The 57,671-nt window shown below is 39.7% G+C and carries 56 protein-coding genes and 3 pseudogenes (1 of these 59 running past the window's edge); 11 read left to right on the top strand and 48 right to left on the bottom strand.

Annotation, left to right across the window (positions count from 1 at the left end; translation table 11 throughout):
- A protein-coding gene (locus CYO90_RS03245; RefSeq protein WP_103578424.1) for a thiamine-phosphate kinase crosses the window boundary here: on the bottom strand, positions 1–567 show its 5' portion. The gene continues 255 nt to the left of window position 1, outside the view; only the first 567 of its 822 coding nucleotides appear in the window; its start codon is at positions 565–567; its stop codon lies beyond the left edge, outside the window.
- A gap of 63 nt (positions 568–630) precedes the next feature.
- Between CYO90_RS03245 and CYO90_RS03240 the strand changes: the two genes are divergently transcribed.
- A complete protein-coding gene (locus tag CYO90_RS03240) occupies positions 631–1,650 on the top strand; it encodes a hypothetical protein (RefSeq protein WP_103578423.1) in 1,020 nt (339 codons plus the stop codon).
- An 851-nt stretch (positions 1,651–2,501) separates the two neighbouring features.
- Here the strand turns inward: CYO90_RS03240 and CYO90_RS03235 are convergent.
- The 11 genes from CYO90_RS03235 to CYO90_RS03185 all read right to left on the bottom strand — a co-directional run bounded on the left by CYO90_RS03235 (position 2,502) and on the right by CYO90_RS03185 (position 11,782).
- Positions 2,502–4,310, bottom strand: coding sequence for a menaquinone biosynthesis decarboxylase (locus tag CYO90_RS03235; protein ID WP_103578422.1), 1,809 nt, complete (start codon positions 4,308–4,310; stop codon positions 2,502–2,504).
- 196 nt (positions 4,311–4,506) lie between these two features.
- Entirely contained in the window at positions 4,507–4,857 is a 351-nt protein-coding gene (locus tag CYO90_RS03230; RefSeq protein ID WP_103578421.1) for an Imm10 family immunity protein, read from the bottom strand.
- Between the two features lie 2 nt (positions 4,858–4,859).
- Positions 4,860–5,789 (bottom strand): hydroxymethylbilane synthase, encoded by a 930-nt coding sequence (gene hemC, locus CYO90_RS03225; protein WP_103578420.1) that lies wholly within the window; start codon positions 5,787–5,789, stop codon positions 4,860–4,862.
- An 8-nt stretch (positions 5,790–5,797) separates the two neighbouring features.
- On the bottom strand, positions 5,798–6,229 hold the full coding sequence (locus CYO90_RS03220) for an FxsA family protein (RefSeq protein ID WP_103578419.1): 432 nt from the start codon (positions 6,227–6,229) through the stop codon (positions 5,798–5,800).
- Positions 6,226–7,926 carry a proline--tRNA ligase gene (locus CYO90_RS03215; protein WP_103578418.1) on the bottom strand — a complete coding sequence of 567 codons (1,701 nt, stop codon included), beginning with the start codon at positions 7,924–7,926 and terminating at the stop codon, positions 6,226–6,228. The genes CYO90_RS03220 and CYO90_RS03215 overlap by 4 nt, the downstream gene beginning before the upstream one ends.
- Positions 7,916–9,199 (bottom strand): glutamyl-tRNA reductase, encoded by a 1,284-nt coding sequence (hemA, locus tag CYO90_RS03210; RefSeq protein ID WP_002940193.1) that lies wholly within the window; start codon positions 9,197–9,199, stop codon positions 7,916–7,918. Before hemA ends, CYO90_RS03215 begins: the two co-directional genes overlap by 11 nt.
- A complete protein-coding gene (locus tag CYO90_RS03205; RefSeq protein WP_103578417.1) occupies positions 9,199–10,092 on the bottom strand; it encodes a polyprenyl synthetase family protein in 894 nt (297 codons plus the stop codon). The genes hemA and CYO90_RS03205 overlap by 1 nt, the downstream gene beginning before the upstream one ends.
- Positions 10,093–10,102: 10 nt before the next feature.
- Entirely contained in the window at positions 10,103–10,534 is a 432-nt protein-coding gene (locus CYO90_RS03200; RefSeq protein WP_103578416.1) for a hypothetical protein, read from the bottom strand.
- Complete coding sequence (locus CYO90_RS03195; protein WP_103578415.1) at positions 10,527–10,781, bottom strand: DUF2018 family protein; 255 nt, start codon at positions 10,779–10,781, stop codon at positions 10,527–10,529. The genes CYO90_RS03200 and CYO90_RS03195 overlap by 8 nt, the downstream gene beginning before the upstream one ends.
- Positions 10,782–10,829: 48 nt before the next feature.
- A complete protein-coding gene (locus CYO90_RS03190; protein WP_103578414.1) occupies positions 10,830–11,453 on the bottom strand; it encodes an HAD family hydrolase in 624 nt (207 codons plus the stop codon).
- Positions 11,450–11,782 carry a hypothetical protein gene (locus tag CYO90_RS03185; protein ID WP_002940272.1) on the bottom strand — a complete coding sequence of 111 codons (333 nt, stop codon included), beginning with the start codon at positions 11,780–11,782 and terminating at the stop codon, positions 11,450–11,452. The genes CYO90_RS03190 and CYO90_RS03185 overlap by 4 nt, the downstream gene beginning before the upstream one ends.
- A 108-nt stretch (positions 11,783–11,890) precedes the next feature.
- Here CYO90_RS03185 and CYO90_RS03180 point away from each other — a divergent pair, with 108 nt between their 5' ends.
- On the top strand, positions 11,891–13,162 hold the full coding sequence (locus CYO90_RS03180) for an O-acetylhomoserine aminocarboxypropyltransferase/cysteine synthase family protein (protein ID WP_103578413.1): 1,272 nt from the start codon (positions 11,891–11,893) through the stop codon (positions 13,160–13,162).
- Between the two features lie 46 nt (positions 13,163–13,208).
- Here the strand turns inward: CYO90_RS03180 and CYO90_RS03175 are convergent, their stop codons facing one another.
- The 6 genes and pseudogenes from CYO90_RS03175 to CYO90_RS03150 form a co-directional block, all read right to left on the bottom strand.
- On the bottom strand, positions 13,209–13,388 hold the full coding sequence (locus CYO90_RS03175; protein WP_103578412.1) for a transformation system protein: 180 nt from the start codon (positions 13,386–13,388) through the stop codon (positions 13,209–13,211).
- Between the two features lie 495 nt (positions 13,389–13,883).
- Positions 13,884–15,325, bottom strand: a pseudogene (locus CYO90_RS03170) (potassium/proton antiporter).
- Positions 15,326–15,345: 20 nt separating this feature from the next.
- A complete protein-coding gene (locus tag CYO90_RS03165) occupies positions 15,346–15,783 on the bottom strand; it encodes a pyridoxal-5'-phosphate-dependent protein (RefSeq protein ID WP_103578411.1) in 438 nt (145 codons plus the stop codon).
- Between the two features lie 27 nt (positions 15,784–15,810).
- Positions 15,811–17,052, bottom strand: a complete 1,242-nt coding sequence (locus tag CYO90_RS03160; protein ID WP_103578410.1) for an ArsS family sensor histidine kinase — start codon at positions 17,050–17,052, stop codon at positions 15,811–15,813.
- Positions 17,052–17,729 carry a response regulator transcription factor gene (locus CYO90_RS03155; RefSeq protein ID WP_002940190.1) on the bottom strand — a complete coding sequence of 226 codons (678 nt, stop codon included), beginning with the start codon at positions 17,727–17,729 and terminating at the stop codon, positions 17,052–17,054. Before CYO90_RS03155 ends, CYO90_RS03160 begins: the two co-directional genes overlap by 1 nt.
- Before the next feature lie 97 nt (positions 17,730–17,826).
- Entirely contained in the window at positions 17,827–19,230 is a 1,404-nt protein-coding gene (locus CYO90_RS03150; RefSeq protein WP_103578409.1) for a Do family serine endopeptidase, read from the bottom strand.
- Between the two features lie 155 nt (positions 19,231–19,385).
- On the opposite strand from CYO90_RS03150, the gene CYO90_RS03145 reads away from it, so the two are divergent.
- Genes CYO90_RS03145 through CYO90_RS03135 form a run of 3 tightly spaced genes read left to right on the top strand, consistent with a single transcriptional unit; the run spans position 19,386 to position 22,289 of the window.
- Positions 19,386–20,282 carry a DnaJ family protein gene (locus tag CYO90_RS03145; RefSeq protein WP_009293707.1) on the top strand — a complete coding sequence of 299 codons (897 nt, stop codon included), beginning with the start codon at positions 19,386–19,388 and terminating at the stop codon, positions 20,280–20,282.
- Between the two features lie 3 nt (positions 20,283–20,285).
- Positions 20,286–20,660 carry a heat shock protein transcriptional repressor HspR gene (locus CYO90_RS03140; RefSeq protein ID WP_009293705.1) on the top strand — a complete coding sequence of 125 codons (375 nt, stop codon included), beginning with the start codon at positions 20,286–20,288 and terminating at the stop codon, positions 20,658–20,660.
- Between the two features lie 3 nt (positions 20,661–20,663).
- Entirely contained in the window at positions 20,664–22,289 is a 1,626-nt protein-coding gene (locus tag CYO90_RS03135) for a cation:proton antiporter (protein ID WP_103578408.1), read from the top strand.
- 267 nt (positions 22,290–22,556) lie between these two features.
- Here CYO90_RS03135 and CYO90_RS03130 read toward each other — a convergent pair whose 3' ends face one another.
- The 3 genes and pseudogenes from CYO90_RS03130 to secA all read right to left on the bottom strand — a co-directional run.
- On the bottom strand, positions 22,557–23,756 hold the full coding sequence (locus tag CYO90_RS03130; protein ID WP_103578407.1) for an ABC transporter permease: 1,200 nt from the start codon (positions 23,754–23,756) through the stop codon (positions 22,557–22,559).
- Positions 23,757–23,807: 51 nt separating this feature from the next.
- Positions 23,808–23,909: pseudogene (locus tag CYO90_RS10755) on the bottom strand (SEC-C metal-binding domain-containing protein); the annotation flags it as partial.
- Positions 23,910–24,017: 108 nt separating this feature from the next.
- Positions 24,018–26,414, bottom strand: a pseudogene (gene secA / locus CYO90_RS03125) (preprotein translocase subunit SecA); the annotation flags it as partial.
- 97 nt (positions 26,415–26,511) lie between these two features.
- Here secA and lolA point away from each other — a divergent pair.
- Positions 26,512–27,024, top strand: a complete 513-nt coding sequence (lolA, locus tag CYO90_RS03120; protein ID WP_103578405.1) for a LolA-like outer membrane lipoprotein chaperone — start codon at positions 26,512–26,514, stop codon at positions 27,022–27,024.
- 27 nt (positions 27,025–27,051) lie between these two features.
- Here lolA and CYO90_RS03115 read toward each other — a convergent pair whose 3' ends face one another.
- From CYO90_RS03115 to CYO90_RS03090, 6 genes are read right to left on the bottom strand one after another with little or no spacing between them, the layout of a single operon-like run.
- Positions 27,052–27,591, bottom strand: a complete 540-nt coding sequence (locus CYO90_RS03115; protein ID WP_103578404.1) for a hypothetical protein — start codon at positions 27,589–27,591, stop codon at positions 27,052–27,054.
- On the bottom strand, positions 27,588–28,907 hold the full coding sequence (locus CYO90_RS03110; protein WP_103578403.1) for an ATP-dependent DNA helicase: 1,320 nt from the start codon (positions 28,905–28,907) through the stop codon (positions 27,588–27,590). The genes CYO90_RS03115 and CYO90_RS03110 overlap by 4 nt, the downstream gene beginning before the upstream one ends.
- Positions 28,908–30,923, bottom strand: a complete 2,016-nt coding sequence (locus CYO90_RS03105; RefSeq protein ID WP_103578402.1) for an SH3 domain-containing protein — start codon at positions 30,921–30,923, stop codon at positions 28,908–28,910. It lies immediately after the preceding gene.
- A gap of 2 nt (positions 30,924–30,925) precedes the next feature.
- Entirely contained in the window at positions 30,926–31,414 is a 489-nt protein-coding gene (locus CYO90_RS03100) for a chemotaxis protein (RefSeq protein WP_103578401.1), read from the bottom strand.
- On the bottom strand, positions 31,407–31,850 hold the full coding sequence (locus CYO90_RS03095; RefSeq protein ID WP_103578400.1) for a DUF523 domain-containing protein: 444 nt from the start codon (positions 31,848–31,850) through the stop codon (positions 31,407–31,409). The genes CYO90_RS03100 and CYO90_RS03095 overlap by 8 nt, the downstream gene beginning before the upstream one ends.
- Positions 31,847–32,713: a D-amino acid aminotransferase gene (locus CYO90_RS03090; protein ID WP_103578399.1), complete on the bottom strand. Its 867-nt coding sequence runs from the start codon at positions 32,711–32,713 to the stop codon at positions 31,847–31,849. Before CYO90_RS03090 ends, CYO90_RS03095 begins: the two co-directional genes overlap by 4 nt.
- Positions 32,714–32,817: 104 nt before the next feature.
- On the opposite strand from CYO90_RS03090, the gene CYO90_RS03085 reads away from it, so the two are divergent.
- Positions 32,818–33,324, top strand: coding sequence for a hypothetical protein (locus CYO90_RS03085; RefSeq protein WP_002940170.1), 507 nt, complete (start codon positions 32,818–32,820; stop codon positions 33,322–33,324).
- Here CYO90_RS03085 and CYO90_RS03080 read toward each other — a convergent pair.
- The 3 genes from CYO90_RS03080 to rsmH are packed head-to-tail and all read right to left on the bottom strand — an operon-like array spanning position 33,303 to position 36,462.
- Positions 33,303–35,252, bottom strand: coding sequence for an FUSC family protein (locus CYO90_RS03080; protein WP_103578398.1), 1,950 nt, complete (start codon positions 35,250–35,252; stop codon positions 33,303–33,305). The two genes, CYO90_RS03085 and CYO90_RS03080, sit on opposite strands and share 22 nt — an antisense overlap.
- The gene (locus CYO90_RS03075) at positions 35,243–35,536 is read right to left on the bottom strand and encodes a hypothetical protein (RefSeq protein ID WP_002940285.1); all 294 of its coding nucleotides are present in this window, start codon (positions 35,534–35,536) and stop codon (positions 35,243–35,245) included. Before CYO90_RS03075 ends, CYO90_RS03080 begins: the two co-directional genes overlap by 10 nt.
- 2 nt (positions 35,537–35,538) lie before the next feature.
- A complete protein-coding gene (rsmH, locus tag CYO90_RS03070) occupies positions 35,539–36,462 on the bottom strand; it encodes a 16S rRNA (cytosine(1402)-N(4))-methyltransferase RsmH (RefSeq protein WP_103578397.1) in 924 nt (307 codons plus the stop codon).
- Between the two features lie 126 nt (positions 36,463–36,588).
- Here rsmH and CYO90_RS03065 point away from each other — a divergent pair, with 126 nt between their 5' ends.
- The 4 genes from CYO90_RS03065 to ftsZ all read left to right on the top strand — a co-directional run bounded on the left by CYO90_RS03065 (position 36,589) and on the right by ftsZ (position 41,351).
- Entirely contained in the window at positions 36,589–37,176 is a 588-nt protein-coding gene (locus CYO90_RS03065; RefSeq protein ID WP_002940326.1) for a class II aldolase and adducin N-terminal domain-containing protein, read from the top strand.
- Between the two features lie 139 nt (positions 37,177–37,315).
- Complete coding sequence (locus tag CYO90_RS03060) at positions 37,316–38,773, top strand: peptidylprolyl isomerase (RefSeq protein WP_103578396.1); 1,458 nt, start codon at positions 37,316–37,318, stop codon at positions 38,771–38,773.
- A gap of 5 nt (positions 38,774–38,778) precedes the next feature.
- On the top strand, positions 38,779–40,197 hold the full coding sequence (ftsA, locus tag CYO90_RS03055; RefSeq protein WP_009293687.1) for a cell division protein FtsA: 1,419 nt from the start codon (positions 38,779–38,781) through the stop codon (positions 40,195–40,197).
- 14 nt (positions 40,198–40,211) lie between these two features.
- Entirely contained in the window at positions 40,212–41,351 is a 1,140-nt protein-coding gene (gene ftsZ / locus CYO90_RS03050) for a cell division protein FtsZ (RefSeq protein WP_012001610.1), read from the top strand.
- Positions 41,352–41,614: 263 nt separating this feature from the next.
- Here the strand turns inward: ftsZ and CYO90_RS03045 are convergent, their stop codons facing one another.
- The 18 genes from CYO90_RS03045 to rpmH all read right to left on the bottom strand — a co-directional run bounded on the left by CYO90_RS03045 (position 41,615) and on the right by rpmH (position 57,580).
- The gene (locus tag CYO90_RS03045) at positions 41,615–41,911 is read right to left on the bottom strand and encodes a metal-sulfur cluster assembly factor (protein WP_103578395.1); all 297 of its coding nucleotides are present in this window, start codon (positions 41,909–41,911) and stop codon (positions 41,615–41,617) included.
- A 3-nt stretch (positions 41,912–41,914) separates the two neighbouring features.
- Positions 41,915–43,105, bottom strand: coding sequence for a peptidase M50 (locus CYO90_RS03040; protein ID WP_103578394.1), 1,191 nt, complete (start codon positions 43,103–43,105; stop codon positions 41,915–41,917).
- A 1-nt stretch (position 43,106) separates the two neighbouring features.
- Positions 43,107–43,445 (bottom strand): hypothetical protein, encoded by a 339-nt coding sequence (locus CYO90_RS03035; RefSeq protein WP_103578393.1) that lies wholly within the window; start codon positions 43,443–43,445, stop codon positions 43,107–43,109.
- 73 nt (positions 43,446–43,518) lie between these two features.
- Positions 43,519–44,559 carry a peptide-methionine (R)-S-oxide reductase MsrB gene (gene msrB, locus CYO90_RS03030; protein WP_103578392.1) on the bottom strand — a complete coding sequence of 347 codons (1,041 nt, stop codon included), beginning with the start codon at positions 44,557–44,559 and terminating at the stop codon, positions 43,519–43,521.
- Positions 44,560–44,636: 77 nt separating this feature from the next.
- Positions 44,637–46,169 carry a bifunctional phosphoribosylaminoimidazolecarboxamide formyltransferase/IMP cyclohydrolase gene (gene purH, locus CYO90_RS03025; RefSeq protein WP_103578391.1) on the bottom strand — a complete coding sequence of 511 codons (1,533 nt, stop codon included), beginning with the start codon at positions 46,167–46,169 and terminating at the stop codon, positions 44,637–44,639.
- 23 nt (positions 46,170–46,192) lie between these two features.
- Complete coding sequence (locus CYO90_RS03020) at positions 46,193–46,795, bottom strand: hypothetical protein (RefSeq protein WP_103578390.1); 603 nt, start codon at positions 46,793–46,795, stop codon at positions 46,193–46,195.
- 18 nt (positions 46,796–46,813) lie between these two features.
- A complete protein-coding gene (locus tag CYO90_RS03015) occupies positions 46,814–47,380 on the bottom strand; it encodes a hypothetical protein (RefSeq protein WP_103578389.1) in 567 nt (188 codons plus the stop codon).
- On the bottom strand, positions 47,381–48,106 hold the full coding sequence (locus CYO90_RS03010; protein ID WP_103578388.1) for a TerB family tellurite resistance protein: 726 nt from the start codon (positions 48,104–48,106) through the stop codon (positions 47,381–47,383). It lies immediately after the preceding gene.
- A gap of 1 nt (position 48,107) precedes the next feature.
- Entirely contained in the window at positions 48,108–49,157 is a 1,050-nt protein-coding gene (locus CYO90_RS03005; protein WP_002940400.1) for an SDH family Clp fold serine proteinase, read from the bottom strand.
- A 3-nt stretch (positions 49,158–49,160) separates the two neighbouring features.
- Positions 49,161–51,350, bottom strand: a complete 2,190-nt coding sequence (purL, locus tag CYO90_RS03000) for a phosphoribosylformylglycinamidine synthase subunit PurL (protein WP_103578387.1) — start codon at positions 51,348–51,350, stop codon at positions 49,161–49,163.
- A 56-nt stretch (positions 51,351–51,406) separates the two neighbouring features.
- Positions 51,407–52,126 carry a hypothetical protein gene (locus CYO90_RS02995; RefSeq protein WP_103578386.1) on the bottom strand — a complete coding sequence of 240 codons (720 nt, stop codon included), beginning with the start codon at positions 52,124–52,126 and terminating at the stop codon, positions 51,407–51,409.
- A 68-nt stretch (positions 52,127–52,194) separates the two neighbouring features.
- Positions 52,195–52,776, bottom strand: a complete 582-nt coding sequence (locus CYO90_RS02990) for an NAD(P)H-dependent oxidoreductase (protein ID WP_103578385.1) — start codon at positions 52,774–52,776, stop codon at positions 52,195–52,197.
- A gap of 41 nt (positions 52,777–52,817) precedes the next feature.
- Complete coding sequence (gene mnmE / locus CYO90_RS02985) at positions 52,818–54,143, bottom strand: tRNA uridine-5-carboxymethylaminomethyl(34) synthesis GTPase MnmE (RefSeq protein ID WP_103578384.1); 1,326 nt, start codon at positions 54,141–54,143, stop codon at positions 52,818–52,820.
- Positions 54,140–55,231: a Jag N-terminal domain-containing protein gene (locus CYO90_RS02980; RefSeq protein ID WP_103578383.1), complete on the bottom strand. Its 1,092-nt coding sequence runs from the start codon at positions 55,229–55,231 to the stop codon at positions 54,140–54,142. The genes mnmE and CYO90_RS02980 overlap by 4 nt, the downstream gene beginning before the upstream one ends.
- Positions 55,228–56,784 (bottom strand): membrane protein insertase YidC, encoded by a 1,557-nt coding sequence (yidC, locus tag CYO90_RS02975; RefSeq protein WP_103578382.1) that lies wholly within the window; start codon positions 56,782–56,784, stop codon positions 55,228–55,230. The genes CYO90_RS02980 and yidC overlap by 4 nt, the downstream gene beginning before the upstream one ends.
- Positions 56,785–57,126, bottom strand: coding sequence for a membrane protein insertion efficiency factor YidD (gene yidD / locus CYO90_RS02970; RefSeq protein WP_103578381.1), 342 nt, complete (start codon positions 57,124–57,126; stop codon positions 56,785–56,787).
- The gene (gene rnpA, locus CYO90_RS02965; RefSeq protein WP_035142427.1) at positions 57,123–57,458 is read right to left on the bottom strand and encodes a ribonuclease P protein component; all 336 of its coding nucleotides are present in this window, start codon (positions 57,456–57,458) and stop codon (positions 57,123–57,125) included. The genes yidD and rnpA overlap by 4 nt, the downstream gene beginning before the upstream one ends.
- The gene (rpmH, locus tag CYO90_RS02960) at positions 57,446–57,580 is read right to left on the bottom strand and encodes a 50S ribosomal protein L34 (RefSeq protein WP_002940373.1); all 135 of its coding nucleotides are present in this window, start codon (positions 57,578–57,580) and stop codon (positions 57,446–57,448) included. Before rpmH ends, rnpA begins: the two co-directional genes overlap by 13 nt.
- Positions 57,581–57,671 lie beyond the last annotated feature (91 nt).

Raw genomic sequence — 57,671 nt, 5'->3', positions numbered from 1 at the left:
GGCGGAGTTTATAAGATGAGCTGCTTTGTAAAAAAACTTATCTCTTAAAACAGGCTTTTTAAATCGTGAGTTTTTAGAAATTTGAGCCAGTCTTAAAAGCGAGTTTAGCCCCTTTTGGCTGCCTCCAAGTTTGCCTGTAAATGCGATAAGATCGCCAAATTTAGCATTTTTCCTAAGCACAGCCCTGCCCTTTAGCTCGCCGATCACGCTAACGCTTATGTTTAAAATGGGGCTACTTATCGTGTCGCCGCCGATTATCTTTACGCCAAACTCCTCGCACGCCCTATTTATGCCCCTACTTAGCTCGTCTATCTGGTGCGGCGTGAAGCTCTTTGGCAGACTAAGCCCAAGAAGGGCAAACTTTGGCTTTGCATTCATCACGATCGTATCTGAAAAATTTACGATCATCGCCTTGTAGCCGGTCTCTTCAAGGCTTAGCCAGCCAAGCTTAAAGTGCGAATTTTGCGCAAAAATGTCCTTGCTAAAGACCATTTTGCCAGCAACCGCCGCATCATCGCCGATATATGCGTTACTAAAGCATGCAATCGTAAAATTTTCTTTATCCATTGAGCTATTATAATGAAACTCCTTTTAAATTTAGGATAAAATAAGCCCAAAAAAAGGATAGAGATGCAAAGAGTTGAGATTTTTAGATTTGACGCGAAAAGAGATGTTTTGGCATATTTTAAGCCCTATTTTTTAGAGATTTCAGACTTTGCAAACTTAAACGAGCTTTTTGCCCACGTAAAGAGCATAGACCCCTACTTTAGCCCATTTGAGGGCTTTGTCAAGGTAAATGACGTCGTAGTTAGCACCGCCCAGCCACTTGCAAATTTAGCTCAAAAACTTGGCAGCGAGCTTTGCATAGCCCCGCTTAATGAGAAAAGAGCGGTTTTAGATCTTGCCATAAATGATGATGATTTTTGGGCGAAATTTGAGCCATTTGCTAGCTTTTGTAAAAGAGCTGATAAAGAGCTATACGCTAGCTTTAAGTCCCATTTTTACGCTGATTTTGTGAAAGACTACGAGCCAAATTTTATAGGCGCGGCAGCGATAATGCTAGCTCATTATCTTTATAAAAATGAGAAAAATGATGAAATTTTAAAGCTAGTTAGCGGTAAAAACGGCGTTTTGATAGCCTGTGAGCTTGATGATTTGCTATTTGGTGGAAGTGAAATTTACAACGAAGCGATTAAATTTTTCAAAGAAATTTTAGGCATAAAAGCTGCGCAAAAATATGAAAATGAGCTTGAAAAGATAGAAAAACTTAGTAAATTTAAAGAGTTTAAGATAGTCATAAAAGACAGACTGCCTGCAAATTTAAGCGCATATAAGGCAAATTTTATAGAGCTAAACGCCAAAATGCCTTGTGGATATTATCTTTTAAAGGCCGATGAAGAGCTAGCTTGCAAACTTGCTAGCAAGATAGTTTTTGCTGCATTTGATAGTGGGGCTGACTTTTTACTAGCAAGCAATGAAGCGGAGTTTTATATCTTTGACACGCTAGCAAAAAAGCTTGAGAATTCTGCCAACAGAAGCTTGCAAGACTTTTATGTCCTAAGAGCGAGCGAGCTAATGGCACTTGAAAATGGCGAGATACCAAACGGGCTAAAAGAGCATGTTTTGAAGGTCGGTTTGGTAAATTTATAAGCTAAATTTACTACGTCAAATTTAAAGCATTATGGCATTCGTGCGATTTTTCAATCTTGTATTTAGGGTTTATAATTTTTCTAAAAAACAAAAATAAGTTATTTTAAACGCTTGATTTACCAAAAGCTGGCATAGCATATCTTTTTTTAAAAAAACGCACCTGTAATCTGCTAACTTTATTAAATTGAAAAGTTTTGACGCTTCTAGTTATTTAAATTTAAAAGTTTTTACACTCCTGATCTTTTGATTTTAGATGTTTTTATGCTCACATAACAGATCAAATTTAAATTTTTCTAGCACACAACTCTAAATTTTTACCTCTGGCAAGGCAAAATCATATTATTTTACGTAAATTTTTGTATATTATTTTTAGTATTTTAAGAAATTTGAAGTGCTAAATTTAAAAATCTGTAGTTACCGATGTAGTTTTCAAGCCAACCAGCCAACCAGCCAACCAGCCAACCAGCCAACCCAGAAAAACAGATAAATTTAAATAGAAATTTTATCTAGCACTTAAAAGCGGTCTTAAACTAAGCCATTTTTAAGCACAAAAACCGATCTTTTAAATTTAAAAGCAATTTTATCAAGCCAAAATGCTAAATCAAATTTAAAGCTTAATAATCAAGAGCTTCGTCTATACGGCCAAGAGCGAACTTGAGCGATCACGCTCTGGCTTTATGCGCCGATCGAGCCATTTTTAGCGATGGAGACGGCCAGCAAACAGGGCTAGCATTTCACAAGACTGCGACCAGCATAACCGCTTGAATATAACTACAAGGGTTGGGGGGGGGCTGAGCGCATTTTCTTGCCACTTTTGTGCACGAGCGTGCTAAAGCCACTAGGCTACAACCCTACCCAAATATCTCAAATTTATGAAACAGCTCTGGCTCATCTTTTACTACACCACGCCTAATAAGCTTAGCCACCACTTCACGCTCGCAGTCAGTTTGCATAGGCCAGCCACGAGTATAGCCCTCTAGCTCGTCCTTTATCGTCGCATCCACGCAGAAATTTTCACCATCTATGTAGATATCACGCAAAGCATCTATGTTATTTGTCACGCGCCAAAGCAGCATATATGGGTTTTCTAGGTAGTTTTGCATATCCACTACGACTAAAAGCTTGAAAAACTCCCTAAATTCCAAAAGCTTAGAAAATAGCTCTTTTACAGGGCGATCTTTTTCAAATTTCACCACGCAAATAGGCGTTTTACTCTGCTTTTTAAACTGCCTAAGCTCTTTAACATTTGGCAAAACGCTTTGAAATTTAGCCAAAAGCTCGTCATCACTTAAGACCTCAGGGCTAAATTTACAAAAGTCCTGCGTCGCGTCGATGCCTAGCTTACCACCAAAGCACGAGTTTGGACTGGCGTGATCGAGCTGGTCGCACACGCCTTGGCTTATCAGCACACTTTCGCTACCAAATTTATCAAGCACAAAGTCCGCAAATTTCTCATAGTCCTCAAGCGCAGGCCCCTCAACGCCCACGAAAATAGCATGCTTTACAAAGCTCATCTGCCCAACTCCCCAAAACGCGTGCATAGCCTGCTTTGCATGGGCTGGATAAAGGGCGTTGATCTTGGCCAGGATAAGATTGTGAAAGACGCCATTTTCAGGCATATTGTAGTCTAGTAGCTCTGGCACGGTCGTTCGCAAAAGTGGCAAGAAAATGCGCTCGGTCGCCCAGCCCATATACTTATCTTCAAGCGGCGGCTTGCCAACCACGGTCGCGTGAAAGACAGGGTCTTGCTTGCTCGTTATCGCCATGACCTCCATCACCGGAAACGGCTCAACTGGCGTGTAAAAGCCAGTGTGATCGCCAAATGGCCCCTCAAGCTCGCTCTTAGCAGTATCCACAAAGCCCTCGATCACGTAGTCGGCGTCGTGCGGGACGTAAATTTCATTAGTTAGCGACTTTACAAGCTTGGCTGGCTCTTTGCGGATGAAGCCGTAAAGTAGCAGCTCAAAGACACCCTTTGGCAGTGGCGCCTGACCGCACCAGATATAGAGGGGATCACCGCCGATCGCCACAGAGACTGGCATCTTACGGCCAGCGCGCTTATACTCGTGAAAGAAATTTGCGCCGTCTTTGTGGATCTGCCAGTGCATGCCAAGGCGATTTTTATCATAAATTTGCAGTCTATACATGCCTAAATTTTGCAGCGCACCATCTAAACTTTGCGTATAGACCTGCCCCATCGTGATAAAAGCGCCTCCGTCATGTGGCCAAGTCTTTAGCGCAGGCAGGCTCAAAAGATCAGCCTGCTCTCCAATAAATTTGACCTGCTGGCACTCGCCCTCGCCATTTAGCCTTTTGGTAAAAATTTTTCTCATGCTAAAAAGATAGGCCAAAAAGTCAAGCTTCTCTTTGAAATTCTCAGGTTTTTTGGGCTTTAAAAGCTTTTCTATCTCAGCTGCGATCTCATCAGGCTGCACGCCAAATATCAGCTCAAGCGCCCTTTTTGAGCCGTAGATATTTGTAAGCACTGGGGCAAATTTACGCCCAGTTTTTTTGCAGACTGGGTTTGTAAAAAGTAGTGCTTGTGAGCCTTCGCGCTTGACCTCGATATAGCTAGCGTGCGCGATCTCTAGGTCGATATCTACTGGCTCCTCGATCACCCTAAGTAGGCCATTATCTTTTAAAAGCTTGATGTAGTCCATATTTTTCCCTTAAATTTTTAAGGATGATAGCTAAAATTTGATAAAAAAGGCGATGCTAATATTTTGTTATTGCACGCAAAGGCAGTTTGTGTGGTGTTTAGTTTATTGTCTATTTTTATCGCAAAGATAATAAATTTATGCTCTATCATCTCGGCTAAAAAATGGCGGCAAAGCAGGCAAATTATTAAATTTAAAACTACTCTAGCAGCTCACCAAATATCTCTTTGCTATATTTCATAAAGCGCTCATTAAGCTTAACGTCCTTGGTATCTACGCAAATGAGACTATCTTGCACCTCAAAAATGATGCTCTTATCAGTGATCTTTACTCGTTTGCAAGCGTTGTAGCAAATGTCGCCATTGCACTCTGCATATAGGCCGTTTATCTCGGCGTTTTCGTCGTCACCCTTTTTTAGTTTGATCGGTCTTTGAAAGATTATGTAGTTTTTGTAGTTATATTTGTCGTCCGCAAGACCGATCATATAGTAGTTGTCTTTGCTATTTTTGGTGGCGTTTATGGCTTTTGCTTTAAAATTTAGCTCAAACACGCTTACGCCATCTCTTCAGCGCGTTTTAAAAGCTCTCTCGCCCCTTTTTCTATAAATTTATGCGCTAGCTCCTTGCCGATGCTTTGAAATTTATCTTTGCTAGTCTTTAAGCTATCTTTTATATACTCACTTCCATCGGGCAGACCAACGATCGCATCGATAGAAATTTCATCTCCTTTTAGCCTTGCGCTTATGCCTATTGGCACTTGGCAGCCACCTTCTAAAACGCTTACAAAGTCACGCTCTATGGTCGTTTCTATGACTGCATTTTCATCATTTAAAAAAGAGATCTCATCTAAAATTTGCTTCTCATCTCTGGCCTCTATCCCAAGAGCGCCCTGACCCATCGCAGGTATCATCTCGTCAAAGCCAAATGTGTAGATGTGTGCCACTTCAGCCTTGATATTTAGGCGGTTTATGCCAGCTATAGCCAAAATGATCGCGTCAAATTCGCCCTCTTTTAGCTTTCTAAGTCTAGTTTGCACATTACCTCGAAGCGAAATGATCTCAAGATCAGGCCTCATGATAAGCAGCTGCATCTTGCGGCGCAGGCTCGTTGTGCCGACTTTTGCGCCGTGCGGTAGCTCGCTAAATTTAGCAAATTTCTCACTTATCATCGCATCTCTAGTATCCTCGCGTGAGCAAATAGCCGCTAGTTTAAGCCCTTCTGGAAAGACTACTGGCACGTCTTTTAGGCTATGCACGGCGATGTCAGTCTCGCCTTTTAGCATGCTATCTTCAAGCTCTTTTGTAAAAAGCCCCTTACCGCCGATCTTGGCTAGTGGCGTGTCAAGGATCACGTCGCCCTTTGTCTTCATGCCCTCAAGCACAACCTTCACGCCCTTGTGCTGCGCCTCGATCCTAGCCTTGATATGCTCGCTTTGCCAAAGCGCTAAGATGCTCTTTCTAGTTGCTATTTTTATCTCTTTCATCATCTCTCCTAATTTACTCTTTTTGGCTCTTCGATGACCTCAACGTCGATGATCTCGCCATCATCTTTTTTAGTGCCCTGCTCGCTAAAATTTTGAAATTTAAACTCCTGATAGCTCTCATTTTTCGCCACATTTTTCTTAAACACTAAAGAAAAAATGACAACGGCTATACCAAAAATATCTGTCAAAATCCCTGGCAAAAAGAGCAGCGCTCCGCCAAAGCTAAGTCCTAGCTGACTAAATAAATTTCCACCAAGAAAGCTCTTAAACGCTACTTGAGGCGAATTTAAACTAGAAAATCCAGCATTAAAAAGAAGTGCGATGCCAACAAATCCAGAGACCAACACCTCAAGAAAGTAGTTTAAAAAGCCAAATTTATCTACAAAAAGATAGATAAACACCGCTTCTATCAAAAAAAACAAAAATGCAAAAAATCTCATAAGCTTTCTTTTATCTTTCTAAAGGCGTTGTTTGCCTCTATCGCCTCTTTGCTTAGCCCATCTCTCGTGATAAACTCAACCTTACCATTTGCAAATTCTTTACCCACGAGCAGTGCGTAAGGAAAGCCTATAAGCTCAAAATCATTCATCTTAACGCCAAATCTCTCGTTTCTATCATCGATAATGACGCTAACGCCAGCTTTTTTAAGGCTCTCATAAAGCTCAAATGCAAATTTCACGCCCGCTTCATCTTTTAAATTTGAGATGATGATCTCCACGTCAAACGGCGCGCACTCTTTTTTCCAGATGCAGCCCTTCTCATCGTGGCTAGCCTCTATCATCACAGCGATAAGCCTGCTTATGCCAATGCCGTAGCAGCCCATCAAAAATGGCTTTGCCTTGCCGTTTTCATCAAGATATGTCGCGTTCATCGCAGCAGAATATTTATCGCCTAGCTGAAAGATATGACCGACTTCTATGCCCTTGCTAAGCTTTAAATTTCCGCCGCAAACTGGGCATTTATCGCCCTCTTTTACCTTTACAAGGTCTTTAAATCTCTCTTCGTTAAATCCGCTAACACTAACGCCAACAAAGTGATAGTCCTTCTCGTTAGCGCCGCATATCATGTTATTTGCGCCCTTTAGCTCGTTATCTATGAAAAATTTAACATCCTTTAGCCCAACTGGCCCACAAAATCCAGCCACAAGCCCAGCTTTAGCCACGTCAGCCTCGCTAGCATCGACAAGCTCTAGCGCCTTGCAAGCATTTTGCGCCTTTGTCTCTTGAAGCTCGTCATCGCCCCTTACAAAAAAGACCACGACCTCCTCTTTATCCTCACAAATCGCCTTTTTCATAACAGCTTTTATGCAGTAAAACTCGCTAACTTTGAAAAACTCCGCCACATCTTTTATCGTTTTTGCATTTGGCGTTAGAAATTTAGCCGCGTCTGCCTCTGGCGCCTCAGCCTCGCTAACTCTTGGTTTGCGTCTTGCAGCCTCGACGTTTGCAGCGTATCTGCAAGCCTCACAGCAAAGTATGTCGTCCTCGCCATTACTTGCAAGCACCATAAATTCTTTACTGCCGCTACCGCCAATGGCTCCGCTATCAGCCTCAACAGCTCTAAAATTTAGCCCCAAGCGGGTAAAAATCTTACTATAAGTTGCCTCCATAAGGTCAAATTCACGCTTAAGATCCTCTTTGCTCGAGTGAAAGCTATAACCATCTTTCATCGTAAATTCGCGACCTCTTAGCAAGCCAAAGCGAGGTCTTGCCTCGTCACGAAATTTGGTGTTTATCTGGTATAAATTTAGCGGCAGCTGCTTGTAGCTAGTGACCTTGCCACGCACTAAGGCAACGGCTGCCTCTTCGTTTGTCGGGCTTATGACAAAGTCATTATCCTTTCTATCTTTAAAGCGCAAAAGCTCCTTGCCAAAGACATTGTAGCGACCACTTTGCTTCCAAAGCTCGCCTGAAGTGACCACGCTAAAGCTCACCTCTAGCGCGCCAGCCTCGTTCATCTCCTCTTTTACCACGCGCGAAATTTTATCATGCATAATCTTTCCAAGCGGCAGATAGTTATAAAGCCCAGAGCCGATCTGCTCGACAAAGCCACCTCTTATCAAAAACTGATGACTTGGTAAAGATGCATCTTTTGGCGCTTCTTTGGTCGTTGGGGCGTAAAATTTACTAAATTTCATCTATATCTCCTGCTTGAAAATTTTGTTCATCTTTTATGTCAAATAAAAATTTAACTCCGTTTGAAAGCTCGCTCGCTCTCTCCTCGTCTGCAAGCCCTTTTAGCTTCATAGTTGGCTGGTGTAAAAATGCTTTAAAGACCTGATGGATGAGCTTTTGCGCCTCATCGTAATCGCTATGTTTTAAATAGCCCTTTTTCATCGCCTTTTCTAGCTCGTTTTTAGCGCAAATTTCAGCCTGCTTGCGGATAGATTTTATAAGAGGCACGCTCATATCTTCTTTTAAAGTCTTTAAAAACTCGCTTGTATCTTGACCGACGATCGAGTAGGCCTTTTGCGCCTGCTCCTCTCTTAGGGCTAAATTTTTACGTACGATCTCCTCTAGGCTATCGACCGTATAGACGCTGATAAGCTCTGTGTTTAAAAGATCGATATCTCTTGGCACGGCGATATCAAAAAAGTATCTGTGAAATTCTCTTGGCTCGATGATCTCGCCTGTGATGATAGCGTGCGGGGCTGCAGTGCTTGAAAAGATGAGATCGTAGTTATTTACATACTCTTTTAGTTTTAATATGCTATCCCAACTCGCGTTATCTCCTAGGCTATCAACTAGCTGCTCGACGCGCTCAGAGCTTCTATTTATGATGATTACCTCTGCGCCGCTTGATATGAGGTGCTTTGCTGCTAGCTCGCCCATCTCGCCAGCGCCCACGACGATAGCCGTTTTACCTTCAAGCGTGCCAAAAATTTCTTTTGCTTTTGCCACGGCGACGCTTGAAACTGAGATTGGGTTTTTAGAAATTTGAGTTTCGTTTCTAACCTTGGCAGCGCACTTACATGCGTAGTGGATGATCTTGCTGATGTCTTCGCCACATGAGTTGTTATCATAAGCAAATTTAAAGGCATTTTTTAGCTGGCCAACGATCTGCGTTTCGCCAACGACTAGGCTATCAAGCGAGCTTGCCACGGCAAATAGGTGGTGAGCGGCACCGCTGTTTTCGTAGATGTCAGCTCTCTCATAAAGCTCATCTTCAAAAACGCCTGAAAATATCGACATGCACCTGATGATATGAGCAGTAGCGGCCTTTACATCCTCTACGCTTGCTATGATCTCGACGCGGTTGCAGGTATTTAGCACCATGCTCTCTTTTATGTTTTTGTTTGAGTTTATCAGCTTTAAAATTTGCTCTTTTTTATCGTCACTATCAAAGGCAAGCTTCTCTCTGACCGAAATATCAGTATTTTTATATGTAAAACTTATGTCTAAATAGTGCATCAAAATTCCCTATCTATCATGCTTTTTATGATCCCTTCAAGCTCGGCGTTTTTATACTCTTTTATCGCTTCTATTGCTTCAGCCCCAAGCCTTTTGGCTTCATTTATGGCTTTACTAAGCGAGCTAGTTTTATCAAAATTTTCTTTTAACCACGAAATTTCGTCCGCGTTTAACTTCTTTGCCCAAAGCGATCTAAGCTTTGTTTTACCAGCCTCGTCTAAGCTCTTATAAAGATATATGTAAGGAAGCGTTGTTTTGCCCTCGACAAAGTCGTTAAGCGCTGGTTTGCCAAGTGTTTTTTCATCTTGAGTGATGTCTAAGATATCATCAACGATCTGAAATGCAAGACCTAAATTTTTGCCATAAAGTCCAAATTTCTCGCTATCTTTGCCAGCTAGCTTTGCCCCGCAAATAGCCGTAGCTTCTATCAAAACAGCTGTTTTATAGTAGATCATTTTTAAATATTCTTGCTCGTTTTCATTAAAATTTTCAGCCATTTTAACATCCATTATCTCACCGATGCTTAGCTTACTGACCGCATCTGAGATGACAGCTGCGATGCTTGGGTCAAATTTTGTAAGCTCAAAATAAGCCTTTGAGTAAAGGATGTCGCCTAGCATGACTGAGTTTTTACTGCCAAAAAGTGCGTTTATGCTTGGTTTGCCGCGTCTTATATTTGCCTCGTCTATGACGTCGTCGTGCAATAAGCTTGCAAGGTGGATGAGCTCGATGATAGCGCAAAGCCTAAGCGAAATTTCGCTCTCGCCTGCGATCTTTAAAAGAAGTTTTGAGCGCAGCTTCTTGCCTGAGCTTATCTTTAAAAACATCTCAAACGCCTCTTTGTAGCCAAGCTCACTTATAAATTTACCCATTATTTCATCGATTTTATCCATTTTTATCCTTCTATTTAGCCTCATCTGGATCTCTAAAACCCACATCCACACGCTTGCTCTCATCTAGCAGAGCCACCCTAAAATGCGCCTTTTTATCCTTAAAATCAATAAACGATATATAAAGGCTTACGCTCTCATTTGGCGGCATCGTAAAATCAGGCAAAACTCGCTGCATGTAGGTATTTTGTCCTTGCCTTAGCGAAAAGACCATCTGCCTTGGATAGCGCCTAAAAAAGCTTTGCACAGTGATATTTGTGCTATCAAATAGCGTCCAGCGAAAGTCAAAAGTTTCAACCCTTTGGGTTCGCTTTTCAGTTATAAAGACCCTCGCCCACTCATCTTTTTTAAGCTCAAATATATGTACCGAATTTGGGTCAAAATTTGGCTCTTTGGCAAAGACAAGAGCAGCCAACAAAGCAATGAGTGCAAAAATCTTACTCATTTTGGCTTAAAATTTCTCCGCTAAGCTCGATATATAGGTCATTTACTCCGTTATAAATTTTATCTTGCTCTGAGACTATAAAATTTCTGATCTCATCTTCGCCAACGCCATGTTTTTCGCAAAGCTCACTCATAGCTACAAATTTATCAAAAATTTTATCTATCTCGTTTTTAACTAAAACGGCATTTGCGTTAAACAAAATGTCATAAAATTTATCCCTCGCACTGCCCTCAAATATATCTATCATTGCTATTTCTTTGAAAATTTCTTAAGATTATAGCCAATTAAAACTAAGTTAAAAATTTAATATTATCTCCCACGCCTCGCTAACATTTTTAGCGTTATAAGTCGCTGTTTTGCTCTCATCGCCAAATCCCCAGCTAACTTGCAAGAAAGGCATATTTGCATTTTTGGCAGCTAGCTCGTCTTTTAGGCTATCTCCTATAAAGATCGCCTTGCTGGCTCCAGTTTTACTAACAGCTAGATGAAGCATCGCAGGATCTGGCTTTTGCGGTATCTCTTTGCTAGCGCCGATAACCTCGTCAAATAGCTCATAAATTTCATTTTTCTTTAAAATTTTCTCTAGCGTATCGTGTGGTGCATTGCTTGCCAAAACGACTTCAAAGTGAGCCTCTTTGCACTTTTGTAAAAGCTCTTTTACGCCCTCATATGTAGTCGCACACTCATCGTAAAATTTCTTAAATTTCTCTTCAAAGCCCTCTTTTAAGCTCCTGCTTGGCGTGTCGATGCCGTAAAACTCAAGGGCTAAATTTCTACCTGGTTCATTGATCGCTTTTATGATAAATTCTTTTTCAAGTGGCGGCAAATTTAACTCATATCTCACTTCATTTACCGTTTTATATATCGCCTCGCCGCTATCGATCACCGTGCCATCCATATCAAAAATAACTACTTTCAATCCTCATCCTTAAATTTATTTTTATGTTTTTCTTTCTTATATGTCTTTTGATTTTTTAGCTTATCAAGTAGATTTGCCGCCTTTAAAAGCTCCTCTTTTGGCGCATTTTTGATAAGCAAATTTATAAAATTTTCTAGCGCCTTTGAGTATGGCTGATCAAGATAAACAGCCTCGACTTTTTCGATGACTTTCGCGTTTTTCTCCACTCTTTGGCGAAACTCAGTCTCGTCAAAGTCATCTCTTTTTAGCCCGTTTATCGCTGATTTTGCAAATTTTTCTAGCGCACGAAGATATTTTACACGCTTAAATTTGTCCGTGACTTGGTTCAAATTTTTCCTTTTTTTTTGGCAAATTATATCAAAATTTGATTTTATCCCCTAAATTTTGGCTTTGCTAATGTATAATTTACGCCAAAATTACTTAAACAAGGAGCAAGAATGAGGCAAGAAACCGCTGCGATCCACGTAGGCTACGATACAAACGAGGGCTTTGGCACGATGGCTGTGCCTATTTTTCAAAGCACAGCTTATGACTTTGGAAGTGCCGAGACGGCAGCTGCTAGGTTTGATCTAAAAGATAGTGGCTACATCTACACAAGACTTAGCAACCCAACGACAGATATCTTTGAAAAAAGGGTCGCCGCACTTGAAGGCGGAGCCGCTGCGATAGCTACTGCAAGCGGTCAGTCGGCTTTGTTTTACAGCATCATAAATTTAGCCCAAGCAGGCGATAATATCATCATCGCTAAGAAAATTTATGGCGGCACGACGGTGCTTTTTACGCACACGCTGAAAAGATTTGGCATAGAGGCTAGAGTCTTTGACAGCGACACTGCAGATGATCTGGAGAGTTTGATAGATGATAAAACAAGGGCTATATTTTTTGAAACGCTTTCAAATCCACAAATTTCTATCCCAAATATCGAAAAAATCGTAGAAATCGCAAACAAATATGGCATCATCAGCATCACCGATAACACCGTGCCAACGCCTATCATCTTTCAGCCACTTCGCCACGGCGTCGATGTTTGCGTGCATAGCGCTAGCAAATATATGAGCGGTCAAGGTCTTAGCCTAGCAGGTGTCGTTGTAAGTGCAAATCACCTAAACGAGAAGCTAAAAGGCAACAAGAGATATGAGCACTTTAACGTGCCAGATGCGAGCTATCACGACATCGTATATGCTGATATGACGGATCGTTTTGACATCTACACGCTAAGAATGAGGCTTGCCATCGTGCGCGACATCGGCGCTGTGATCTCTCCGTTTAACTCTTGGCAGCTCATACAAGGGCTTGAAACGCTCGCTGTTAGGGTTGAAAGACACTCTCAAAACGCGCTAAAAGTGGCTAAATTTCTAAACTCTCACAAGCATATAAAAAGCGTGGCATACCCAGGACTTGCCGACAACGTAGATCATGCAAAGGCACAAAAATACTTTAAAGACGGCATGGCAAATGGGCTATTTTGCTTTGAGACTGATAGCTTTGAGCGTGCAAAAAAGATGCTAGAGCGCGTAAAACTCTTTAAGATCGTAGTAAATATCGGTGATACAAAATCACTCATCACACACCCAGCCTCGACAACTCACCAGCAGCTAAGCAGCGAAGAGCTCATCAAAGCTGGCATCACAAAAGAGCTGATAAGAGTTAGTATAGGTCTTGAAAACGCCGAGGATCTGATAGCTGATCTGGCTCAAGCCTTAGAATAGAATTTTCTATTTTTTTCTAGCTCATTTTGGGCTAGAAATTTAAAATTTACTCAAGCTTGCCGCATATCCTCTCGCACTCTTTTGCATGCCTTATAAATTTTATAACGATATAGATGACAAGTAGCGGCACGCTTATATACCAAAATGCAAAAAAGGCGAGTATAAAAAACATAAATAAGAATGTTGTGAAATATACTAAGACAGCAAGGATGATATCATCAAGCATTTTGCCTCCCATTTTGCTAGTGTTTTGGTGATTTTATAAAAAGAAAAATAAAATGAGACTGAACGGATTTGTTTTGGCTCTAAAATTTGAGCTAAGTTGCAAGCGAAGTCAAATTTTAGTAGCCAACTCTTGCGAGTGAATGGAATTTTAAAATTTATAAATTAAAGTTTTTAAAAATTTAAAGTTTTGTTTCTTTGTTAAGGGGGAAGAGGCTTGAATTACGGTCTGCTTGCAGTTGCGAGCTTGCGAAGCAAAGAAGCTCCCCCTTAACAATCCCCTAACCCCGACGACGTTAGAGGTGCATGCCTCAGTGCTTCGCACTGCATGCGTTTTATTGAAATTCTAGTAAATTTTAAAATTTATGAGCGAGCATATCACGGCTCTAAATTTAGTGCTAAACGAAGTGCAGCCTAAATTTAGTAGTCTGCTAAGGCGAGTGAGTAAAGTTTTAAAATTTACAAAGAGAAATGAAATGTGGCAAGTTTTATCAAAATTTTAATAAGTCAAATACTTAATCGTATCTTGATAAAGCACTTGATTTTCGCATTGTATCAGTAATAGGTCATTTTCTTCAAAGATTGTTGAGCCAGTTGGCTTTTGATATTCGTTTTTACGCTTTATTAGGATTATTAAAAACTCAGTTGGAAGCTCAAGCTGAGCCAAATCTTTGCCAATTAGTTTTGAGCCATAGTGGATGGTATGCTGGCGAAGCGTGTAGCTTAAGATCGGCGAGTTTTCTACTGCCTTAACATCCTCTTGCTCACTCTCTTTAACCTTAAATTTATCAGCTGCAAAGCCAAGCGACATGCACTGTATCAAAATAGAAATCAAAACCATAAAAAATATAATGTTAAAAATCATATCCGCATCACGTACGCCATCGACATAAACATAGGTAGCTAGTACAACTGGCACGACGCCTCTTAGCCCAACCCAGGAGATAAAAATTTGCTCATTTATCTTAAATTTTGAAAATGCAAGCGATGCAAAAACACCAAGTGGTCTTGCAAAAAACATAAGCCATAAGGCCAAAACAAGCGCCATTAGTGCTGTTGCTGGAAGCTCGGAAGGATTTACCAAAAGACCAAGCGTCAAAAAGACAACTATTTGCAAGTCCAAGCGATACCATCGTGAAAACCGACTAAATTTTTCTTATGAGAAAACTCTTTTTTGTTTATAAAAATTCCAGCAATATAAACAGCCAAATAGCCATTGCCACCGATTTTAAAGCAAAGCGTATATAAAAGCAATATCCAAGCGATAGAAAAAACCGGATAAAGGCCCCAGCTTTTTAGACGAAGTCTATTAAAGATGGCTGGCAAAGCAACGCCAAATAAATAGCCCATAGCGATACCTATGCCAAACTGCTTAACAAGTGTGATCGCCCACTCTGACACACTTGGAGTGCTATTTAGTGAGATCATTTGAATGATCGTCATAGTTAAAAATATCGCCATTGGATCGTTTGAGCCAGATTCCAACTCAAGCAATGGCACAATGCTATTTCTAAGTGAAATTTTCTTGGCTCTTAGTATAGCAAAAACAGCTGCTGCGTCTGTCGAAGAGATAATGGAGCCTAGCAAAAAGGCTTCCGCCCAGGTAAAATCAAGCAGATATTTTGCTACTGGAGCGATGGCTAGCGCAGTTAAGAAAACACCAAGTGTAGCAAGCGCTAAACCTCTACCAAAGATAGGTTTAATCGCTGCAAAATCAGTATCTAGCCCACCAGCATAAAGTATAAAAATAAGTGCTAGCATGCCGACATTTTGAGCGATTGCTTGATCATCAAAATTTACGCCCAGCAAGCCATCTGAGCCAGCTAGCATGCCAACGCCTAAAAATATTATTAAAGATGGAATTCCAAATTTATCAGAGATCTTACTTAAAAGAATGCTAGTTATAAGCAAAACTGCAAAAAATAGTAGTAAATTTTCCAAATAAACTCCACAAAATTATATTAAATTATACTTTCAAAAACTTCAAATTTATCTTGATTTACAAGCATCTCAAGCAAGACACCATAGTTATCTTTTATCTCATCTTGAAGTTTTATAGCAAGCTCTTTTGCGTCTTTTCCATCTTTTGGATAGGTAACTACTAGATCGATCGGCTCAGCGTTTAAAAACTCTTGTATGCCTGTTAGTAGCTCGCTAGCGCCTCTTTCGTTTGTGCCGTGAAGCACGACTACGTAGTGTTCGTTTTCTATTATGACAACGTCTGTTTGCCTTAAAATTTTCTCAAAAATCTCGCCATATTCTTTACTATTTGGCAAAGAAAAATATATCAAAGATAAATTTTTCGCATAGTCCTTTACGTTTTTGTATCGCTTTATAAAAGCTATCTCAAGATCGATTATTGATAAAATATCAACTGCCGAGAAGATTTTTGCCGCCATTTTTACACTCTTTTTACTATTTTAATTTTACGCCGCTATTATATCTTGTAAATTTTCAAAAATAAAGACATTCATTCCATTTTTGTATTCATAGCCAAATTTTAGTCCATGAGCCTCAAGGATGTTGCTAACTATATATAAACCTAGACCAAAGCTCTTTTGCGCATCCTCGCCTTTGATAAATGGCTGGATGTAAAAGTCAAGGTCATTTTTTAGCTTCTCGCCTTGAGTTATAAATTTCATGTGATCCTTGCTAACCATGATATTTACGTGCTTATCGGTTGAATACTTTATGCCATTATCTATCATATTTTTTATAGCGACTGAAAATAGCTTAAAATCAACCATCACCCTAACCTCATCAAGCTCGCTAATGCCAACATGCTCCTTTTCAACCATTGCTATATCGATAGCCTCATCGATGAGATCTCTCATAAGGCAAGGCGTTTTATTTGTAAGTCCTATCTTTGAAGTGATCTGCTCGATTGCTGCAAGCTCGTTTATCAAATTTTCAAGCTTATGAAAGACGGAGATGAGCCTCTCTTGATTTTTACTTTTTTCTATCATTTGAGCGGCGATCAGCCCCTTTGTGATAGGTGTTTTTAGCTCGTGCATGATATTTCTTAAGAAAAGATGCCTTGAGTCATTTAGTGCTTTGATCTGACAAACAGCCTCATAAAATGCCTCTGAAACCTCAGAAATTTCATCCTTGCCGTTGCCGACATTTTGCACGCCGTTTAGCTCACCATTTGCAAATTTCACGATCTGACGCTTTAGCTTTCTAAGCGGCTTTATCTTATAGATGACAAAGATATAAGCAGCCAGCAAAATGACCGCAACTACCAAAAACACGGCCTTTATCACCTCGTATCTGTAAGGCTGAAATTCTTTATCCATCAAAAGTTTTAGCTCGTCTAAATGCTCGATCTTTAGGTAGTGATGCTTATCATAAAGCAAGATCGCACTTGATCCTAGATCACTTGAAATTTCTTCTAAAACGGCTGCATTTTTTAAAATTTCTTCTTTTTCATTTTTAGCTGTGATCTCTGGCATGTCGATGTTTGAGAGCTGGCGGTCATACTGAGCTTTGTTTATGATGCCACCCATGTAGAGCAAATTTGTCCTAGCGACGTTTGAGTATTTGTTATTTAGCTCTCTTGTGTAGTTTTGTTTATCAAAGCCCATGAGCCACAAAAACGCCAAAAATATCGAAACGAGCGCAAGCCCAAAGATAAACGTTATCGTGATAAATATAGAAGATCTTGGCATCAAAGAACCAACTTATAGCCGATGCCGCGGATCGCGTGGATGTATTTTGGCTCTTTTGGATTTTCATTTAGTTTTTGGCGAATTCTGCCAATGATAACGTCAATACTTTTGTTTGAGCTATCTTCATTTATACTCTCGCAGTTGTAGATGAGCTCCTCTCTAGTGACCGCTCCACCCTCTTTTTGAAGCAGATATTTTAAGATGTCATACTCCGCTGCGGTTAAATTTAGCACGCTTCCTTTAAATAAAATTTCTCGCTCAAATTCTTTTAAAACTAAGTCTTTGTTTAAATTTCTTGCCTCATTTGCAGGAGCTATGCTCTGCCTTCTTAGATGGCTTTTTATACGAGCAAGAAGCTCTTGTGGGTCATAAGGCTTTGGCAGATAGTCATCCGCGCCGTTATCTAGGGCATTTACTTTGTCCGTTATATCGTGCCTTGCGCTTGAGATGATTATAGGGATGTTGTGCTTTTTTCTTATCTCTTTGCACACCTCTAGTCCGTCCATGCCAGGGAGCGTAAGATCAAGGATAACTAGGTCAAATTCGCTTGTGTTTAAAGTAGATAGTCCGATATATGGCTCCTCAGCCGTCGTTACTTTTATGTCGTAGTTTTCTAGGTATTCTGTTAAAATTTCAGCAAGCTCCATATCATCTTCTATCATTAAAATTCTAGTCATGATCTTTCCTGATGTAAATTTATTTTTAAGGATTATAGCAGATAAAGGTTTTAAAAATTTAAAAGAGTTAAGAGCTGAAATTTCAGCTCTTAAGTAGTTATTTTATAACAAGGCCTTGCATGATGCCACCGCGGTTTATCCACACTAGCGTCTTTTTGCCTTTTGCGTTTTTGACTGTGCTTGCAAATGTTTGAAGATCTTTTATACTCTCTTCGCCAACTTGAACGATCACGTCGCCCTTTTCAAAGCCAAAGTCTTCAGCTTTTGAGCCAGATTTTACGTCAGTTACAAGCACGCCTTGAGTATCTGGGCTGATCTTATATTTAAATCTTATCTCATCGCTTAGATTGCTAACGCTAAGACCTTCGATGATGACGCTTTTTGTCGCATCTTTTGCGTTGTGATCCATATTTACAAGCTTGATTTTTGTATTCATCACTTTATTTGATCGCTCGTAAGTTATATCAACGCTGCTATTTGGAGTTAGTGAGCCGATGAAATTTTTAAGATCATTTGCGTTTTTGATAGCTTTGCCGTTTGCTGAAATGACCAAGTCGCCTCTTTTTAGCCCTGCTTCATCTGCTGGCATGCCCTGCTCTACGCCGCTTATTAAAGCACCTTCTTTATTTGTATAAAGCTCTTTTTGCTCATCGGTTAAATTTGCTATCGTAACGCCGATAAATCCACGCTCGATCTTACCGTCAGTTATTAGCTTTTTAGCGATATCTTTTACCATATTTGATGGTATGGCAAATCCTATGCCGTTGTTACCACCACTTTTTGAAAGTATGGCTGAGTTTATACCGACTAAATAGCCCCTGCTATCAACCAAAGCGCCGCCTGAGTTGCCAGGGTTTATAGAGGCGTCTGTTTGGATGAAATTTTCATATTGATTAAGTCCGATATCATCTTTGTTTAGCCCTGAAACGATGCCTTGAGTGATGCTCTCGCCTACGCCAAAAGGATTGCCTATAGCAAAGACTACGTCCGCGTCAAGTAGCTTTGACGAGTCAGCAAATGTTATCGCATTTAGCCCATTTGCCTCTATCTTTATGACGGCTAGATCAGTCTTTGGATCGCTGCCTATTAGCTTCGCTTTATACTCCTTGCCGCCCTTTGCCAAGGTCACAACGATCTGGTCGCTATCTTCGATGACGTGGTTGTTTGTAACGATGTAGCCGTCATTTGAGATGATGACGCCAGAGCCAAGAGAGGTTGTCTTTTCTTTCTCTTTTGGTTTTGCAAAGTTAAATCCAAAAAATTCATTAAAAAACGGGTCATTAAACATTTGTTCAATGCCTGCATTACTTACTGTTTTTGTAGTTGAGATATTTACAACTGAAAGTTTTGCCTGAGCGATAGAGTCATAGTATGATAGCACACTATTTTTATCGCTTAACGGCGAAACTCTAGTTACATCTTGGTTTGCTTCGTTAAATTTAATATCAGCTCCCATTAGCAAAGAAGCCGCTGCTAATGAAATTAGCATAAATTTTTTCATTTTTTTCCTTTAAATTGAAAATGTCTTGAAATTATAAATAGAGCTTAAAAATAAAATCTTAACGCTTTTTTCTCCTTTGTAAATAAAAATAAACTTGACTTGCATAGACTAAAGTTTTATGATATAATCCGTGTCAAAAAACATAAGGAGAATATATGAGCGAAAGCTTATATGAAACTTTAGGAGTTTCAAAAGGCGCATCAAGCGACGAGATAAAAAAAGCTTATAGAAAACTTGCTAGAAAGTACCACCCAGACATCAACAAAGACCCTGGAGCAGAGGATAAATTTAAAGAGATAAACGCTGCTTATGAAATTTTAAGTGACGAGAAAAAACGTGCCCAATATGATCAATACGGCGATAATATGTTTGGCGGTCAAAATTTCCACGACTTTGCCAGAGGTTCAGCCGATATGGGCGATCTAAACGATATCTTGAAAAACATCTTCTCAGGCGGATTTGGCGGAGGTGGCGCTAAATTTAGTGGTGGCTTTGGCGGAGGTTTTGAAGGATTTGAAGGCTTTGGCGGAGGTGGATTTGGCTTTGGCGGAGCTGATCTAGACGTAAATGCTAAAATTTCTATACCATTTGACGTAGCTGTAACTGGCGGCGAACATAAGATAAATTTTAATGGCGAAAGCATCAAGATAAAGATCCCAAGCGGCATAGAAGGCGGCGAAAAACTTCGCATAAAAGGCAAAGGCAAGAGTGCTGGCGGTCAAACTGGTGATCTTATACTTGCCATTAGCGTTGAACCAAGTGACGAGTACGAAAGAGTCGGCGATGATCTTTATAAAGATGTAGAAATTCCACTAAAAACTATGCTCTTTGGCGGTAAGATAAATGTGCATACATATAAAAAAGATGTAACCATTAAAATCGCTGAGAACTCAAAAACAGGCACAAAGATCCGCTTGAAAGGATACGGCGTGCAAAACAGAAAGAGCGGAATTTATGGCGATCTTTACTTAAAAGCTAGGGTAAAACTTCCAAATATCAGTGAGCTTGACGAGGGCTTAGTAAAAGAGTTAAAAGAAAAATTACCGGAGTAAAAAATGCAAAATTACGAAGAACCACTTTTTTTAATAAGCGTTGTAGCAAAGGTTTTAAGCATACATCCACAAACTTTAAGACAATACGAAAGAGAGGGACTAGTTGAACCCTCAAGAACAGATGGCAAGATGAGACTCTACTCGCAAAAAGACGTTGATCGTGTAAAAACGATACTAAATTTAACCCGCGAACTTGGCGTAAATTTAGCAGGTGTTGATGTGATACTTCAGTTAAAAGAGAAAATTGACGATTTAGAAGCAACTATTGATGAATTAAATAAAAAATTACACGAAGCTACCAGTCAAACTAGCACCAAAAGATCGCTAGTAAAGAGAAAAAGTAGCTTTGATCTTGTATTTTACGAAGGCAAAAAATAATATATGGAACAAATTTTAGAAGGCTTCTTGCTTGTCGCTGCTATCTCAGTCGCGTTAAACGTCATATTTAAGAAATTTCAGATACCAACCATCATTGGCTACATCGTAACCGGCACGCTTATATCTGAGTTTTTCAATCTAAAAAGCAACGATGAAATTTCTCATATCGCGGAATTTGGTATCGCATTTTTGATGTTTACGATCGGACTTGAGTTTAGCTTTAAGCACCTGATGAGCATGAAAAAAGAGGTCTTTCTAAATGGCGGTCTGCAAGTTTGCTTAAGTGGCTTTGTGATGGGCGTGATGCTTTACTACGCGCTTCATCTAAAGGACGAGACAGCGCTTATAGCTGGTCTTGCCTTTGCTCTATCATCAACTGCGATCGTGCTAAAAACACTAAATGACAATGGCGATGTGAGTAAAATTTATGGTAGAAAGGCGCTTGGAATTTTGCTATTTCAAGATATCGCCGTTATCCCTATTTTGCTTATGATAGATATGTTTAGCTCGCAAGATGCCTCTATAAATGAGCTTTTGCTAAAGACATTTACGAGTGCGGTTATCCTTATCGTTGTGCTATTTTTGCTCGGCAAATACGTCATCAACTGGATATTTTACAAAGTCGTTCAGACAAACTCTCAAGAGGTCTTTATAGCCACGATCCTCTTTTTGGTCGTTGGCGCCAGCACGCTAGCTCACTTCTTTGGCTTTTCATACTCTCTTGGTGCGTTCTTAGCTGGCATGATGATGGCAGAGACACAGTATAAGCACCAGATCGAGGTCGATCTCATACCTTTTAGAGATCTGCTTCTTGGACTATTTTTCATAACCGTTGGCATGCAGATAAATTTTGTAGTCGTGCTTTCAAATATCTGGCTAGTTTTAGGTCTAGTCTTTAGCATAATGGTCGTAAAAGCCATCGTTGTTTTTGCCGTTTTAAATATCTACTTAAAACGCAGGGTCGCTGCTAAGACCGCGCTTAGCGTCTGCCAGATCGGAGAATTTGCACTGGCTGTCTTTGGGCTAATGACTACAAGAAATTTACTTGATGTCCAAACAGCTCAAATTTTCATCGCAGCCTCTGTTATATCGATGTTTGCAACACCTTTTATACTTAAAAAGCTTGATGTCTTAGCTGATCTTGTAGAGCGTGAGGTAGTAGTTGAGTCAAACGAGACCTTAAAACCACAAAAACTAAAAAATCACATCGTGGTCTTTGGCTATGATAGGCTTGGTCAAGAGGTGGTTTTAAGGCTAAAAGAGACAAAGCTTTTATACATCGTGCTTGATAATGATATCAGCCTAGTTGAGCTTGGTAGGAGCCGCGGGGAAAATGTATTTTTAGGAAACGTGCTTCAAAGCAACACCCTTGAAAATGCCTGCTTAGACGACGCAGCGGCCGTTATCATAACAGTTAGCAACGAGCAAAGAGTTGAGCTGATCGCACAAAAGATCAAAGACTACGGAGCAAATATCCAAACGATCATCAAAGCAAATGGCGAGGGCAACAAAGATATCTTTGGCGAGCTAGGCGAGAATTTCCACCTTATAAGCGAGGAGCGCGTCATGGCAAAAACACTTGTTCACGAAGCCCTTCAGTGTAAGATCGACCACGACGTAAGAGCGTAGTAAATTTAGCTTCTTAAAACACGATTTTTTGTTAAGCTCGTTTAAATAAATTGATAAAACTATTAGCAATATTGTTGATTATATAAGAAAAAAAAGAAGCTAAAAATTTGTCTAGCCACAGCATCATTTAGATATAAATGGCAAAGAATTAAAAATTGATGAGCTATCAAAAGATAAAAAATAGAATTTATTGCAAATTAAAATAAAAGCATATTATCCAATAATATGCTTTTAAAAATCAAATTTAAAGCCTAGCTTTGCCAGGCTTTACTCATTTCTTAAAGTTTGAAGGACATTTACCTCTGTGGCTTTTTTGGCTGGATAGTAAGACGAGATAGCCACGATAAACACAGCCCCAACTACGATAAGCACAAGATCTATCGTTGAGAGTTCAAGTGGTAGTTTGCTTGAGCCATAGACATCAGCTGGCAGGTCTATGATGTTGAAATTTCCAAGTAAAAATAGCCCCAAAAAGCCAAGCACTAAGCCAAATATAATGCCGCCTCCGCCGATAACTAGCCCTTGATAAAAGAAGCTTCTTTTTATCTCGCCTTTGCTAGCTCCAAGTGCTAGAAGCAAGGCGATCTCCTGCCTGCGGTTCATTACAGTCATTAGCAGTGAGCTTATTATATTTAGCGACGCCACAAGGATAATAAGCATCAAAACTATAAAAAGTGCTCTTTTTTCAAGTGCAAGCGCTGAGAAAAAGTTGCCATTTTGCTCCCACCAGCCTATGGCAACCGTGCCTGCTGGAAGCCCTTCACGCACTCTTTTTATATCATCAAATGGCTTATTTGAAAAGATATGAATTCCATCATAAACGCCTTTTGGATAGTCTAGAATTTTTCTTAATGCATCAACCGAAGTATACGAAAACGCCTTATCGTATGCGATTAGCCCAGATGTAAATGAGCCGCCGATATCAAAGCGCTTCATCTTTGGCGTTAGTGAAAAGCCAGCTGGGTCAGCCTTTGTAAAGATAAGCGTTAGTTTTTCATCATTTCTTAGTCTAAACTCACTCGTTATACCACTTCCTACAAGTATCTCAAAACCATCTAGCTCTTTATCTTTTAAAGCTTCATTTACGACTGAGTTTATCTGTTTTTCATCTTTAAAATTTACGCCATAAACCAGTCCGCCCTCAAGTGCATTTGCCGAGCGGTAAATGACCTGTGTGCTGATATATGGACTAAATTTTAAATCGCTAAATCTAGCCTTTAGCTCATCAACAAAGTCATCATCAATAGAGCCTTTAAAGGCACTTTGAACGGTTATGGGATAGTTCATCGTAAAAAGTTTGCGCTCAAATTCTTTATCAAATCCATTCATAATCGCCATCGCAACGATCAAAACCATAAGTCCGATACTAACACCAAGAAAGGCAAGCAAGGCACTTAGGGTGATAAATGGCTGAGTTTTATCAAATTTTAAATATTTAAAAAGTAGGAACTTTGGTAAACTTGTCATCAAATAGCCTTTAAAAGATTAAGGCGCTTTGGCGCCTTAAAAGTAGAAATTTTAAGCAAATATGCCTTTTTTAGGGCCACTTTTGCCGTGGCAATCTTTATATTTTTTACCGCTTCCGCAGGGGCATGGAGCGTTTCTTGGTATCTTTTTTTCTGGCGTGAAATTTTCATCTTCGCCTTGGTTGTTGTAGTTTAGAGGCTCATTTTCAGCATTTTGACTAGCTTCTAGCATCATCCTAGCTTGCTCTTCTTGCTCCTCGCGGCTCTTAAATCTAACGATTTGAAGCGTTTTAACGCTCTCAGTTTTTAGTCTGCCAACTAGCTCCATAAAGAGGTTGTAGCTCTCTTTTTTATATTCAACTAGCGGATCTTTTTGATTATATCCTCTTAGACCGATGCCAGTTTTTAGGATATCCATCTGATAAAGATGCTCTCTCCACGCATTATCAAGCACTTGAAGGTATAAAATTTTCTCTATATCTTTTCTTTGCTCTTCGTTTAGCACACTCATCTTTTCGTTATATCTAACCTCTAAAATTTGCGCTATTTTTTCTACTAGTTCATTATACTCTAGCCCTTTTAGCTCGCTCTCGTCGATCTCTTCGCCGCAGTCTGCAAGGATGATAGAGCATAAATTTTTAATGTCATAGTCATCTTTCAAGCCGCCATGGAAAATTTCAGCCGTATCAAGTAAATTTGTAGCGTATTCAACCCTATTTTGAGCTATCTTCTCGCTCATATCGTAGTTTTTATCAAGTAGCTCATCGCGGTATTTATAGATAGTCTTTCTTTGCTCATTTGCCACGTCGTCATACTCAAGCAAGTGTTTTCTAGCCTCAAAGTGCAAGCTCTCGACTTTCTTTTGAGCATTTTCAACAGCTCTTGTCACCATGCGGCTCTCGATGCTTTCTCCCTCGTCGATACCAAGCCTATCCATGATCGCTTTTATGCGGTCGCTACCAAAAATCCTTAAAAGATTATCCTCTAAACTTAGGTAAAATCTACTCATACCAGGATCGCCCTGACGTCCAGCACGGCCACGAAGCTGATTATCTATCCTTCTACTCTCATGCCTTTCGGTGCCGATGATATATAGACCGCCTAAATTTCTAACCTCATCATCGATCCTGATATCAACACCACGTCCAGCCATGTTTGTAGCGATAGTCACAGCACCTTTTACGCCAGCTTGTGCGATGATCTCAGCCTCTTTTTCGTGGTTTTTAGCATTTAGCACAGAGTGTGGGATGCCAGCTTTTTTAAGCATCTCGTGAAGCACCTCACTACGCTCGATACTTGCAGTTCCTACAAGCACTGGCTGACCTTTTTCGTGAGCCTTTTTGACTTCATCGATGACAGCTTTAAATTTCTCATTTTGAGTTTTATAGATAAGATCGTTTTGATCGATCCTCTTAACTGGCACGTTTGTTGGGATTGAGATAACTTCAAGATTATAAATTTGAGAAAACTCGGTAGCCTCTGTCTGAGCTGTACCAGTCATACCTGCAAGCTTTTTATACATCCTAAAGTAGTTTTGGTATGTTGTATCGGCAAGCGTTTGGCTCTCTTCTTGGATTTTTACGCCCTCTTTTGCCTCAAGTGCTTGGTGAAGCCCCTCGCTAAAACGCCTGCCCTCGCTTAGACGTCCTGTAAATTCATCAACGATGACAACTTCGCCATCTTTTACGACGTAGTGCACGTCTTTTTCAAAGAGATTGTGCGCCTTTAGAGCTTGATCTAAGTGGTGGCTTAGCACGGCGTTTTCAAGGTTGTATAAATTTTCAACTCCAAATAGCCCTTCAGCCTTGCTTATGCCAGCTTCTGTGATCATTATCGTTCTATTTTTTTCATCTACTATAAAGTCCCCCGTTGGCTTTGAACCTGGCACGTTTGGATCGGCTGGAGTGCCTCTGGTAAGCTGTTTTGCGACTTGATCGGCTCTTATATAGCCATCAAGCGTGCGGTTTGTTGGACCAGAGATTATAAGTGGCGTTCTAGCCTCATCTATCAAGATACTATCGACCTCATCCACGATAACGAAGTTATGGCCTCTTTGCACCTTTTGACCAGCTTCAAATTTCATATTGTCACGAAGGTAGTCAAAGCCAAATTCTGAGTTTGTGCCGTATGTTATGTCGGCATTATAGGCAGCTTGCCTTACCTCATCGTCGTATCCGCCACTTAGTATCACATCGACGCTTAAGCCTAAAAAGTTATAAAGCTCGCCCATTTGCGTCGCGTCACGCTTTGCAAGGTAGTCGTTTACTGTTACTACATGCACGCCCTTGCCGCTCATCGCGTTTAATATAACTGGCAAAGTCGCAACCAAGGTCTTACCCTCACCTGTCTTCATCTCAGCGATCCTGCCCTCGTTTAGCACCATGCCGCCGATTAGCTGCACGTCAAAATGGCGCATCTTAAGCACCCTTTTGCTAGCCTCTCTAACTATCGCAAAGACATCATTTAAAATTTGATCTAAAGTGACTTTCTCTTCGACGACTTGGGCTTTAAGCTCGTTAAATTTGATCTTAAGCTCATCGTCGCTCATCTTCTCATAAGTAGGCTCTAGCGCGTTTATCTGCGCCACACGTTTTATATATTTTTTGACTTCTCTATCGTTTTTCGTGCCAAAAATCTTTCTAAATACCGATGAAATCATTACTTTACCTTCCTAAATTTTTAAACTTTGGATCTTAGCATAGTTTAACTATTTATTTAATTAAACTGGGCTAGAATACGCCAAAAAAGGATAAAAAATGAGAAAATTTTTGATAGCTTCTTTTGTTGCGGTTTGCTCATTTGGTGCTGGCTTAAATTTTAAAAGCCTGCAAAGTGACTTTACCCAAACTGTCTTTAGCGAGGGCAAGAGTGTAAATTATAAGGGGAGATTTTACGCTAAAAGCGACAACACCGCGCTTTGGATATATGAAAGTCCAACACCAAAGAGAATTTACTTTGACAAAGACAAGGTGGTCGTGATCGAGGATGAGCTTGAGCAAGCCATCATCTCAAGGCTAGATGATACGCCAAATTTGACGCAGGTCTTAGCTCACGCAGAGCAAATTCAGCCGACACTTTATAAGGCGATATATGACGGAGTTGAGTACTTTATAACGATCAAAAACACGCTTCCAACAACGATTGACTATAAAGACAAGCTTTCAAATAAGATAAAAATCACTCTAAGCAACCCTGTAAAAGACGCGCTCATCCCAAAAGAGACGCTAACTCCAGTTATCCCACAAGGTTACGACATTGTAAATCAATAAATTTGGCTAGCTTTTAGCCAAATTTACTCACCTCTCTCCGAAGTCTTTTCCAAATTCCTGCACATTATTTAGATCGATCGGCTTTTGCACCACGTCATTTGGATCAGGTGCGACGATGATCTCGTTGCCTTTTTTCTTCTTTTCTGGCTTTGTCATCACATCTTCATTTACGCTTGGATCAGAGCATAAATTTTGGCTTTTTATCGCTTTTATGATCTCGCTTAGCTCTAGATTATTTATCACTTTGATGTTTAAAATAAGCACATCATCGATATCAAGCGAGTGTTTTTTGGCTGCATATTTCATAAAGAGCTCTTTAAATTTCTCTTTTCCCATTGAGGTTAGGATATCCTCCACGTAAAAGCTGCCAACAACGACGTTTAGCGCATCAAGCACGTAGGCTTCGTTCTCCTCCACGTCACGTCCGACAACTTCAAGGTTCATGCTTATCTTTTTTGTTAAATTTTGTCCAGCTTTTGAGTAGATATCTGTTTGAAAGTCACTCACTTTTAGCACGTCTGCGAATGCAAAAACGCCAAAAACAAGGCTTAAAAATAGCTTTTTCATAAACTCTCCTTAATATGCAAAAATACGTTTTCTTGGTAAAATTTCTTAACTTCGTCGTCAATTTTAACCACTTTTCTTAAATGCTGCCTAAAATCACTTTTCTTATCATAAAAAAGTTTTAAATTTTTAGGATTTACCGCGCGAGAAAGTGCGACATAGAGCTGTCCTTTGGCAAAGATGTGGTTGATGTTGCAAATGAGCGAGTTTATGCTCATGCCTTGAGACTTGTGGATAGTTAGCGCATAGGCAAGCTTAAATGGAAACTGATAAAGCGAAGCCTGCACGTTCTCCTCGATCTCGTCTTCATTCAAATTTAGCGCGCAAAAGTTATAAGCACACTTTTCTATCTCGCAGATCTCGCCGCTATCTTTTTGCACGATCACACTTGAAATGGCGCCATTTTCTTTTAAAATTTGCATGATCTTACCCTGCTCGCCGTTGTAGTACTCGCCCCATTTATTTGAAGTAAAGATGATTTTTGCGCCTATCTTCATCTCTAAATTTCGTGAGATATTTAGCGTGTTTGCCCACTTTTCAAACTCTTTTTTATCTAAATTTTCATCCATAACAAGCACGTCCGAGTTTGAAATTTCAAGCGGCGTATTAAGCGCAAGAAGTCTTTTTTGATTTAGCATCTCAGCCTCTGCGTTTCTGCCAAAAAGCACGCTAGTTTCGCTATCTGGCTCGATAGCTCCCACTCGCAAGCTCTCGATATAAGCCATCATCTCATCATCTAGCTCGCCAACTCTAAGACGAGAGAGAATTTCATAAAATTTAAGATCATTTGTGCGTTTTGAGACTAGCAGCTCAACATTTGTAAATTTCATATCCTCCCACGCACTGGAGTTAAAAGCGTATAAAAAGTTAAAAAGCTTGCTCTCATTTTGCTCTTTTTGCACGGGTGGCAGCTGATAAAAGTCGCCCACTATAAGCACTCTGCCCTTAAATTTAGAGGTGAGCAAGCGGTATCTTATCATCTCCATAACATTTGAGCTAACCATCGAAATTTCATCAATTACAAGCAGATCGCAGGCATCTAGCATATTTCGTAGCTTGCCTAGCTTATCTTTTTGGCGGTAGTCAAGCCGTCTTAGCTCCTCGTAGTCCTTGCAGTAGCCAAATTTAAAAAAGCTATGCAAGCTCACGCCCCCAAGGCTAACAGCGCTTATGCCAGTTGAGCCAAGGATGACGACATTTTTGAAATTTTCTTTGTAGTGTCTGATGATGGAGGCGGTTAGATAGCTCTTGCCAACACCACCACCGCCTGTTAAAAAGACATTTGAGCGAGATAAAATTTCTAAAATTTGATCTTTCATCTACTCAAACATCTCTGGGCGATACTCAAAATGCATCGTATCAAAGTGCTTCCAGCGTCCGCCCCAGATAAATTTATGCTTCTCGAAAACTCGCACGATCTTTTCAGGGATCAAATTCTCATAGCCCTTGCTCCACTGCCAGTAGTGGCTCTTTTTTACATTTATATCGATCGCGATGCCGTAGCTGTGCGCGCTTAGGCGGTTTGTGCCAGCGATGATGCGCCACTTAAATGTCCCGCCTGGATCTTTTAGATACTCAAGCAAGGCTGGATCGCTCTTTACCATCTCGTTTAGCTCGTTGCTCACATCCTGCAAAGCAGCTGCGGCGCCATTTTTAGAGTTAAATTTTAAAGGCAAATTTAAAAAATCCTTTAGCCAGATGATATCAACCAAATTTGCCTTTACCGCGCTCTCGTTTGAGCCATAAATTTTGCCTAAAAGCTCGTAGTTTCTGCATCTACCAGCATCACTAAGTGCCGCGCTAAGTGGCGAAAACGCAGCGTAATCAAGCGCGTTCATATCCTCTATGTCAGCCCCAGTGCTGCACTCTTCATCTTTTTGTTTAAAATCATCATAGACTAAACTCGTGCCATCACTAAATTTAACCAAATTTTCTTCTATCTTCACGCCGTAAGCTCGCTGCAAAGCTGAGATCTTTCTAGCCTTATCTAGCATCCCTTGCTCAGGCCTCATCACATTTATAGAATCAACCTTAGAAATTAGCAAATTTGCACTTTGTATGTCGCTTCTGTTTTGTCCGATGTTTAGCGTAGTTATCGCAGTCGCTCCGATAAGCGCGCGGCCATTATTTGCAGTCTTTAGCCCCCAAGCATCATGCACGACGTAGATATCATCGCCCTTATATCCAGCATAGAGCATGATATGGCCTGGCAGATGCACGAGCGTGAGATATGGCACGCCTTTTTCTTTTATCTCTTTGCTCTTTGCAGCGTTGCTAAGGCCTTTTAGATTGATCTTTTCTCCCATATTTGCCTGCGCCCTTGAGTTCCTAGGTAACCACACGCCAAAGCTTGCTAGCAAGTCTTTTGTAAAAAGCGAGCAGTCTCTTAGCTTATCCACCCCGCCCCAGCCATAAGGCTGAGTAAGAAGCGAGCTAAGAATTGTCTTTAAATTTGAGTCGTTAAATTTAAGTGGAAAAAGGGCGCTAAAAGACTTTGGGAGGACAAACTCCCTAAGCATATTTCTTACATAAATTTTGCCGTAGTAGTTTTTGTCATCTTGTGCCAAAACTGGCAGTATCGCGCCAACACGTGAGTAAAATAAAAAGTTTCCGCCCTTGTCATAAACTGGCATCTTGTCGGTTTTTATAGTGACAAAGCTTGATTTTTGATAGGCAAGCGCCTCTTCATCACTTATAAATTTGATATCTTCAACCTTCACCCAGCCCCAAACCGCATCATCACTCACAAACGCCCATGCCCTATCTTTTGAGAGGTGCGATACAAAGAGCGGATGAGCGATGCTTAGGGTTGATTCTTGCAGATAGTCAAACGGATAGCCCTCACCTGGAGTTTGCGGGTTTAAAAATATCGGCTCGTCGGTTGGGAAATTTCTTACAGCTGTGTTTGCTGAAGTTAGAGCGTAAGCTGAAATTTGCAAAAAGCCAGCGAAATTTGCATTCTCTTTTTGTGCGTCAAACCAGCTTTGAGGTATCTGCCTAAAATTTGAGCCAAAATACTTTCTCTTCTCGCTTGGTTTATATACATTAAACGCCCAAAAAGCGTCATTTGGGTTAAATTTCACGCCTCTTAGAGTAAAAACTTTAAATCTTCTTTTTAAAATTTCATCTTGAGCAAAGCTCGCACTTTGCATATTTTGAGGTAGCGACGAGACGTCTTGTTTTACTTCAAATTCAAGCAAGCTGATGCGTTCATTTGGCTTATAGACATTTTCGTCTGGCAGGGCATTTTGCTGCTTGTTTGGCTCTGGTTTTGTTGTCTGCGAACAACCCAAAAACAAAGCAACACTAAGTGCTAAAAATATACCTTTTTTCAAATTTATTCCTTATCCTTAAATATAGCTTCGACGATCAAAACAAAGATATAAAACATCTTTTCATCGTTGTCTTTGCAAATTTGCTTCATCGTCTCGTTTTGATCCTTGACCTTTATATCGTTTGATCTTAAAATTTCTGCAATGTCTGAGCCAAATTTCTTTGAAAGCTCGCCCACTTTGACATCATTTAGCGCGTTTAAAAACCTTGTCGTGTTGCAATCCATCTGCACTGGCTTGTGCTTTAAGATATTTTTAAACTCAAGGCTTAGCTTTTTTAGCTTTTTCTTCTTGACGTAGCTGTGGATTATGGTGAGGACAACCAAGCTAAAGCCAAAGAAAATGTGCAAATTTAGCGAATTTTCGCTCATCTCTCCCTTTAAAAAGAGCACGCCGCTCACAAAAAGTCCCACCACGCAGGCAAAAAGTAGCAACAAGATGATGTATTTAAAGATCACCTCAAGCATGACGTTATCTTTTAGCCTCTCAAACATCAAGCCGCCCTATCTCATCTTCGCTAAAGACTAAAATACCATTTTCTTTTAGCATTTTTGCCGCTACGCCGTCGCCAAAGATTAGCTTTTTACTAAAGCTTCCATCATAAATTTGCCCACTCCCACAGCTTGGGCTTCTAGCTTTTAAAATAGCCTTTTTGCAGCCATTTAGCTTAGCTATCTTTAGGCAAATTTCAGCCCCAAATTTAAAATTTTCGCTCACATCTTTAGCTGTTTTTGTGACGACTAAGCCACCTTTCATCTCAGCTGGCTCTCTTGGCGTGCTAAGTCCGCCAAAAACCTCTGGACAGACGAAAAGCAGATGATATCTCTTTGAAATTTCATCCAAAATGCCACTATCCAAAAGGTTGTTTTCGCCATTAAATTTGCAGTTTATGCCAGCAAGGCAGGCGCTTATTAAGACCTTTTCTCTCAAAGTCCAGCTTCTTTTAAAAGCTCGCTAGCATAAATTTCACGAAGTTTGCTTGAGATTTCGCCCACTTTTGCGCCGTTTATCGCCTTGCCGTCAGCATATATGACTGGCAAAAGTATGAGCGTAGCAGCCGAGATAAAGACTTCATCAGCCGCGTAAACCTCGTCCATGCTAAATTTGCGCTCCTCTATCTTTAAACCGATATCTTTAGCGATCCTTAAAAGCCTCATACGGCGGATCCCTGGCAAAATTTCATTTGAAAGTGGCTTGGTGATGAGAGTTTTATCTTTGATGATAAAAGCGCTCGAGCTACAGCCCTCTGTGACAAAGCCATTTTCTACCATAAAGCCCTCGTCCGCGCCCTTTTTGTGAGCCTCGTTTTTAGCGTAGCACTGAGCTAGAAGCGAGATTGATTTGATGTCGCGCCTCTTCCACCTGATGTCCTCGACACTTACCACTTTTATGCCTGTTTTTGCGGCTGGGTTGTTTAAAATTTCACTCTCGTAGCAAAAGATGAAGACGCTTGGGGTTAAATTTTCCATAAAATAGAAATTTCTAAACGCCACGCCTCTTGTTACTTGCATGTAAATTCCACCCTCTTTTAAGGCGTTTTTGGCGATTATCTCATTTAAGATCGCTTCAAATTTATCTTTTTCGTAAGGCAGGCTTATATCTATCTCGTTTAGGCTTCTCTCAAATCTCGCCCAAAAGCCCTCTTTATCAACCATTTTTGAATTTATCACAGGCACTACTTCATAAATTCCATCACCAAATATAAATCCTCTATCAAATGCACTAACTTTTGCCTCATCTTTTGGCACAAACTCGCCATTTACAAAGACCGTTTCCAAAGCTTTATCTGCCATTTTTAGCTCCTTAAATTTTAGGCAAATTGTATCTAATTTTGTTTGAATTTATAGATTTTTAGATACAATGAGCTGAAATTTTTAAGGTAAAAAGTCTATAAAAAATGAAAGAAAATTTAAGAAACACTATCATTAAAAATATTTTTTTCGTCTCAAAACAGCCAGTTTTATTTAGAGATTTACTTGAAGCAAATGCCCTTTTTAACGAAGGTATGCTAGTTGATGGCGCAAAGCTAAATTTTAGATTTAACCACGTGAAGCTCTATCAAATTTACGCACTTATCTGCTTTGTAGTCTTGTTTCCGCTTCTTATCATCACGCACCACTTTTTAGCAAAGGCCGACGCGCACATCTCGATAATCGCAACCACTATCGTCACTTCAGCTGTTTTTATCGGCTTTGACATGTTTAAGGTTTGGGCAAGAAGAGAGATAAGCTTGGATCTTATAAAAAAGGCTTGGAGCGTGCATTTTCCATATTTTGGATATGAAAAGTATTCAAGCAAGGTTGAAGAAATTTACAACACCGCTCTTAAAAATGACGTTTCAAAAAAAGATTTAGAACAATATATATATGAAAAGCTAATCTCTCAAAAAGAGAGCGCTGAGTAAATTTCATTTTGTTTTAAAGCAACTCGTAAAATTAGCTTTTTCACGTTTTCGTCTTTGCAAAGTAGCTTCGCTTCTATCTCGCTTATGAAATAATATGGAAGTTTTTTGATCTTTTTATCTAACATCAAAAACCTATCTGAAATGATTTTTACATCATTTTGCAAGGCGTTTTTCTCTTTTGGCTCGTCTAAATTTAGATAATTTCTAAGCTTAACTAGATCACTATTTATATCATCAAGCTTGCTAGCTATAAATTTTGCATTTTTCATATTATCATCGTCTAAATTTTTACTAACTTTTATAGCGTAGTTTAGCTCATTTATCGAGCCTAAAACCCTTTTTTCATCCGTGCTAAAAGCATCTTTGTTTGACTCATTTAGAGAAATTTGCACTAAATTTCTAAAACCTATCAAGGCACTGCTTAAGCTATTTTTTATCGCTGTATAGTCATTTTTCCTAGTTAGCATATATGTAAGAAAAACTATCAAAAAGCCAGCTGCCACGTCAAGCAGTCTATCGACCATAAGAGCTAAAAAGTCTCTTTTTATAAGCGAAAAAATGGCTGTAAATTCAAACATAAAAGCCGTTGCAAAGACGATTTGTTTGTAAGATTTTAGATAATAAACCAAAAACATACCGATAAAGACAACCACGTAAAATGCGTATGATTCACCCATAAATTTCACAAAAACAAGCGCGATAAAAAAGCCAATAACTCCGCCAAGAAGGCTATCTCTGCCTGCATTTTTTAAAGCATCTTCGTCGCTTTTGTTTAGACTCATCACTGCTATGGCTATCCAAATTCCATGATTTATATGCATCGCCTGCGCTATAAAAATAGCTAGCGACATGCAAATGACAAGCCTTAAAGACTCTTTTAATACTTCATTTTTTAAATTTAGCTTTTTAAACGCCTCTTTTAGCGTGATCTTTTTTGTGTTGTTAAACGAGAGTTTGTCCTCGCAGCCCTCTTTTATAAGCAAAAATTTATCATAAAGCACGCCAAGCGAGCTTGCAAAAATTTTAAAATTTGAGTTTTTAGCTAAATTTAGCGCATCAAATTTCAGCTTTGGAGTTTGATTTTTGAAAATTTTTTTAAGCTCAAAAAGGTTGTAAGCGATCTCATTTTTTACCTCGTTTAAAAGCGCTTTGTCATCGATCCTTTCAAACGAAGCGCCCAATGTTCGAAGCAAAAGAGCGATCTCTTCAACTTTATAAAAATAAAATAGCGCTTTGGCTTGATTTCTAACTAGCTTAACATCTTTTATCTTTAGGCTTTTGTTTGCAAAAATTTCTTTTGATTTGTCAATCGAGCTCATCAAATCTGCAATACTTGCGTAAAAACGGCTCGTGCCAAGCACCTTGCTCGATAAGATGGCGCTGTCTAGTAAAAAGCTGATGCTCTTTTTAGTAAATTTGCCGTATTTGCCAAAATTTTCAAATTTTATGATGATGCTTAGCACGCCAGCAAGCACTAAAGCGCCGATACTATCAGCCACATTTAGCCCTACTGCGGCGTTTGTGACAAAAGCAACTAGGCCGGTTGCATTTACGGCGAGTAAAATTTTGTTTAAATTTGAGCTATAAATTTGGCTAATGCCTACCACAAATATCCAGACAAATACGATAAGTGAGAGCCAAATGCCAAGGCTCATAAGGGGTGCAACAAAGGGCATAAAAGCGCAAGAAAGCGCGATGTAAAGTAGCAAAAATGCAAATTTGCTCCTATCTTTGCACTCAAGCTCGCCAAGAAAGAAGATACCCATCGTGATATTTACAGCCATGATAGCGCCACTTAGATGAAAGAAGTAAAAGCACAAAAAGCAGTTAAAAGCGATGGTTGTGGCAGCTTTTAGCGAGTAGATGAGTTGGAAATTTGCAGGGTCGTAGTAGTGGATAAAGCTTTTAAATTTCTTAATTATTTCCATTGACGCTCTTGCATATTGTTTAAAATTTGATTTTTATAACGCAAATTTTCAAGCTTTATGCTAAGAGCTCTGTTTTCTTCAAGGAGCATATCTCGTTTGCCGCTGATATCGGCGATATCTCTACTTATATAATAAATTTGATTTGCTATATAAATTTTTGGCAAAAATAGAGCTAGCGCTATAAAAACCGCCAGATAGACCATCACTAGCGTCTTAAAGCTTAAATTTACCTCACGTTTTTGCTCCTCGTCGTGAAGTGTTAGCAGCTCTTCTTTTTCTTGCATCTTTATCCTTTTATCTTAAAAACACGCAGTTTTGCGCTTTTGCTTCGTGAGTTTTGTGCTAGCTCACTTTGGCTTGCTGTTAGTGGTTTTTTGGTTAAAATTTCGCCTAGTTCGTGGTTGTTTCCGCACTCACATCGGTAGATGCCAGACGGGCAGATACAGCTGTTTGCCCACTTTTTGAAGCGCTCTTTTACGATCCTATCTTCAAGCGAGTGAAATGTTATGATCGCCACCAAGCAATCTTTAAAACCACCATTTTCTATGCTATCAAGCAAATTTGTTAGCTCATCTAGCTCGCCATTTACCTCTATCCTGATCGCCTGAAAAGCAAGGATCGCAGGGCTAACACCGCGCCCTTTTATCTGGGCTGTGCCTATTATGTTTGCAAGCTCTTTTGCTCTTGTTATCTTGCCTAAAATTCTAGCATTTATTATCTTATTTGCGATCCCAGAGGCATTTTTTAGCTCACCGTAATCCCTAAAAATCCTAACTAACTCATCAAACGAGTAGCCATTTACCACGTCATAGGCGCTAAATCCTCGCTCTTTGTCCATGCGCATATCAAGCGCGCTTGAGCCAAGGCTAAAGCCCCTATCATCTTTATCTATCTGCAAAGAGCTAACGCCAATGTCAGCTAAAATCCCTCTAACATTTGAAATTTCATCGCTACTAAGTTTGCTAATAAGCTCAGAAAAATTGCTCTTATAAATTTTAACTCTGCTGCCAAATGGCTCAAGTTTTTTGAGCGAGAAATTTATAGCTTCGTTGTCTTTGTCGCAAGCGATCAAATTTAGATTTTCATTTTGAGACAAAATGGCACTAGAATGTCCAGCATATCCAAGCGTGCAATCTATAAAATTTCCACGCAGGTCTTTAAAAAATGATAAAACTTCGTCAAGTAAAACGCTAATATGCGGACTTTGCAACACTGCCTCTTTAATGAAATTAGTGTGAAAATTTATCGAAATTTTACTTAAAAAGCTATCATTACATAAAATTTTACACAAATTTTAAGATAGCTTAAATATAATCACCCAAACATAGGAGAAAAAATGGACTTATTGCACTCAACAAATGAGATAAAAAAGATATCTCTTTCAATGTTTAGAAAGAATTTTTTTGGTGTTTTTCATGGTTCTATCTCGGCAAGAGTAGAAAAAAATCAATTTATCATCAACAAGCAAAGTGCCATTTTTGACGACTTGCAAGATAGTGATCTAACGCTTCTTTCATCAAAAAAAGACTACCGCTGGAATGATGCGAGCTTAGATGCTGATATACACTTAAATATCTACAAAAACATAAATGAAGCAAAATTTGTCTGCTACGCCATGCCTCCATACGTGACAGCTTATGCAATGAAACATGAAAAGATCGCACCAAAAGACTATTTTGGATGCATGAGATTTAATGAAATTTTAGTCTATGATCCAAAGCAGTTTGACGACTGGTATGAGCGTGCTGAGACAGAAATTTATAGAGCGATGATAGAGAAAAATACTAACGTCGTCGTGATCAAAGGATACGGCGTTTACGCGTATAGCAGGAGCCCTCAGCTACTTGCAAAAGATATAGCTTTGTTAGAAAACAGCTGCAAACTACTTCATTTTACTGGTGATTACAGCGATTTTAGCATTTAAATTTTTGCTAACAAAGATAAAAAATGTTAGTAAAAATTTAGCAAGAAACGTTTTTATAAAGCCCCATTTTAAGCTTATTTAAGCCAAATTTCTATAAAATATCGCACAAGCTTTGTTAGTATTTTAAAGGAAGAACTTAATGTTATCTTGGATGCAAAAACATAAAAAATACCTAGTCGTGACAATTTGGGTAAGCACGATAGCTTTTGTCGGTGCTGGTTTTGTCGGCTGGGGCGCATACGATCTAAACAGCAACAGAGCTACTTCGGTAGCCAAAGTAGGACATAGAAATATAAGCGTTCAAGAGTTGCAACAAAAATACGATAGGTTATATCAGTACTACAACAATGTATTTGAAGGCAAACTAACTCAAGAGAAAGCTGAAGAGTTAGGTTTAGAAAATGCTGCACTTCAAGCTGCTATTCAAGAAAATTTACTATTAAATTTCGCAGACGATATCGGTCTAAGCGTTAATAAAGACGATGTTTTAAAATATATAATCGTCGATCCAACATTTCAAAAAGACGGCGTTTTTGACAAAAATTTATACTACGATGTGCTAAGAAGAGCCAGAATAAACCCAACTGATTTTGAAGACAATCTAAAACTAACTATCTTACTAGATAAACTTAGAACTATTTTAAATTTACCTGCTAGCAAAGAAGATATCGCCATGATGGAAGCTAGCTTTTTCATGCAAGATAAATTAGCCGTACAAGTAGTAAATGCTGATCAAAACGAGATCAAAGTAGACGAGAAAGAGCTAAAAGATCTTTGGGAGATAAATAAAAATAACTATATGACAAAGACACTTTATGGTATAGATACATACTTTGTCGAGTCAGAAAAAAGCGATGCAAACGAAAGCGTTTTAAAATCTTACTATAACGAGAACCAAGATAAATATAAGGGTTCTGATGACAAGATAAAACCTTTTAGCGAGGTAAAAGCTGAGGTTAATAAAGACTATAACATAGAGCAAAGCAAAACTAACGCTTTAGAAAAGTATGTCGCTGTTAAAAAAGCTGAGCTTGCAACTAATGGTTTTATAAGTGTAAATGAAGACAATGCTACTTTTTCACTTGATGAGATAAAGGGTGCAAAAGTTGGCGAAGTGATAAAACCATTTATCTACAAAGATGGCTATTTGATAGCTAGAATAAAAAGCATAACTCCTCCACAACCTATGAGCTTTGAACAAGCAAGAGCTAATGTGCTTGAAATTTATAAAAGTAAAAAAGAAAAAGAAATTTTAACAGCAAAAGCAAAAGATACTCTACAAAACTTCAAAGGCGCAGATGTTGGCTTTGTTAGCAGAGAGGTAAATGGCTCTATTGCTGGCTTAAATGAGAGCGATACAAGAGCTTTTGTTTCTCAACTTTTTGACACTAACAATACAAAAGGTTATGTTATATTAGATGATAAAGCCGTAGTGTACGATATTTTGGAACAAAGATTGCTTACTAACAATATAAATAACAACTATAAGCAAATAACACAACAAAATGTTGCAATGCTTAAAAACAACGAGTTGATAAAAGATTTAACAAACAAACTTCTAAAATATTATGAAGTTAAAGAATATGTCAAAAGGTAAAAATTTTGAGTACTAGAATTTTAGGCATAGATGTCGGATCATTTCAAATTTGTGCTGTTATAGCAGAGCAAAATGATGATGGCATAAAGATAATAGGAATAGGTACAGAAAAAGCACAAGGTATAAAAAAGGGTGCTATAAACAACATTGAACTAGCTGCAAAATCTATCAAAAATGCACTCATAGAAGCGCAAAAAGTTGCGGGCACACACTACGAAAGAGTAGTAGTTTCGATATCTGGAAAATATACTAAAAGTGTAAATAGCAGCGGCGTAGTAAATATACCAAATCATGAAATAGGTATAAAAGAGATAGAGCGCGCTATGCAGATGGCAGATCACAATGCCGAGACTTCACCAGAATATGAAAAACTTCATGTATTGCCTTACAACTTTAAAGTGGATGGACAAGAATTTATAGAAGACCCTATCGGCATGAATGGCACTAGACTTGAAGTGCAAACTCATATCATAAGTATTCAAAAATCACAACTTAGCAATCTAAGAAAAGCTGTAAATTTAGCAGGTGTGCAGGTTGATAATGTAGTTCTTTCTGGTTACGCTTCAGCCATAGCAACACTAACAAAAGATGAAAAAGAACTTGGTGTTGCTCTTATAGATATGGGTGGCGAGACATGTAATATGGTAGTGCACGCTGGAAATTCACTAAGATATAACTCATATCTACACGTTGGCTCTGCAAATATAACTATAGATCTTTCAATGGCACTTCATACTCCTTTGCCAAAAGCTGAAGAGATAAAACTAGAATATGGCAAGCTGGTAAATAAATCAGTTGATCTTATCGAGCTTCCAAGACTTGGCGATGAGCAAAAAACTCACGAAGTTTCACTTGATGTTATATCAAATGTCATCTCAGCTAGAGCAGAAGAGACTGTGATGGTGCTTGCAAATATGCTTGAAGATAGTGGATATAAAGATCTTGTTGGCGCTGGCATAGTACTAACTGGCGGCATGACAAAGCTTGATGGGTTAAAAGACCTAGCTTCTGCGATATTTGACAACATGCCAGTCAGGATCGCTAGACCAAAAGAGATGGATGGTTTATATGAGATTTTAAGAGATCCAGCAAATTCTTGTGCGATAGGACTTTGCATGTATGGCGCTGGTGAATTTACACCTTATGAGATAGACTCAGAAAAAAAGATGAGATATAAAGGTGAGTTAAGATCAAAGCCAAAAACAAATTTCAATATTTTTGAAGAAGAGAAAAAAGAGAAATTTGAAACAAAAAAACAGAATAAAGATGATTTTGAAGAGGGCATTGAGCTTGTAAATATGGATATAAATTTAGAACAAACAAACAACAAAAACGAGCTTGCAAATATCGCTGATATAAGTAAGCAAGAAAAAAAACCAAGTGCTTTAAAGAAATTTTGGCACAGCATGACGCAACTATTTTGAGGAGAATTTTTACAATGAGCAACAGTTTCACAATCGAAGAGAACAAGAGCCTATATAGCGCAAAGATAAAGGTAGTAGGTGTAGGTGGTGGTGGTGGTAATATGATAAACCACATCATAAGAGAGAATCCAAATTTAGACATCGATCTAATGATAGCAAACACAGATGCTAAGGCACTTGACAATTCTCCTGCACACACAAAGATACAGCTTGGTGAGAAAAAGACAAAAGGTCTTGGCGCTGGCATGAGACCAGAAGTTGGCAAAGAGGCTGCACAAGAGAGCTACGAAGAGATAAAAAGTGCTCTTGAGACTTCTGATGTTGTGTTTATCGCTTCAGGTCTTGGCGGTGGTACAGGTACAGGCGCTGCTCCGGTTGTTGCACAAGCTGCAAAAGAGATAGGTGCGCTAACAGTTGCTGTTGTGACTATGCCTTTTTCATTTGAGGGTAAAAAGCGCAGCAAGCTAGCTGATATCGGTCTAAGCGAGCTTAGAAAAGAGAGCGACTCTATCGTTATCATACCAAACGACAGACTTTTAACTTTGATAGACAAAAAATCAGGCATCAAAGAGAGCTTTAAAATGGTTGATGAAGTGCTTGCAAGAGCGGTAAATGGTATGTGCTCTATCGTGCTTGACTCTGGTGTTAGCGATATCAACCTTGATTTTGCTGACGTAAAAACAGTTATGAGCCACAGAGGTCATGCTTTAATGGGCGTTGGCGAGGCTTATGGCGAGGGTGCAGCTCAAGAAGCTATAAAAAATGCTATCCAATCACCACTGCTTGATAACATGAACATAAACGGAGCGCTTGGCGTTTTAGTTCATTTTAAAATGCATCCAAACTGCTCACTTGATGATCTTCATAGTGCTATGTCAATGATCGAAGAGGCATCTGATGACGATGCTGATGTGATCTTTGGTACAACAACCGATGAAAACATAGAAGACAATAAAGTCGAAGTTACTATCATCGCAACAGGTTTTAAAGGTGCTGAAAAAGAAAGCGAAGAAAAAAAAATAGCCCAAGAGCCTGAAAACGATCTTCTAAATAAAAATATCGTTTTAAAAAGAAGAGTAAGTGGTGGATATAATAGCGACGAGTATATCTCTCAGCTAGATATCCCATCATATCTTCGTCACCAAATGGACTAAGTCCTAACTAAAAATTCTCCTGTTAAATTGCAAGTTTATCTTGCAATTTACCTTTTTATATATTCAAATTTTAACCATTACCTATATAGCTCGCATTATTTTTAGCTTTTACTTGTATAAATTTATTTGTAAATTTATTAAAGAGCTTAAGCAGCCCCGAACAAATTTAACCGCGCTTTTATGATATTTTTAAAATTTAAAGTAGAAGCTTAAGCAGAAAAGCTAGAAATTTGCCAGCAAAGCTAAATTTCTAGCCAAATTTATTAATTCACTCCAAGTTGTGCTTTTACAAAGTCACTTGCCATTTGGATATTCCACTCAGGCTCCCAAACCAGGTCGATCTCGCACTCTTTTACACCCTCTACACCAAGCACAGCCGTTTCAACCCAGCCAAGTATCATCTCATGAAGCGGACAAGACTTGGTTGAAAGCGTCATCGTCACCTTTGCTTTGCCGTTTTTATCGCAACTCGCATCATATATGAGCCCAAGCGAAACGATGTCAAAGCCAACCTCGGGATCAACGATATTTGACAGAGCATCATAAATTTTTTCTTTCATTTTTTATCCTTTAAAACCTGTAAATTTAAAAACATTTATCATATTTATAGCAAGCAAAATGACGCTTAAAGCCATAAAAATCATACTTGCATAGACCAAATTTCTCATTTCAAAGCTAACCGCTAAATAGTAGAACACAAGCGAAATGGCATTAAATGCTATGGCGTAATAAGCCGCCTTTTTTAATATCATCGCATCAAGTAGCGGCACTTTTGCCTTGCCAACAAAGGGCGCCACATAGTGATACCAGATGAGAAACGGCGCGATCTTATAAAGATGAGCCACGATAAAGGCAAACAAAAAGCCATATATCATAAAAAACGCAGCCAAATTTAGCTTTTCAAAAATCATAAATATAGCAGCCACAAACAAAGCAAGCAGCGAAAGTGCGATATTAACATTCCAGTAATCATATGCCTTTCTCACGCGCTTTTTTAATATATAAAACGCTTGAGCTATAAAAAGTAAAGCTGCCACAGCCACTGCAAAAATGGCTAAATTTTCATCAACCGCTAGCAAAACCCCAGCCAAAATATAGCAGGCAAGCGAAGCCTTACTAAGTGTAAATTTAAGATCATGAGCTAAAGCAAACATCGGCAAAAGCACGCTTGCAGCCCCAAGTATCACGAAAAATACAAAACCAAGCACAAAATATACGTGAAATTTTAGCGTCATAGTAAAATCAAGCACAAGCGTGCCGCCAAGTATCATCACTAGGCAAAATCCAAGCGTTATGCCAACTAATAAAAATATCGCCGAGGCAAAGAGCGCAAAGGCTGCAAAGCTTCTTTTTTTATTACCCATAAAGCTTAGCGCATAGGTCGAGCCAAAAAAGAGAAGCGTGCCAAAGAGAAAAACTCCGCTGATTTGCAAAATCCTAGCCTCGCCAAATACCATCGCATAGCTCATAGCAAGCAGCGACAGGCAAAAGATGACTAAATTTAAAATAGCTCCTTTGACCGTGAAAAATGGCTTTTCTAAGATGACTGAGGTTAGCTGATAGAGAGCTCCGATGATGATGCTTATCACAAAGCCCACGAAAAATATATGCAAAAAGCCAGCCGTGTTTAGCGAGCTAATCGCCTCAAAATCAGCGTAAAAAAAGGCCGAGGCGCTAAGCGCTAAGAAAAAAATCCCAGCGATAAAGTAGCCACCAACTAGCTTAAATGGCGGCGCATAAGTGTTTAAAAGCATATTAGTGGCAAAGGCTAGTGTCTATGTTTTCTATGCTCGCACCCTCTTTTAGGCTAAAAGTCATCTTCACAGCCCCGCCCTCAAGGTCCTCTCGCTCCACATCAAAGCTCTTTTCTATCTTTGGGATGAGCCCAGCTGGAAATTTGTGATTTACCATCACGATCTTTGTGTTTTTATCGGCAAATTTGATAGCCAAAAGTGCGTTCATCATAGGTTCTGGCGGCACGCAAGGACGTGAGTCAAAGCCCACAAAGCTTACACCATTTTCACTAAATTTATAAAACGGCACCGTCGCACCATCGACGTTAAACTGCTCTGCATTTTTGAAAAATTCACTCATTTTTTCTCCTTTTGATTTTGGAGAATTATACTCTGATTAAACTTTTCAAACCATTGATTTGCTTCAACAAAAGCTACTTTACGTAAGGGATAAACTCCTCATATCCAAGCCTAGCCATATCCTCAAGCGGTATAAATTTAAGGCTTGCGCCGTTTATGCAGTACCTTAGTCCGCCCTTATCGCTTGGTCCATCTTCAAATACATGTCCAAGGTGCGCATCGCTGTTTTGCGACCTCACTTCAACCCTTTTCATCATAAAAGAGTTGTCCTCACTATACGCAAGCGCCGTTGTCGTGATAGGCTTTGTAAAGCTTGGCCAGCCACACCCTGCGTCAAATTTATCAGCGCTTGAAAAGAGCGGCTTGCCACTGGTGATATCGACGTAGATGCCCTTTTTGTCAAATTTATCATACTCGCTGCTAAATGGCCTCTCAGTCGCCGCCTCCTGCGTCACTGCATACTGCTCGCTGCTTAAATTTCTCTTTAGCTCCTCTTTGCTAAGCGGCTTAAATTTAGCCTCATCATAAAGCGGCTTATTTGCCAAATTTAGATCGATATGGCAGTATCCAAAAGGGTTTTTATCAAGATAGTCTTGATGATACTCCTCGGCAATGATGAAATTCTTAAGTGGCGCAACCTCGACCACGATCTTATCTTTAAATTTCTTTTGCTCTATCTTCATAAAGCTCTCAATGACAGCCAGATCATCCTTGCTAACATAGTAAATCCCGCTTCTATACTGCCTGCCGACATCATTGCCTTGTTTATTTAGCGAGGTCGGGTCGATCACTCTAAAAAAATGAGCCAAAATTTCAGCCAAAGCAACCCTGTTTTCATCAAATTTGACATAAAGTGTCTCGGCGTGATCGCTTTCATGAAGCTCACGGTAGCTCGTGCTCTCACTCTTGCCATTTGCGTAGCCTACTTTTGTATCCACCACGCCAAATATCTTTTTAAAATATCCCTGCATGCCCCAAAAGCAGCCACCTGCTAAATAAATTTCTTTCAAATTTTGCCCTGCCATCGTCTGCTCCTTTAAAAACTCATCTTTTGCCATCAAATTTACACCCAAAAATACCGCCAAAACCAAGAGAAAATTTAATATCTTTTTCATGCGAGCTCCTTTTTTGAAGGATTATATAAAATTTAAAGTTATAAAGTGTGAAGTAAGGGGCAAAGCGCCCCTAAATTTTAGTGTAAAAAGTGTCTAACGCCAGTGAAATATAGCGACATGCCGTGCTCGTCAGCAGCCTCTATCACCTCATCATCTCTGATGCTACCGCCTGGCTCGATGACGCATTTTACGCCCACTTTGCTAGCAATGTCGATGCTATCTCTAAACGGAAAGAACGCCTCGCTTGCAAGCACGCAGCCACTTAGATCGATCTTTAGCTCTTTTGCCTTCGCTACGGCCGCACGAGCAGCATCCACACGGCTAGTCATACCCATGCCAATAGCCACCATCGCGCCATCTTTTACATAAACTACGCAGTTGCTCTTTGTTAGCGCAGCCACTTTCCACGCTATCTGAGCGTCTTTTAGCTCGCTACCAGTTGCAAATTTCTTACTCATTTGCTTCATATTTTCAAGCTCTTCGTCTTTTACAAAGTCCCTTTCTTGAAATACAAATCCACCATCAACGTGTTTAAAGTCAAATTTATCATCCGCACGGACTAAAAATTTATTATCCTGAGTGAAAATTTTGATGCGTTTTTTGCTATCAAATACCTTAAGAGCGGCATCATCGACATTTGCAGCGATGATTACTTCAACGTAAATTTCATTTATCTTTTTAGCTAGCTCCTCATCAAGCGTGCCATTTATCGCGACCACGCCGCCGTATGCTGAGATCGGGTCGCACTTAAGCGCTGCTACGTAGCTCTCTAGCAACGTATCTTTTACCGCAAAACCGCAAGGGTTAGCGTGCTTGATGATAGCCACTGCTGGCGCGTCATCAAAGCTAGTTGCAAGCATTAAAGCGCCGTTTATATCGGTCATGTTATTGAAACTTGCCTCGCCTTTAAGGGCTCTAAAGTTGTTTGTGAAGAAATAATCAAACTCATAAAGCGCACCTTTTTGGTGTGGATTTTCGCCGTATCTAGTGTCAAAAACCTTGCTTCCCACGATAAATCTAGCATCGCCAAAACCACCATTAAATCTATCATTCATATAGTTTGCGATCATGCTATCATAGGCTGCTGTGTGCTCGAACGCCTTTATCATCAGCGATCTTCTAAACTCATAATCATCGCTTTTCTCTCTTAGGCGCTTTACAATTTCATCGTAGTCAAGCACGCTTGTGACTATGAGCACGTCTTTAAAGTTTTTAGCAGCGCTTCTTACCATGGCTGGGCCGCCGATGTCGATATTTTCGATGATCTCAGCAAAGTCATCGGTCCTGATGGTAGTCTCTTTAAAAGGATATAAATTTACGCAAACTAGGTCGATGCCCTCGATGCCATACTCCTTTGCCTGAGCCACGTGTGTAGCGTCATCGCGTTTGTGCAAGATGCCACCATGTATCTTTGGATGAAGGGTCTTTACCCTGCCCTCAAACATCTCAGGCGACGCCGTAAATTCGCTAACCTCAGTGGCTTTTACCCCCTCAGCCTTTAAAAGTTTATAGGTGCCGCCAGTTGAAAGTATCTGCCAGCCAAGCTCTTCTAGCCCCTTTGCAAACTCTACAATGCCCTCTTTATCGCTAACGCTAAGCAACGCTCTCATTTTTTCTCCTTTATTAAATTTTACTATCTACACTCTCTACTCAAAATATCTCTTATAAATTTTAGCTTATAAGAGGCATATAGCTTGATTATCTCTCCTCTAATCACTTTTGATTTTTCCTCGCCACCATTAGCATCTAAGAAACTTCTACTAACATACAATTCGTTAATTTTTTGCATTTTGGACTCTTTTTTGTCTAACGTGCCCTCAAAAGTGTATGAAAAAAGTATATCTTGTTTGTTATAAATACTTGCAAATCCGCTAATATCTAAATTCTCTCCTGCCATATAAGAGTAACAAATACTATCGCCACTACCCGTTGTTGTGATAGTAGAAAATTCCGATCCTCGCTCAAACAGATATATAGTTGCCGACTTCACACCTTTTGTTTTATAAACATTGAAATTTACATAGGATTTGCCACTATCATCTCTAAGCAGCACCTGTGTTGCCCGTGAGATGTTAGTGTAGTCTCCGAGCAATTTTCCATCTTCATATAATTTACCTTTGTCGTCAAAACTATATTCGACAACCTTGTCTTTCGTCTTAAAATACATAGGCTTTGGCGGAGCAAAACACCCGCTTAATCCTATCGCTATCACAACCGCTAACAAAATTTCCTTCATTTGTCTTCCTTTTTAAATTTATTTCTCCACCAAACACATCGCTTTTTCAAGCACAAGTAGCCCCATGGCTGTGTCTTTTTTGATATTTTCTTCTGTTAAATTTTCTAGTTTTTCTAAACTTTTGCCACTAGCATTTACTGCAAAGTGGCTCTTTTTAACTAAATTTTGAAGCTTGCCACCTGCGATATCCACACTAAAGGCATAGTTTGAAATTTGCTTGCCACCAAAATAACTTGAACTTAGCACGCTTAAATTTACAGCCTCTTTTTTACTAAATGCCTCACAGATCGGGCTTTTAGCGCTAAATTTCACCACCTTTATGCCGCCCTCATCTGAAAATATATACTCTTTAAATTCATTTAAATTTTTAGCTCTAACTGCCTTAAAATCAGCCTCGACGCCATCACTGCCAGCTAGGATGATGCTAGCAGCGCTTGTCTTATTGTACTCGCCGATCTTTTTGCCATTTTCATAAAGCGCGCTATCTTTTAGCTCAAATTTGATCTCATTTCCATTAAGATCGCTCACGTTTAGCTCTCTGCAAAAGCCAGCTACCGCTAACAGCAAAATAATAAATTTCTTCATCTAAACTCCAAATTTCTCTTTTAATCTCCCATAAGCCTCATTTATCTCCTGAAGCTTCTTAGTAGAGCGCTCTATCACCTCTTTGCTCTCGCCTCTGCCCATCAAAATGTCAGGGTGATACTGCCTCACAAGCTCTTTGTAGCGAGCCTTTACCTCTTCAAGACTTGCATTTTTGCTAAGTCCTAAGACCTCAAATGCATCGTTTTCTTGGCTCATCTCATCATGGTCTGCCCCAAATCTCGAGCCATAAAAGCTATCAAATTTAAAGATTATCTCATCAAGCGTCTCTTTGTCGATGCCAAATCCATAAGCGATATTTCTTATGACGTCTTGCTCGCTTTTGTTAAACTCACCGTCTATATAGGCTAAATTTAGAAAAAATGTAAGCCTAGCCACGCAGGTATCGTAGTTTAGATTAAACGCGCGCTTGTAGTTTCTGGCGGTTTCATAGGCGTTATCTACATTTTCTTTTTGGCTGTTATAGACCTCTTTTAGATACTCGCGCACACCGCTAACTTTCTGGCTTAGATCATCTAGCACTTGAGTGATCAGCCTAGCCTCTAGCTCGCTCACTCTGCCGTCACTTTTAGCGACTTTTGCAAGCAGTGAGACTAGAAATTTAGCCTCATTTACATTTGCTTGTTTCTTGCGGTTGCTACCTATTTGGACATTCATAAATAAAAATATCGCACCGCCTAATATCAGTAAAAACAGGACTCCAGACATATTACCACAAGTGATAGATCGTATTTTTTATCTTGCCATTTACCAGCTCATTTTTGCGCCATGAACTCTCGTCGTTCATCACGTTCCAGCGGCGCTCCTCAGGACGATAAAACCAGTCTTTATCGATCTGATAGTAAATTTGCTTGCCGTTTGTCTCGATGATGTTTGCGATGTTGTTATCGTGATAGCTATTCTCATCGTAGTCTGTAAAGGCACGCTGTCCCATCTCTGAGTAAAGTAGCGTTAGCTCCTGAAGCATCTCGTTTAGATCATCGTCCATCTTTTTGACATGCAGGCCGATCTCCTGCGCCTCACGAAAGAGTATCGGATACTCGTGCGCTGGGTAGTCTGCGTTCAGACGCTCTGAAATTTCAACGATCTTTTTATCATCATCTATGTGATATCTAAGTAGTTCAGAGCAAATTTTAAGCGAAAGCGAGCTAGCACGATCAACCGCACCAAAAACTAGCGGATGGATATACTCATATAGCGAGTTGTAGGGGTTTGTGTCATTTGGTCTATCTTTGTCCTGCTCTTTCCAAAGCTTCACCACACGGCTAAGCTCGTCCATAGAGACGCTAACAAGCTCGTTGCCCTTGTTTGTAGGACTTAGCTCGTGTTTTAAAGAGGTATCAACTGGCGTTAGATAGGCAAGCGGCCCCATAACGATCTCATTTGCGCCAAGCGCCATCATCGTAGCAGCTGAAGCGCAGTTTGACGGGATCAGTGCTATTAAATTTTTGCAGTAGTTTCTAAGGGTGCTAATGATCCTAAGCGCAGCTATACCGCTTCCGCCATCACTTTTTATGAAAAGATAGGCAGTATCTATCTTTTTACCCTTTAAAATTTCATACATTGCGCTTGCGTCGTTGCCACAGACATTACCAGCGTTTGAGTTGTAGTAGGTTATCAAAGGGGCATTTAGCCTTTTTTCGATCGTACTTATCAAATTTTGAGTATCGCTAAAGAGCACTGGTGGCTTCGCCACGCCCTTTTTCTCGTTTTGTTCTACTTCCTTTTCTCCGCTTACTTTTTCCTTTTTAGAAAACATCTCTTAGTCCTCCTTTTTTACGATTTTTGCAAACTCATTTAGATAAATTTCTCTTACGTCCTCTAAGCTCTCATCTATATCATTTAGCTTAAATCTCTTGCCTCCGCTAACGCCTATCTTTTCAAATTTCACACCAAATTTAGTCGCAAGCGCTTCAAATTTAGCCTCGTCTTTTACGCCCACAACCGCTCTTGAAAAGCTCTCATCAAAGATAAAATTTGGCTCTTTAAATTTAACTTCACATTTTACGCCGATGTTTGAGATGCTAGCCATTTTTGCCAGCGTGATAGCAAGACCACCTACGCCTACGCTATTTGCAAACTCTAAAATTTGCTCTTTATTTGCCTCTATCACTAGCTCCCAAAGAGCTCTCTCAGCTTTATAATCAACCTCTTTTAGCTTTCCGCCAACCACGTTAAATAGCGCTTTTGCGTAAAGCGAAGCTGCAAATTCTCCGCTTGTCTCGCCAAGCAAGTAAATCGCTCTACCCTCGCTTAAAAATGTGCTTTTTAGGTTTAAATTTGCGTCCTCATTTACACCAACCGTGACGATGGCTGGCGTTGGATAGACGCTAACGCCGTCAGTGTCGTTATAAAGGCTCACGTTGCCGCTAACAACTGGCGTATTTAGCTCACGGCAAGCCTCTTTTATGCCTTCACATCCCTCTTTGAACTGCCACATAACCTCTGGATTTTGCGGATTGCCGTAGTTTAGGCAGTCGGTGATCGCAAGTGGCACAGCGCCGCTCATCGCGACCTTTCTGCCAGCTGCAGCGACAGCTCTTGCAGCGCCTATTTTTGGATCAACGAAATTTGCTCTAGGATCGCACTGCGCAGCCATAGAGACGGCCTTTTTAGTGCCTTTTACTCTGATACTTGCAGCGCCTAAGTGACCTGGCTGTTTTATGGTATTTGTCTGGATATTTGCGTCGTATTGGTCGTAGATGAAGCTTTTATTTAGCACTTCTGGCTCTTTTAAAAGCTTGAAAAATGCGCTTTTGTTATCAACATTATTTGGAATTTGTAAATTTGCTATCTCATCAAGGTATTTTGGACGTGCGACTGGACGATCAAGCACCGGAGCTGCCTCGCTAAGTGGGCCGATAGGGATTTCGCCTGCAAGCTCACCGTGCCAGTAAAGCTGCATCACGCCGCTACTTGTGACCTCGCCGATGATCTCAGCATCAAGGTCCCACTTTCTAAAAATTTCAAGCACCTTTTGCTCATAGCCTTTTTTGGCGCATATTAGCATACGCTCTTGAGACTCGCTTAGCATTAGCTCATAAGGCGTCATGCCAACTTCGCGCATCGGTACGCGCTCTAGATACATCTTCATGCCGCTGCCACTTCTGCCAGCCATCTCAAAGCTAGAGCTTGTTAGACCTGCTGCACCCATATCTTGGATGCCGATGATGTAGTCTTTTTTAAAGAGCTCTAAGCACGCCTCCATAAGCAGTTTCTCGGCAAATGGGTCGCCTACTTGCACCGTTGGGCGAAGTGATTTATTTTCATCATTAAAGCTATCGCTCGCCATCACAGCGCCGCCAAGTCCGTCCCTGCCAGTCTTTGAGCCCACATAAATGACTGGGTTGCCCACACCTTCAGCCTTGCCGTAAAAAATTTCATCACTTTTACAAAGGCCAAGCGCGAAGGCATTGATTAGGATATTGCCATTAAAGCTAGGATCAAATGTAGTCTCGCCACCGATCGTTGGGATACCCATGCAGTTGCCGTAGTGTCCGATACCTGCGACACTTCCTTTTAGCAGATACCTATGCTTTTTGGCTAGCTCGCCCTCGCCTCTTATCTCGCCAAAACGAAGCGAGTTCATGTTCGCAACGACTCTTGCGCCCATCGTAAAGACGTCTCTTAAAATTCCACCAACGCCAGTTGCAGCGCCCTGAAACGGCTCGATAAAGCTTGGGTGGTTGTGACTCTCCATCTTAAATACAGCCGCAACCTCGTCGCCAACGTCGATGACGCCAGCATTTTCGCCAGGTCCTTGAATGACCCAAGGTGCCTTTGTCGGAAAGCCGTTTAGGTATTTTTTGCTTGATTTGTAGCTGCAGTGCTCGCTCCACATCGCCGAAAATATGCCAAGCTCTAGTAAATTTGGCTCACGGCCTAAAATTTTTAAGATCTCCTCATACTCTTCGTCGCTGATTTTATGTGCTTGTATGGTAGCTTTATCCATTGATGTAACCTTTTAAGAATTTTAAGCTATTTTACAACCTTGCTTATAAAAAGTTACTAAAAAGCCTTTTGGAATTTACTAAAACAAAGCACATTTGAGAGAATTTCGCCTTGATTTACAAGGTCACTTTCGATAAATGTTTTATAAAAATTTTGCGTTAGCGTCTCAGCCTTAATCTTCTCCTCATCTTCGCTTGAAAGGTTGAAATAATAGCTCGTCTCTCTTAGAAAAAAGCCTTGATCATTAGATATATCTGAGTTTAAGATCACCGCAAAAAAGCCATTTTTCAAAGGGTGATTTGTCACACTTTTTACTTTTATCGCCTCTTTGCCACTCGCAAAAGCTTCGCAAACTGGCATGCTCTTTGTGCTATAAACTACGCTTTTGATAGCTTTATTTGAAATTTCATAAAATTTGATATTTTTTGCATTTGCTAGCTCCTCTATATCACTAGCATTTGACAAGATGAGCTCATGGTTTGTGCCCAAATTTTTAACAAGCACCATTTTGTCTGCTTCGCTACCTTGCATGAGATCGCCAAGAGCGCTAAATTCTGCATTTGCTCCGGCTGCTTTTATCTCAGCCTTGCCAACAATGTTTGCAAATTTATTAAAGTCATTTAGGCTGTTTTGAAGCTTATTAAATTTCATCTCGTGCAAGGTTTCGTTATTTTCAAGATAGAGTAAATTTACTTCATCGCTTGGCTTTAAAATTTGCTTGCTAGCGCACCCAGCAAAAAAGATAACAGCAGCTAAAAGTAGAAATTTTGCCCTCATTTTTCCCCACACAAGATATAAATTTAGATTCTCTCTAGCACAAATGGCTAAAGAACAGTAGAAATCTTTTACGCTTTGAAAACTTTTTCAAGATGTGCCTCGTACTCTTTTAGGTATTTTGGCACATCTGGCATCTTGATAACATCGCAGCAGATAAAGTGCGGAAGCGACTTTAAGCCCATAAATTCATTTGCCTTTCTAAAATGAAAATAAACCCCATCAACGCCGCGCGCCTCAAAAAACTCATTTGGATCGCTAAATGCCTCGGCTGGGGCATTCCAAGTAAGGCTTAGCATAAATTTCTTGCCATTTAGTAAGCCGCCTTTGCCGTAGTTTTTGGCTGGATCAACCCTATGCCTGCCATCACTCGTATAAAGCTTGCCGTGTCCTGCTGTAAAGACCTCGTCGATATATTTTTTCACTATCCAAGGCTCGCCCATCCACCAAGCTGGCATCTGCCAAACTACCGCGTCCATCCAGAGAAATTTCTCAACTTCGGCCTCGATATCATAGCCTTGATCTATCACGGTTTGCTTTACCTCGTGACCCATTTTTGCTAGTTTTTCGTATGCAAGATCGTGAAGTGTTTGATTGAGCCTACCATCTGAATGGCCAAATTTTTTACCACCATTTATAAGTAAAATTTTCATTTTTTCTCCTTTAAAAAGCGCGGATTATAACCAAAAAAGTATCATTTTCCTAAACAAAAATGGCTAAACATCTCATCTAAAATTTCACTTCTCTCAAATGGCTTTGTGATACTAGCAAGCGCCTTTATCGCGGTATTTAGCTCGTAAGCAAAAATTTCTAGCTCCTCTTCACTTAGTCTTAAAAACGCTTTTTTTAAAGCCTCGCTCGCCTCTTTACAGCTTAAAATTTGGCGGTTTGAGCTTAGCATGATCTCGTCGGTATCTTGCGTCTTGAGGTAGCCCTCAAGCTCTTTTAAAACTACGCTCGTATCAGTTTTTGCAGAAATTTTGATGGCACCGTCCAAATTTATGTCAAATTTAAACGCAAGATCGCTTTTGTTTAGGATAAAAAAGGCTTTTTTGTTCGAGTTAGAAACGAGCTTTATTATCTCTTTATCTTGCTCGTCGCTTAAAGATGAGCCATCAAAGACAGCTAGGATGATGTCGGCCTCGTTTATGGCTGAGATTGAGTAGTTTATGCCGATTTGCTCGATCTTTCCAGCGTCTTTTCTGATGCCTGCGGTGTCTATTATGCGAACTAGATGCGAGCCGATCTTAAAATTTTCTTCTATCCTATCTCTAGTTGTGCCCGCTTCGTCGCTAACGATCGCTCTTTCGTATGCCAAAAATGAGTTTAAGATAGAGCTTTTGCCCACATTTGGCTTACCAACGATAGCGATCTTAAAACCATCTATTAGCCCCCTTCTTTGCTCACTAAGAGTGGCTATGCGCTCTAGCTTCTCACTATTTTTTAAAAGCATCTGCTTAGTCTGCTCTAGCAAATTTGTAGGCAGATCATCATCAGCATAGTCAATCATCGTCTCAACAAAGGCAAGAGTTTTGACCACTTCGCCCCTGATCTCGCCTACAAATTTACTAAGATCACCTTGCATCTGGCGGGTCAAAATTTTAGCTGCGATCTCACTTTTTGAAGTGATAAGCCCTTGCATCGCCTCAGCCTTTGCTAGGTCCATCTTGCCATTTAAAAATGCCCGCTTGCTAAACTCGCCTGGCATAGCAAGCCTCGCGCCAGCTCTTATTAGCTCATTTAAAATTCTCTCGCTCACCATCACGCCGCCATGAGTTTGAAACTCGACGATATCCTCACCAGTAAAGCTTGCAGGAGCCTTAAAATATATAACGATACCCTCGTCTAAAATTTCATCATCAAGGGAGTAAATTTTGGCTAGTTTTGCGTATCTTGGCTCTAAATTTGAAAGTTTAAGTAGTTTTAAAGAGATGCTTAGAGCGTCCTTGCCGCTAAGTCTTACGATAGAAACTGAGCCGATGCCATAAGCTGTGGCAAGGGCTGCGATAGTTTCACTCATTTTTTAAAAAAGTCATTTACGACGACAAATTTGCCGTCATTGCCGCTTTTTATGCCGACATATTTATCTGGGAATTTCTCTCTAAGCTTCTCAAGCGCGATCTTGACCAAAACTCCGTCAAGTGGCTTTGTTTGGGCTCTACCGCTATTTTGCACACGCTCGATCACGCCATTTAGATATTGATCCATCATCGCTTCTTGATTTTGCAAAAATTGCGCGATCTCAAGGCGGATAGCGAGGTTGTATTTTGAATTTAGCCAGTTATAGAGCATATAAGAGATCGCTTTATATCTATAACCCTCTTTGCCGATAAGTAGCGCCGCGTCAGCACCGTCTAGCTCGATAAGCACAGTCTCATCGTTAAATTTACTAACTTCTACCTTGTCTATCTCAAAGCAGCTTGCTTTAAAAAGACGTGTCATACCCTCTTTTATCTCAGGTAAAATTTTATCAAAGTCGATTACAACTTTCTCTTTTTTCTCTTTTGGTAAAGCTTGAGGCGCGCTCTCTTCATCAGTTTGGTTGAAATTTTCGATGATTGAAGTATCTAGGATATTTTTTGGAGCACTTTTGCTAGCTTGTGGCTCTTTTGCCACTTTAGTCTCTTTTTGCTCTTTTGGCTCTTTTGGCTCATCAAGTCTTTTTATGACATATCCTAGCTCTTCAGCCTCTTTTTCGCCCTTTTCAGCAAAGGCATCTTTAGCAAGAGCTGAGTTTTTCTCGCTTAAATTTGGCTTTTCATTTTTATGCTCTTTTTGCTCAGACTTAGCCTCATTTTTCTCATCTTTATGCTTTTTAGGATTTCGCTTTTTATCATTATGATCGTGTTTTTTGCTCTGTTTTTTCTCTTCTTTTACAGGCTCGTTTTCATCACTTTTTTTAGCAAAATTTCTATCATTTTTTGGTTTATGTTGTGGTTTTGGCTGATTTTCTAAATTTGCCTCAATGATCGCTGTCTTTTTAAAAAATCCAAAAATTCCGCTACTTGGATGTTGCAAGACCTTTATATCAAGCTCAGTGACTGAACAGTTAAGCTGCTCGGCTGCCTTTTGAAATGCCTCTTGGAGGGTATTTGCTTCTATTTTCATTGAGCCTTTACCTCCGCAGCTTTTTTATGTTTTTCAAAAAGTTTATTTACAAAGACTTGTTGAACGACCGAACAAACGTTATTTACAAACCAGTAAAGCGTAAGACCTGCTGGGAATGTCACAAAGAAAAATGTGAAGATCAAAGGTAAGAATTTCATAACCTTTTCTTGCATAGGATCAGTAAATGTCGTTGGTGTAAGTTTTTGTTGTAAAAACATCGTTAGACCCATTAAAATAGGTAGCACAAAGTATGGATCCATTACTGAAAGATCGTGTATCCAAAGTATCCAAGGAGCACCTTTTAGCTCGATCGCATTTAGTAAAACGCGGTAGATCGCAAAAAATACCGGAATTTGAAGCAAGATCGGCAAGCAGCCACCCATCGGGTTTGCACCATGTTTTTTGTATAGCTCCATCATATGGACTTGCATCTTTTGCTTATCGTCTTTATATTTTGTTTGGATCTCTTTTACCTTTGGAGCAAGCTCTTTTAGCTTATTCATCGATAGCATACCCTTATATGTAAGTGGGAATAAAACTATCCTTATAACAAGCGTTAGCACAACTATCGCCCAACCCCAGTTACCAATATAGTTATGCAAGAAATTTAAGAATGCAAACATCGGCTTTGCTATAAATGTAAACCAGCCATACTCGATAACGTCATTTAGCCTCTCATCCATCGAGCTTAAAATTTTATGCTCTTTTGGTCCGATGTAAGCGCCTAGTTTTAGACTATCGTTTGTCTTTACAAAGACGATAGGATTGTTATTTGCATCTTTATCCACAACAGCTTCAAATGGCTTGTTAAATGAGTAAAATAGCGCTGTGTAGTATCTATCAGATGCGGCTGCTATAGTTGTGTTTGCATAGTTTTTAACCTCTTTTGCATCGCCATCTTCTATGATATTTAGGCTATCATCTGTATTTCTAAGCATGACACCATGAACTGTGTAGCTATCTATCGCGATATTTGGTCTAAAGCCAGGAGAAATGAAATAATCAACACTTTTACTTAAATTTACTTCAACCTCGTAACGACCATTTGGGTAAAATTTGATATTTTTTGTGACTGTAACACCATCTAAATTTTGAGTGAGTTTTATAGTTTTAGGCTCGCTGCTAGCATCTACCTCGCTAGCGTCACTGCTATATGCAACCTTAAAAGCATCAGTATTTAAAGTGCTATCGTTAAATCTAAGCTCAAGCGGCAGTGGATTTTGTGAAACAAGCTCGATTTTGTTGCCATCTTCTGTTCTATACTTATCTTCAGTGAGATAAAATTTTGCGATCCTACCTAGTTTATCTATCTTTGCTTCGTAGCTTTGACCTTTAATGGTAGCGATTATCTCGTTTGAAGCTAAATTTTCATTTGATTTTGGAGTATCGTTAGTAGAGGCTGGGGCTTTGCTTTGATCCATTGTTTGAGAGATCGTTGTCTGGTTTTGCTCTAGCGGAGCTCTTTTTGGCATAAAAAAGTCATATACTATGAAAAATACGATTGACAAAAGTGCTGCAAGAAACAACCTTTTTTGCATAGACATCTGTTCCATTTAATTTTTTTCCTTTAATTTATCTAATACTTTTACGACATAAAATTTACTATTTTGGCAAGGGATAAACCAGAAATTTACATTTTTGGCATCGCTTTTTTGAAATATAAAACATGAGTTAAATTTTTTGCGGATGATTGGGTAGTTGATACCGCCTTTGAAAAGTTGATTGCATCTTAAAATTCGCATGAATGTTGCAAAAAAAGCAGAGAAAAAGCTGTTTGTTTGAAATTCCCAAATGGCGTATTGTGAGCAAGTCGGATAGTAGCGACAGCTTTTTGGCAGAAGTATGGAAATATATTTTTGATAAAAAGCGATAAATTTAATCGCAAATTTTTTCATTTTAGACATCCCATTTTTTTTGTAGACCAGCTCAAATTTTTACAAATTTTGTCAAATGAAATTTCTGTAATTCCATTTTTTGCGACCATAATGTAAGTGCCATCTTTTAGCTCGTTAGAAATAGAAAAAAAAGCAGCTCTTAAAAGTCTCTTTGCTCTATTTCTAACTACTGCTTTTCCCACTTTTTTGCTAGCAACAACTGCTAATTTTTTTTCAATTGTAGGTTTATAAAAAACTACACAAGCGTCGCAGTGCCATTTGCTGGCCTCTTTATAAACCTGAGAAAATTCTCTCGAGTCACTTAGTGACTCAAAACCAGCTAAGCAGCCAATCTTTTTCTACCTTTAGCACGTCTAGCGTTGATAACCTTGCGGCCATTTTTAGTTTTCATTCTTAAACGAAAGCCATGAGTACGTTTTTTAGGGGTTTTATGAGGTTGATAAGTCCTTTTCATTTCTATCCTTAAAGTTAATATAAAAAGTGCGATTTTATCAAAGCAATACTTAAATTCCTTTGAATAAATCAGCCCAAACAAACTATAATTT

Source organism: Campylobacter concisus, from assembly GCF_002913745.1.
In the GTDB taxonomy this organism is placed as follows: domain Bacteria; phylum Campylobacterota; class Campylobacteria; order Campylobacterales; family Campylobacteraceae; genus Campylobacter_A; species Campylobacter_A concisus_R.
Note: the sequence above shows the minus strand (reverse complement) of the source record. Positions and strands in the feature narration are given on the sequence as shown.

Coding starts and splice junctions, on each gene's coding strand:
- CYO90_RS03235 (WP_103578422.1), bottom strand. CDS start 4,310: ATGGACTACATCAAGCTTTTAAAAGATAATGGCCTACTTAGGGTGATC.
- CYO90_RS03065 (WP_002940326.1), top strand. CDS start 36,589: ATGGACTTATTGCACTCAACAAATGAGATAAAAAAGATATCTCTTTCA.
- CYO90_RS03015 (WP_103578389.1), bottom strand. CDS start 47,380: ATGAAGAAATTTATTATTTTGCTGTTAGCGGTAGCTGGCTTTTGCAGA.
- CYO90_RS03130 (WP_103578407.1), bottom strand. CDS start 23,756: ATGACAAGTTTACCAAAGTTCCTACTTTTTAAATATTTAAAATTTGAT.
- hemA (WP_002940193.1), bottom strand. CDS start 9,199: ATGCACTATTTAGACATAAGTTTTACATATAAAAATACTGATATTTCG.
- CYO90_RS03220 (WP_103578419.1), bottom strand. CDS start 6,229: ATGAGATTTTTTGCATTTTTGTTTTTTTTGATAGAAGCGGTGTTTATC.
- CYO90_RS03080 (WP_103578398.1), bottom strand. CDS start 35,252: ATGGAAATAATTAAGAAATTTAAAAGCTTTATCCACTACTACGACCCT.
- purL (WP_103578387.1), bottom strand. CDS start 51,350: ATGGATAAAGCTACCATACAAGCACATAAAATCAGCGACGAAGAGTAT.
- yidC (WP_103578382.1), bottom strand. CDS start 56,784: ATGGAACAGATGTCTATGCAAAAAAGGTTGTTTCTTGCAGCACTTTTG.
- CYO90_RS03110 (WP_103578403.1), bottom strand. CDS start 28,907: ATGAAAGATCAAATTTTAGAAATTTTATCTCGCTCAAATGTCTTTTTA.
- CYO90_RS03195 (WP_103578415.1), bottom strand. CDS start 10,781: ATGATAGATATATTTGAGGGCAGTGCGAGGGATAAATTTTATGACATT.
- msrB (WP_103578392.1), bottom strand. CDS start 44,559: ATGAAAAAGATATTAAATTTTCTCTTGGTTTTGGCGGTATTTTTGGGT.
- CYO90_RS02995 (WP_103578386.1), bottom strand. CDS start 52,126: ATGAGGGCAAAATTTCTACTTTTAGCTGCTGTTATCTTTTTTGCTGGG.
- CYO90_RS03240 (WP_103578423.1), top strand. CDS start 631: ATGCAAAGAGTTGAGATTTTTAGATTTGACGCGAAAAGAGATGTTTTG.
- CYO90_RS03150 (WP_103578409.1), bottom strand. CDS start 19,230: ATGAAAAAATTTATGCTAATTTCATTAGCAGCGGCTTCTTTGCTAATG.
- CYO90_RS03115 (WP_103578404.1), bottom strand. CDS start 27,591: ATGAAAAAGCTATTTTTAAGCCTTGTTTTTGGCGTTTTTGCATTCGCA.
- CYO90_RS02990 (WP_103578385.1), bottom strand. CDS start 52,776: ATGAAAATTTTACTTATAAATGGTGGTAAAAAATTTGGCCATTCAGAT.
- CYO90_RS03090 (WP_103578399.1), bottom strand. CDS start 32,713: ATGGCAGATAAAGCTTTGGAAACGGTCTTTGTAAATGGCGAGTTTGTG.
- CYO90_RS03180 (WP_103578413.1), top strand. CDS start 11,891: ATGAGGCAAGAAACCGCTGCGATCCACGTAGGCTACGATACAAACGAG.
- yidD (WP_103578381.1), bottom strand. CDS start 57,126: ATGAAAAAATTTGCGATTAAATTTATCGCTTTTTATCAAAAATATATT.
- CYO90_RS03040 (WP_103578394.1), bottom strand. CDS start 43,105: ATGCTTTTAAACACTTATGCGCCGCCATTTAAGCTAGTTGGTGGCTAC.
- mnmE (WP_103578384.1), bottom strand. CDS start 54,143: ATGAGTGAAACTATCGCAGCCCTTGCCACAGCTTATGGCATCGGCTCA.
- rpmH (WP_002940373.1), bottom strand. CDS start 57,580: ATGAAAAGGACTTATCAACCTCATAAAACCCCTAAAAAACGTACTCAT.
- purH (WP_103578391.1), bottom strand. CDS start 46,169: ATGAGAGCGTTGCTTAGCGTTAGCGATAAAGAGGGCATTGTAGAGTTT.
- CYO90_RS03085 (WP_002940170.1), top strand. CDS start 32,818: ATGAAAGAAAATTTAAGAAACACTATCATTAAAAATATTTTTTTCGTC.
- CYO90_RS03020 (WP_103578390.1), bottom strand. CDS start 46,795: ATGAAGGAAATTTTGTTAGCGGTTGTGATAGCGATAGGATTAAGCGGG.
- CYO90_RS03100 (WP_103578401.1), bottom strand. CDS start 31,414: ATGTTTGAGAGGCTAAAAGATAACGTCATGCTTGAGGTGATCTTTAAA.
- CYO90_RS03140 (WP_009293705.1), top strand. CDS start 20,286: ATGCAAAATTACGAAGAACCACTTTTTTTAATAAGCGTTGTAGCAAAG.
- CYO90_RS03175 (WP_103578412.1), bottom strand. CDS start 13,388: ATGCTTGATGATATCATCCTTGCTGTCTTAGTATATTTCACAACATTC.
- CYO90_RS03160 (WP_103578410.1), bottom strand. CDS start 17,052: ATGCCAAGATCTTCTATATTTATCACGATAACGTTTATCTTTGGGCTT.
- lolA (WP_103578405.1), top strand. CDS start 26,512: ATGAGAAAATTTTTGATAGCTTCTTTTGTTGCGGTTTGCTCATTTGGT.
- CYO90_RS03205 (WP_103578417.1), bottom strand. CDS start 10,092: ATGGATAAAATCGATGAAATAATGGGTAAATTTATAAGTGAGCTTGGC.
- CYO90_RS02980 (WP_103578383.1), bottom strand. CDS start 55,231: ATGAAAATAGAAGCAAATACCCTCCAAGAGGCATTTCAAAAGGCAGCC.
- CYO90_RS03165 (WP_103578411.1), bottom strand. CDS start 15,783: ATGGCGGCAAAAATCTTCTCGGCAGTTGATATTTTATCAATAATCGAT.
- CYO90_RS03060 (WP_103578396.1), top strand. CDS start 37,316: ATGTTATCTTGGATGCAAAAACATAAAAAATACCTAGTCGTGACAATT.
- CYO90_RS03035 (WP_103578393.1), bottom strand. CDS start 43,445: ATGAGTGAATTTTTCAAAAATGCAGAGCAGTTTAACGTCGATGGTGCG.
- CYO90_RS03155 (WP_002940190.1), bottom strand. CDS start 17,729: ATGACTAGAATTTTAATGATAGAAGATGATATGGAGCTTGCTGAAATT.
- CYO90_RS03075 (WP_002940285.1), bottom strand. CDS start 35,536: ATGCAAGAAAAAGAAGAGCTGCTAACACTTCACGACGAGGAGCAAAAA.
- CYO90_RS03145 (WP_009293707.1), top strand. CDS start 19,386: ATGAGCGAAAGCTTATATGAAACTTTAGGAGTTTCAAAAGGCGCATCA.
- CYO90_RS03135 (WP_103578408.1), top strand. CDS start 20,664: ATGGAACAAATTTTAGAAGGCTTCTTGCTTGTCGCTGCTATCTCAGTC.
- ftsZ (WP_012001610.1), top strand. CDS start 40,212: ATGAGCAACAGTTTCACAATCGAAGAGAACAAGAGCCTATATAGCGCA.
- CYO90_RS03045 (WP_103578395.1), bottom strand. CDS start 41,911: ATGAAAGAAAAAATTTATGATGCTCTGTCAAATATCGTTGATCCCGAG.
- CYO90_RS03005 (WP_002940400.1), bottom strand. CDS start 49,157: ATGTTTTCTAAAAAGGAAAAAGTAAGCGGAGAAAAGGAAGTAGAACAA.
- CYO90_RS03200 (WP_103578416.1), bottom strand. CDS start 10,534: ATGAGTAAGATTTTTGCACTCATTGCTTTGTTGGCTGCTCTTGTCTTT.
- hemC (WP_103578420.1), bottom strand. CDS start 5,789: ATGAAAGAGATAAAAATAGCAACTAGAAAGAGCATCTTAGCGCTTTGG.
- CYO90_RS03010 (WP_103578388.1), bottom strand. CDS start 48,106: ATGTCTGGAGTCCTGTTTTTACTGATATTAGGCGGTGCGATATTTTTA.
- CYO90_RS03215 (WP_103578418.1), bottom strand. CDS start 7,926: ATGAAATTTAGTAAATTTTACGCCCCAACGACCAAAGAAGCGCCAAAA.